We start from the raw sequence: 43572 nt of genomic DNA on the forward strand, positions 1-43572 counted from the left end.
GCCGCTCCTGTCGGCGTTGCTCGTGACACCCGTTGCCGGGATCGTCGGCGGGATGGCGGGCGGACTTTTCTCCCGCACGCTGCTGGCGATGGCGCTAGGCCGCAACCGGATCACGGGATGGACTCGGGCCAATCCGGTGAAATTCGCAGGCGCATGCGGCGTCATCGTGGCGTTGCTCGGCGTGTTCACCGGGTTGACCTGGGGGACCGGCTATTCCGCGGCACGGGCGATGATCGTCGGGGTCGACGCTCCACTGTGGTTCGGGCCGGCCAAGTTCGCGGCGACGGCGGCAACTGCGATCGCCGGTCTGCCGGGCGGCATCTTCGCGCCATCGCTCGCGGTCGGCGCAGGCGTGGGAAATCTGCTGCGCGAGCTTTTTCCCGGCGATCCGGCAAGCGCGGTCGTCATTCTGGGCATGGTCGCGTATTTCACCGGCGTCGTTCGCGCGCCGTTGACCGCCGTCATCATCCTGTCGGAGACGACCGCCAGCCGCGGTTTGATGCTCCCCATGTTCGCGACCGCCTTTATTGCCGATGCCGCCAGCCGATGGGTGTGTCGCGAGAAGCTGTACCATGGCCTGTCGAAGACGTTCGCGATGCCGGCCATCCCGAAAGAGAGCACTGCGCCCCGGCCACCGGCAGCGTAAGGCGATGCAACCGCTGCTCGGGTCGATCAGGCGAACGCTTCGTCGCCCTCCAGCTTCGTGCGGAGCATGAGGCGTCCACAGGCCGGATCATAGGACTCGGCACGGTGCATCGTCCCGGTATTGTCCCACATGACGAGGTCGCCGGCCTTCCAACTGTGGCTGTAGCTGAACCGGGGACTCGTCGCCCATTCGCGCAGGCCGACGAGCATGGCGGTGCTCTCCCGGTCGGCAAGACCGACCACGCTGCGCGCCGTGCAGCCGAGAATGAGCGACTTCCGCCCCGAGGCGTGCGTCCAGACGAGCGGTAGCTCCTTTTCGCCGAGCGACTGCATCGTCTTCAGCATGTCGAGCGTCGGCTCGGGTCGATAGTAGAAGAGCGAGGCCCACGGACCGTGGATGACGCGCAACGCGTCGTAAACGGCTTTTTCCGCGTCGGGCAGGTCGTCATAGGCCGCGTAGGTGTTGCAGAAGCCCGTGTTCCCGCCGCTCGGCGCGGGGACCACGCAGGACAGCAGCGAAGCAAGGATCGGCACGTCGCTGTTCGTGCCATCGATGTGCCAGTAGAGCGACCCCTTGAGGAACTCCGCGGTGGCCGGATTGTGCCGCGCATCGAGCGAGATCTGCGCGGTCATCCGACCGTCGCTACCCTCCGATGCCAGCGTTCCCAACGTCTGTGTGAACGCGATCTGTTCGGTTTCGGTGAAGTGGATCTCGGGAAAGACCAGCACTCCACGCTCCTCGAGCAAGTTGCGGATGTCGGCGGCGAGATGGCCGGCGAGCAGGTCCCGCTTTGGGTTGAGGATCCGGCTGCCGATGCTGTCCTTCACAGCCTCGCTGCGTAATGTCGTCGTCATGTCGTGCTCCCAGAGCAATTTCGAGGATATCAGCGGGCGGGTTGCCAGGTCGGGCCCCGGCACAGGAACGCAACGCATCCTTCGACCTTCAGCGTACCGTCGGGGTTCTTGGCCAACCGGGCATTGTAGCTCTTGCCGCTGTCGGGATTGTAGATCCTGCCTTTCCAGATCGATCCGGCGTCCATGAACCCGGTCAGGATGAAGGTTCCCTCGATCGGATTGGCGCGTTTGGAGGGATCGGGATTGGCAATGTCGGTAGTCGGCTTGCCGGGCTCTTGCTTGAGCACCTTGACGATCCGGCCGCAGATCGCCTTTCCGCAGGGTTCGATCCTGACCAGTGCCTTGCCTTCGTCGGTGAGCCAGTTGCCGGTCACCGGGGTTGCTGCGCTTGCGCTCGCCGCCGTGCCGGTGAGGACGGCGACACCGATGGCTGCGCGGAATGTACGAGATGTCGTCATCGATCTTTCTCCCGGGCGCGACCGTCAGACGATGCGCGCCGATTGCTCGCCGGGACGATCCCGGTGTTCGGTACAGAGCAGCGCACGGTGGAGATGCGATGGAGAGCAGGTGCAGGTGTCGTGGCAGAAGACGCCGAAGATCAGAGTGGCAGCCATACCGAGAAACACGCGCCCGATCGGTCGACGCGGTTCTTCGCGCGGATACGTCCGCCATGTGCCTCGGCGATCTTCGCCGCGAGTGTTAGGCCCACGCCGCTGCCGGGGCGCCCGGCGAGCTTGTCGGTGCCGGCGCGCCAGAACGGCATGAACATGCGCGTTTCGTCCGCGGGCGCGAAGCCGTCGCCCTCGTCGGTCACGCTGACGATCGCATGGCCGGTCGCGGTAAACACGGCGACGTCGATGGTGCTGTGATCGGGGGCATGCTTGATCGCGTTGGTGAGTATGTTCGTCGTCACCTGGGTCAAACGGACGGGGTCGCCCCGAACGCATACCGTTTCGTAGGACTCGGTGATGGAGACACCGCGTTCGGCTGCCGATGCGCGAAGATCGCCGACAGCCATTCCCAGCAGCACCGCAAGGTCGACCGGTCGTCTGTCGAGATCGAGTTCCCCGGCATCGGCATGCGCGAGGGTCCGCAGATCCTCGACCAGATGCGACAGGTGCTCAACCTGGCGCAGCAGCCGATCGGCCTCGCCGGTCGCCGGATCGATCACGCCATCCGCCAGCCCGTGCAGCCGTCCTTTCAAGATGGTCAGGGGCGTGCGGAGTTCGTGCGCGATTCCCGCAGTCAGTACGGTGCGTTCTCGCTCATAAGCATCGATGTCGGCGGCCATTCGGTTGAAGCTTTCGATCAGGTCGCCGGTCTCGCCCGATGTCTTGCCGCGCTCCACCCTGACCGATCGATCGCCTGCAGAGACGAGCGCCGCCGCGCGTGCCACCGCGGTGATCGGTCGGCTGATGCGGCGGGCGAAGATCATCGCGACGCCGCCGCCGACGAGGATCGAAACCAGCGCGATCGTCCCGACAAAGCCGAGGTCGGTAATCGCCGGGGCCTTGGCGCCATAGCGGTCGAACAGGTCGAAATAGCGATCGCTCCCCTCCTGGTGCGTCCGCACGAGGAATTCGAGCTGCTCGCGGGCCTTGGGCGGCATGTGCTGCGTCGTCACGCTCAGTCGGTAGTGAACCGCTGCGATATACGCGACCAGACCGAGCAGCATCGTGATGATCGTGGTCGCCGCCGCGAGCACGACCATCCGCGTGACGATGCGGTTCAGCAGTCCGGCCATAGTCGATACCCCATTCCGCGCACGGGTTCGATCATGCCGACGCAGCCGGCCGCCGCGAGCTTCTGCCGTAGTTTCGAGAGGTGGCTGTCGACGACCCGGTCATATGCGTCGCTGTCGGGGGAGGCCGCCTCGAGCAGTTCGGCGCGCGTGAAGGCACGTCGTGGCTGCCGCGCCATGTGCGCGAGGATCTCGAATTCGCTCGGGGTCAACAGGATCCGGATCGCCTCCCCGTCGTCGGCCGGGCGACAGCTGACGACCCTTGCGTCGAGTTCGATCAGCAACGTGCCGACCGACAGGGTGCGGCGGTTGGTCGCGCCTTGCGTACGGCGCAGCACGGCCCGGATGCGCTCGACGACTTCGGACGGGTTGAACGGTTTAACAACGTAATCGTCAGCACCGATCCGGAGCGACGACAGCTTGGTCACCTCGTCGTCATGCGCGGTGATCATGATGACCGGCGTGTCGACGCGGCGGCGGATCGTGGTGAGAACGTCGAGCCCGTCGCCACCGGGCAGGCCGATGTCGAGCAGCACGAGCGCGGGGTTCGACTGGGCGTGGGCGCGGATCGCGTCCTGCACCGTGCCCGCTTTCACGACTTCATACCCCGCGCGCTCGACATAGGCGGCAAGCAATTCGGCGATCTCGCGTTCGTCTTCGACGATCAGGATACGGTCAGTCACGCGATAATCCTTCGGATCACTGGGTTCTCATACGCCTTCGTCGCGAATTGTGGACGAACGATGGAGGCACCGCTTCATCATTCCTACACCGAATCCACGACGAGCGTTCATCGTCCCCCGCCATCAGCCTGTTCGACACCGCCCCGAAAGGCGGAACCCGAAGAAAGGCTTCTCCATGACCCGTTCCGTATTTGCCCGCGTGATTGCCCTCGGCGCTGCTGCTTTTTCCGTCGCTGGCCAGGCGCAGGATGCTCCGGCGCGCGGCATCTATGCCGTCGCGCGTGCTGGCGCCTCGGTCAATTCCGAGCAGAAGTTCGACGTCGACACTCTACCGTCGCAGTTCGACGACAAGACGAAATACAAGACCGGGCTGACCGGCGAGATCGGCGGAGGCTATGATTTCGGGATGTTCCGCATCGAGCAGACGATCGGCTATAATGGGAACAGCCTGAACCTTAAGGACCTCGGTACGAGCAATCTGCCGGCGTCGGGCCGGACGCGGTCGTACAATGTCAGTGTATCCGGCTATGTCGATATCCCGCTGCACGCGGTGTTCGTACCCTATATCGGCGGCGGCATCGGTGCATCGCGGGTCGATGCCAACCTGTCGCGGGTCGGTGCGTCGGGCGTCGGCAGCAGCTATTCGGGCAAGGACTGGGGCATGACGTGGCACGGCGACGCCGGCATCGGCATCAATGTCGCCGCGAAGACCACTCTCGAGATCGGCGGCCGCTACGCGCAGACCAGCAAGCTGGCGTTCGACGGGCAGGATGCCGGCGTGGCGACCCGCTACGAACCGACGCTGCGGACGCTGTCCGGCACGATCGGCGTGCGCCACATCTTCTGATCCAGCGCCGAACGGGTCAGGCCGTTCCCTTCCGAGAGAACAGGGCAGGGCACCGCTTGCGGGCAGCCCTGCCCATAGAGGACCGAACATCATGTTGCTCGCTCTCCTGCTCGGCGTCACGTCCGCTGCACTTCAACACCCTGGCTCGGTGCCGATGGCGGTTAGCGCTTCAGGCGCGATCGGCTCTGGTTTGCACAACGATTGCGCGGCATCCGAACCGGGTATCCGGATCGACGTGTCAGGCCTGCGCGATCGGAGCGGGCGGCTGAAGCTCGAGCTGTATCCGGCGAACGCGGACGATTTTCTTGCCGACGACGATGCTTTGCTCCGTGCGGGTAAGGTGTTTCGTCGGGTCGTGACCGCCGTTCCACCCGATGGGATGGTAAGCCTGTGCGTCGCCGTACCGAGGCCAGGCCGCTACGCCGTGCTGGTCATTCACAAACGCAATGGCAGTCGCGCGTTCAGTATCTCCAACGACGGCGTCGGCTTGCCGGGTAGCCAGCACATCGGTCGTCATCGCCCACCCATCGAGCAGGCGATCGTCACCGTGCCCAACACGCTCGCGATCGTCGCTGCGCGGATGCAATATCTGCGCGGCATTGCCGGATTCAAACCGATGCCATTCAGGCCGATGCCATTCAGGCCGATGGCGCAATGACGCGCCCGCGGATCGTCCTGATGGGCAGTAGGGCAGGAGGCGATCGGCGCGGTCCCGGCCGACGACAAAGGGCGCTCGTCGGCCTGCTCGCGGGGGCATCGATCGTCGGCGCGCTGACACTTGCCCTGACCCTGGAGCACTGGCTTGCCGAGGCGATCGACGATCATGTGATCGCGACCATACTCCTGCTGATCGCCGGCATCATCACGATCGCGTTCGTGTCCCCCCTGTTCGCCAAGCCATCGCGTTGATCCATGCCACCGAGCAGTATCGATCCGGCAGGGTGGTCGATCGCGGCTCTGGCCCGTCGGAGCGATGATCGGACGCGTCTCGGACAGCCGTTGTCGACGACGGTCTGGTTCGCCTCAGCGCTGTTTCTTGGTCGTGCCAGCGGTGAAATCGGGGTCTTTCTTGGCGACCCAATCGACGAATTTGCGCACCGCAGGTTCGGCCAGCAGCGCTTCGGCATTCATCCCGTGACGCTCAAGCTCGGAGTTCGTGAAATTGGCTGTCACGGTCTGCTGGCAAATCGGGTGCATCGGTACGACATCGCGGCCGCCGCGGCTCTTGGGTACGGGGTGGTGCCAGACGATGGTCTTGCCGGTCGGCCGACCACATAACCAGCAGGGGGGCACCGTCGCTGCAACCTCTTCGTCCACATTCGTGTCTTCGTACGGGCCGTGTTTCGAATGCTTGCGAGCCATGCGTTGATCTTGATCCGTCACTGCGCTGCCAACTGGAAGCAGCGCGTGCGGCTCCACTACACGACCGGTTGATCGATACCGAGAGGAAAGATCGGCGTCGGCAGGGCGACGTTACCGAGCGTGCCCACTGGACTATGGGCAACCGAAATGGACGTCGGCTGACGGGAATCCGAGAGCTCTTAGTGCAGTGGTGTTCTCTTGCAGGAATGATCGGTAGTCGACCGCAAGGCCGCGCCGAACGCCCGCGGATACCGGTCTGTCGCGACCGCACCGACCCCGCGCGATCCCGCAGGAACTCTGTCTTCGCGACCGCATTGGTCTGACAGGTGTCGTCATACGCAACGATATGCCCAGGAGGCTCCATGTTTCGCAGCGTCAATCCCGCAACCGGGGACGAAATCGCAACTTATCCCGAGCTCACCGGAGCGGAGGTCGATGCAAAGCTCGACAAGGCAGCGGCGGCCTTTCGTGACTGGCGCGACGTGGCCATATCGGAGCGCGCCGCGCTACTCGAACGGATCGCCGAAGAATATGAGGCGAACGACGACCGGCTTGCCCGGATGGCGGTAGCGGAAATGGGCAAGACGCATGCCTCCGCGTTGGCCGAAGTCCGGAAGTGCGCAGCGGCATTCCGCTACTATGCGCAACAAGGCCCGGCAATGCTGAAGCCCGTCCACATCGACTTGTCGGGTGGTGGCTCGACGGAGGTGCGGTATCTGCCGCAGGGGCCGGTGCTGGCGATCATGCCGTGGAATTTCCCATACTGGCAGGCGGTCCGCTTCATTGCGCCAACGATCCTCGCGGGCAATGTCGGCCTGCTGAAGCACGCGAGCATCGTACAGGGCTGCGCGCAGTTGATGGAAGAGATGGTGATCGCCGCCGGCGGTCCCGATGGGGTATTTCAAAACCTGGCGATTAAATCCGCTGCGGTCGCCGACATCATCGCCGACGACCGCGTCGTCGCGGTGACGTTGACGGGTAGCGAGGGGGCGGGGCGTGCCGTTGCCGAGCAAGCGGGCCGAGCACTGAAGAAGGTCGTCCTCGAACTTGGCGGGTCGGATCCGTTTATCGTGATGCCGTCGGTGGATCTGGACGCTGCGGTAAAGCAGGCGGTCACCGCGCGGATCCAAAACACCGGGCAATCCTGCATCTGTGGGAAGCGGATGATCGTTCATGCGGACATTTACGACGCTTTTCTCGCGAAATTCTCCGAGGCGATGCGCGCCGTGACGGCAGGAGACCCGATGGACGCCGCGACCGACATGGGGCCGTTGTCGAGCATCGAGCAGCGCGACACCGTGCTCGGACAACTGGCCGAAGCGAATACTGCGGGGGCGCGCCTGTTGTTAGGCGGCGAGGCGCTGCCCGGCAAGGGCGCGTTCCTGTCGGCGGGGATCCTCGTCGACCTGCCGCTCGACAGCCCCTTCATGGCCGAGGAGCTGTTCGGACCTATCGCCATGGTCTTCCGCGCCGCGGATATCGAGGAGGCGATTCGCATCGCCAATGCGATCCCCTACGGCCTCGGCTCATCGGTATGGACCAACGACCCCGACGAGCAGGAGCGGTTCGTGCGCGACATCGAGGCGGGCATGACCGCCATAAACCAGATGCTCGCATCCTCCCCGGAAGCGCCGTTCGGCGGTATCAAGGCGTCCGGACATGGGCGCGAATTGGGTCCATATGGCTTGCACGAGTTCATGAACCTCAAGACGGTCCTGCGCAGCGCCTGATCGTCCCCCGCACTTTGGGAAGGAAAACCTATGACCGCCTATGTCGTCTTCGTCCGCGATCGCATCACCGATCCGGCGGAATTCACCGCCTATCAGCAGACCGCACCACTGGCACGCGAGGGGCATGCGATCACCCCGCTCGCTTTCTATGGTGCGGTCGAAACGCTCGAAGGTACGGCAGTCGACGGCGCGGTCATCCTGGAGTTCGCGTCCGTCGCCGAGGCCCATGGCTGGTATGACAGCCCGCTGTATCGGGAGGCACGCGAGCACCGCCTCAAAGGTGCCGAGTACCGTGTGTTCATCATCGAGGGGCTTGCCAACCATACGTGAATCCCCCGCCGGATTCCATGAATGCGTGCGGTTGCAGGGGGCACACCGATATGCCTTGGCGTTCGGATACCGCCTGCCTGGTTTCGCGTAACGCATCGTCCCTCGACTATGCCGAGGACGAGCCGCACGCGTCGATCGAACCTCGACGCGTGCGGCAGTATCGAAGCGTCAGGATCATCGACCGACGCGGGCATATGCTATGGCCGGTCGTCGAGTTCCGGCACGCCGCTGCTGCGATCCGCATACGCGGCGAGGAACGTCGGCCGACCCTGCCAGCGCTGCCAGAACGCATCGATATGCTCATAGCGCTCGTCGAGCGGCATCGCGTTCACCTTGAACTTCGAGAACGCGATCGCGGTCGCCATCGTGATATCCGAGAAAGTCGGTTCGTCGCCGCCGAGCATCCAGTCACGACCATCGGACAGATGGCGGTCGATCAGCGCGGTATGGGACAGCGCTTCCTTGCGGCAATGCTCACCCCACGCGGCGTTCGCGGTCAGCTCGAGCTTCGGCCCGAGTCCCTGGTGCAGGACATGGAACGCGGTCGTGATCCGGTAAAGGATGTGCACCCAGATCCGGTTGTCCCACATCGCGTCGAGCCCCTGCTGTTCCGGCGTCTCGCCCATGATCCGCCGCCCCGGATAGGCTTGGTCGAGATAGCGTACTACCGCGGCGGTCTCCGAGATGAAGCTGCCGTCCGCCAGTTCGAGCGTCGGCGTCTCGCCCCACGGGTTCATCTTGAGGTGCTTCCACTGGCGCTGCTCGCCGACCGGCGACATGTCGTAAACCGTTTCGTCGAAGCGGTCCGCGATGTCCTTCTCATGCAGGAAGATGCGCAGGCGCTGCGGGTTGGGGAATGCCGAAGGCGAAGTGAACAGGCGGAGCTTTGCGGTCGATGGCGACGTTTGAACGGTCATGGCGTGTCCCTACCAAGTGATCGGTAGCCATCAAATGCGTACTTGCCTGCCCCGCGTCAACGTCTATCTATCACTTGGTCGGTTTATGAATGGACAGGGCGGATGGCGAGTTCGAACTCCAGGGAAGCCGTGCTCGCCGCGGCGAAGCGAAGCGCGATGGCGCGCGGCTATACCGGCCTGAACTTCCGCGACATCGCGGCCGAGGTCGGGATCAAGGCGCCCAGCATCTATCATCATTTCCCGACCAAGGCCGATCTCGGTGCGGCAGTGGCGCGGCGCTATTGGGAGGATACCGTCGCCCAATTGGCGGCGATCTCGGACGAGACACCACGCGCGCACGATGCGCTCCGCCGCTATCCCGAGATCTTTCGTAAATCGCTCTTGAACGATAACCGCATCTGCCTGTCGAGCTTCATGGCGGCCGAGTACGACGACCTGCCGGATGCCGTGAAGACCGAGGTGCAGGGCTTCGCCGACGTCAACGTCGCGTGGCTGAGCAAATTGCTCGTCGAAGCCGACATCGTCGGATTCGCCGAAAGCGAAACCCGGGCGAGGGCGATCTATGCGGCGCTCGCGGGCGCACAATTGTTCGCACGAGGCCGTTCGGATATCGCGCTCTTCGACACGATGATCGACAGTTATCGTGCCGCGGGCCTCTTGCCGGGATAGTTGCGGCTTTAGCGATGCCCGCATCGCTGAATCAGCATCGTGGTCGTTTGATCGTCATTCCGGTCCACCTCGTCGATCGGCTCGACGGCCAGTGCCGGCGGAATGCGTCCCGCCGGCACTGGAGCATCACGCCACGAGCGGCAGCTTGGCCAGATGCTTTTCGAGCGTGATCGGATAGTCGCGTACCCGCACGCCGGTCGCGTTGTAGACCGCGTTGGCGATCGCCGCGCCGACACCGCACAGGCCCAGCTCGCCGACACCCTTTGCCTTCATCGGCGAGGTGGTGGGATCGGCCTCGTCGAGGAAGACGACGTCCTGATGCGGGATGTCGGCATGGACCGCGACTTCGTAGCTGGCGAGGTCGTGGTTGACGAAGAAGCCGAAGCGCTTGTCGACCGCGAGTTCCTCCATCAGCGACCCGCCGACGCCCATCGTCATCGCGCCGATCACCTGGCTGCGGGCGGTCTTCGGGTTGAGGATGCGGCCTGCTGCGCACACCGCGAGCATACGGCGGATCCGCACTTCGCCGGTGTACCGATCGACGCCGGCCTCGACGAAATGCGCGCCGAAGGTCGACTGCTGGTACTGCTTGTCGAGGTCGCCGAACTCGATCGTGTCCTCGACGACGATCTCGCCGCCGGCCGCCGCCTTTGCGAGTGCCACGCGGTTGCCGCCCGAGCGCACTTCCCCATCGCTGAAGGCGATGTCGGTCATGTTGAAGCCGAGCTTCTGCGCGACCGCCTCACGCAGCTTGACGCAGGCCGCATAGACACCCGCAGTCGAGCTGTTCGCGCCCCACTGGCCGCCCGAACCGGCAGAGCTCGGCATCGCGGAGTCACCGAGCTTGACGACGACCTTGTCCATGCCGACGCCCATCATCTCGGCCGCGGTCTGCGCGATGATCGTGTAGCTGCCCGTGCCGATATCGGTCATGTCGGTCTCGACGGTGACGATACCCTTGCCGTCCAGCCGCACGCGCGCGCCGGACTTCTGGTTGACGTTGTTGCGGAACGCGGACGCGACGCCCATGCCGACGAGCCAGCGGCCGTCCTGTACCTGCGCAGGCTTGGGATTACGCCGCGCCCAGCCGAACTGGTCGGCACCGGTGCGCAGGCACTTGACCAGCTGACGCTGCGAAAAGCGACGGCCGGGCTTTTCCGGATCGGTCTGCGTGTCGTTCATCACGCGGAATTCGATCGGATCGATCCCGAGCTTTTCCGCCATCTCGTCCATCGCGACTTCGAGCACCATCAGGCCTGGAGCCTCACCTGGCGCACGCATCGCATTACCCTCGGGCAGATCGAGTACCGCGAGGCGCATTGTCGTCAGGCGGTTCGCGCCCGCATAGAGCAGTCGGGTCTGGAGCACGGCTGCCTCGGGGCCACCGTCGGGAAGATCGCCCGACCAGCTCTCATGCCCGATCGCGAGGATCTTTCCGGCTTTGTCGGTACCGATCCGGACGCGCTGGATCGTTGCGGGACGATGCGTCGCGTTGTTGGTCATGAACGGCCGGGTGAGGGCGATCTTGACCGGACGCTTGGCGGCACGCGCGCCGAGCGCCGCCATAACGGCGTCCGCGCGCAAGAACAGCTTTCCGCCGAAGCCGCCGCCGACATAGGGCGAGATCAGGCGGACATTCTCCGGCGGCAAGCCGAGCGTGGTGGCTAGGTCGGCCTTGGTCGGCGTGATCCACTGGTTCGAGGTCCAGACCGTCAGCTTGTCGCCTTCCCACGACGCGATCGACGCGTGCGGCTCCATCATCGCATGGCTCTGATCGGGGGTGGTGTAGTTCTGGTCGAGCTTGACCGGCGCGCTGGCGAACGCGCCCGCGAAATCGCCGACGGCGCTGTCGGCATTGTCGCCGGTGAGCTTGGTCGCGGTGGGCTTGGCGGCCTCGAGGTCGAAGCGGCCCTTCGCGCGGGTATAGTCGACACGCACGAGCGCCGCGGCGGCGCGGGCCTGTTCGAAGGTTTCCGCGACGACGACCGCGATCGCCTGGTGATAATGGTCGATCTCGGGTCCGCCGAGCAGCTTGGCGGTATTCATCTTGCCCTTGCCGAGCTTGCCTGCATCGGCCGCGGTGACGATCGCGAGCACGCCGGGTGCCGCCTTCGCATCCGCGAGGTCCATCGAGGCGATCCGCCCCTTGGCGATGCCCGAGCCGACGATGTAGCCGTAGGCGGGGTTCGCCACCTCGTGATGCTCATAGGCGTAGGGCGCGCCGCCGGTGGTCTTGAGAGGACCATCGATACGGACGTGCGGCTTGCCGACGACCTTCATCTGGTCGATCGGATTGGTGCCCGCAAGCGTGGTGAACTTCATGCGCGGGCCTCCGCAATCGCTGATGCTAGTGCCCGTTCGGTCAACGAGACCTTGAAGGCGTTTTCTTCGGTCGGCCGTGCGCCAGCCAGCAGCCGGTTGGTGACGGCCTTCGCCCCCTGCGGCATGGCAGCTTCCGCCGCCTCGACGCGCCAAGGTCGCGGCGCGATGCCACCGACCGCGACCCGGCCGGTGCCGTCCTTCTGTACGACGACCGCGACCGAGACGAGCGCGAAGGCGTAGGATGCGCGATCGCGTACCTTGCGGTAGATATGCGTGCCGCCGATCGGCTTGGGCAACGTCACCGCGGTGATCAGTTCGCCCGGTGCCAGCGCGGTCTCGACATGCGGGGTGGTGCCGGGAAGACGGTGGAAATCCGCTATCGGAATAGAGCGTGCGGCCCCCTGCGCGTTGACGGTCTCGACCGTCGCGTCGAGCACGCGCATCGCCACCGCCATGTCGCCAGGATAGGTCGCGATGCAGGCGTCGCTGGTACCGATCACGCCGAGCTGGCGGCTGAAACCGCCCACGGCCGCACAACCCGAGCCGGGCTTGCGCTTATTGCAGGCTTGGTTGGTGTCGTAGAAGTATGGGCAACGCGTGCGCTGGAGCAGATTGCCCGCAGTCGTCGCCTTGTTGCGCAACTGTCCCGATGCACCGGCGACGATCGCGCGCGTGAGCACGCCGTAGTCTCGGCGGACGCGGGTGTCGGCGGCGAGATCGCTGTTGCTGACCAAGGCACCGATACGGAGACCACCTTGCGGCGTCGCCTCGATCTTGTCGAAGCCGAGGCCGTTGACGTCGACCAGATGCTGCGGCGCCTCGATCTGCAACTTCATCAGATCGAGCAGGTTGGTACCGCCGGCGATGAACTTGGTGCCGGGACGCAACGCGGACTTGGCGGCATCGGCCGCGGTCTTGGCGCGCTCGTAGGTGAAGGGCTTCATGCGTCGACTCCCGCGACTTCCGTCATCGCTTCGAGGATGTTGGAATAGGCGCCGCACCGGCAGATGTTGCCGCTCATCCGTTCGCGCATCTCGGCGTTGGACGCGGTCGGCTTGGCGGTGAGGTCTCCGGTGACGTGGCTGGGGACGCCCGCCTTGATCTCGCCGAGCACCGCGACGGCCGAGCAGATCTGACCGGGCGTGCAATAGCCGCACTGGTAACCGTCATGCTTGACGAACGCGGCCTGCATCGGGTGCAGATCCTTGACGGTGCCGAGGCCCTCGATCGTGGTGATCTTGTCGCCCTCGTGCATCACCGCGAGGCTGAGGCACGAGTTGATCCGCTTGCCGTCGACGATGACGGTGCAGGCACCGCACTGGCCGTGGTCGCAGCCCTTCTTGGTGCCGGTCAGCTTCATGTTCTCGCGCAGCGCGTCGAGCAGCGTGGTGCGCGTGTCGACCTGCAGCGTCCGGCGCTTGCCGTTCACCTCGAACGACACCGGCATCATGCTGGGTTGCGGCTGCGGCTGGCCGACAGCGGCGTCCGCGCCGCCCGTTGGAACCGCAACCATTGCCGCAGACGCGGCCCCCCCGATAAGAATTCCACGACGCGACACGTCGATTTCCCCTAATCCGTTCATCGTCATCGTCCTCTGTGTGCCCCGCCACGCCGGTTCGGAAGGCCCGATTGGCGAATGCATGGCGTGCCGCGCTCGTACCGAGCGGCCAATCCACTATAACTCATTGTAAGGAGAGAGTTTCCCATCTTGTCGATGACGCCAGCTACATGCGTCGATGAGCAGCGCTCATGGTGGGGTAGGCGAGGACGCGGACGCCGGTCGCGGAAGCGGCGTACCGCTCCCGTGTTCGAGCACCGATCGAACCGGCCGCAGTCGTGAATGGTTGCCTGTCCGCATTCTCGAAAGGGGATGGCCAGCAACGGCCGCCTCTCTACAAGAGTGCGAGACCGACGCCGTGTGAAGAAAGACGTACCGCGATGCCTGCCCCTCGTTCCGATCTGACGGAGCTGACCTATTTTCTTGCGATCGCGCGTCACCGTAATTTTCGCCGGGCGGGGCTCGAACTCGGTCTCAGTGCGTCGGGTCTTAGCCATGCGTTGAAAGCGCTGGAAACGCGGCTCGGCGTTCGCTTGCTCAACCGTACCAATCGCGCGGTCACGCTGACCGCGGCGGGTGAGGAGCTTCAGGCGACGATCGGCCGTCCGCTGGAAATCGTCGGCGAAGCGGTCGAGCGGCTCAATCGGTACCGCGATGCGCCTGCCGGTAGGATCAGGCTGAACGTCGCCGCCGACGCCGCGACGCTGTTGCTCGGCCCGGTGCTCCCATCGTTCCTGGAACGCTATCCGGACATCGAGGTCGACGTCGTCGCGACCAATCAGATGATCGACATCACCAGCGAAGGCTTCGATGCCGGCATCCGTCATGGCGGGACCGTCCCGGAGGACATGATCGCGCAGCGCCTGTCGGCGGATCTATGCTGGATCGTCGCCGGATCGCCGGCCTATCTGGCTCGTGCAGGCACGCCGAAACACCCCGACGAACTCCAGCATCACCAGTGTATCGGAATACGGCTCGGCGACGATCGGATATACCGGTGGGAGTTCGACGGTCCCGATGGCGAGTTTGCGGTCCCGGTGTCCGGACGGATCACCGTCAACGAAAGCCAGGCGATGCTGGCGATGGCGCTGGAAGGCGGCGGCCTGATGTACGCGATGGAGCCGCTGCTGAAGGCGCATCTCGAAAACGGTAGTCTGTGTCGTGTGCTCGAAGCACATGCCACCAGCGGTCCCGGCTATCACTTGTATTATTCCAGCCGCAGGCACGTTCCAACTGCCTTGCGGCTGCTGATGGATCATATCCGCGAAAAACGTCCGCTCGGTCTCTAAGTCGGAACCGAGCGGAGGCGGTGAGGGCTATCGCGGACAACCGGGCCCGCTAGCGTGGCGGTCGTCCCGGCTCACGACGATCCGCCACGTCCCGTACGGTCCTGAAGATACGCCTCCACCGCGGCCTTGAGGGGCTCGCCACCGTGCAGACCGAGCTTGGTCCGCCGCCACAGGATGTCTTCCGCAGTGAGGGCCCATTCTTCCTCGACCAGATAGTCGATCTCGCGCTTGGACAGTCCATAGCCGATATCGTCGAGGCTCGTCGCGTCGCCGAGCACGCGCTCGATCCGCGTACCGTAAGCGCGCGCCATACGAAGCGCGTTTGCCGCGTCGAGGAACGGCCAGCGTGCGTGGACCGTCTTTAGGAACGTGGCGAAATCGCTGTTGGGCAGATCGCCGCCGGGCAGGGGAACGCCCGCGGTCCAGGGTTTGGCCATCGCGGGGAGGAACGGCGCGAGGTCCTCGAGCGCGTGTTCGGAGAGGCGGCGATAGGTCGTGATCTTGCCGCCGAAGGCGGACAGGATCTGCGGCGCTTCGGCGGTGCCGAGGCGAAGGACATAGTCGCGAGTGACTTCGGAGGCGTTCTCGTTGCCGTCGTCGAACAGCGGGCGGACGCCGGAATAGCTGCCAACGACATCGCCCGCGCCGATCTGTCGGGTGAAGTAGCGGTTGACGCTGTCGCAGAGATATTCGGTCTCGTCCGGATCGATCGTCGGATGCGACGGATCGCCTTCATAGGGCTTGTCGGTGGTGCCGATCAGCGTGAAGTCGTCCTCGTAGGGGATCGCGAAGATGATCCGCTTGTCGGGGTTCTGGAGGATGTATGCGTGCTCGCCCTCGAACAGCTTGGTCACGATGATATGGCTGCCCTTGACGAGGCGGGGCGGACGCTCGGCGGTTGCCTGGGGCATCTCCGCGAGCACCTTGCTCACCCAAGGGCCGGAGGTGTTGGCGATGGCCCGTGCGGTAACCTGGGTGCCGTCGCCGAGCGTCGCGACCCAATGGTCGCTCTCCCGTCGGGCACCTTCGAAGCTGGTGTGCGTGCGGATCTGCGTACCGCGCTCGGCCGCGTCGAGCGCGTTCAGCACCACCAGGCGCGCATCGTCGACCCAGCCATCCGAGTAGACGAAGCCGTGGCGGATCGGCTTCAGACCCGCGCCCCATTTGGTCTTGTCGAGCCGTACGCCGATCGACTTGGGCAGGCGGGTGCGACCGCCGATGTGATCGTAGAGGAACAGGCCGAGGCGGATCAGCCAGGCCGGCCGCATCCCGGCGGCGAGCGGCATGACGAATCGCATCGGTCGGATCAGGTTCGGCGCGACGTCGATCAGCTTTTCGCGTTCGGCGAGTGCTTCGCGGACCAGTCGGAACTCGTAATATTCGAGATAGCGCAGGCCGCCGTGGATCAGCTTGGTGCTCGACGACGAAGTGTGCGAGGCGAGGTCGTCGCGCTCGACCAGCATCACGCTGAGCCCGCGACCGGCGGCGTCGCGCGCAATCCCAGTGCCATTGACGCCGCCGCCGATGACGAGCAGGTCGACATCGATCTTTGCGTTCGGAACGGTCATGCCTTGGCCCTCGAGCTGGTTCGATCGACGGCTTCCTGCCAGCCAGCCATCAGCGCCGTCCGTTCGTCGCCCTTCATCCTCGGGGCGAAAGTCCGGTCTTCCTTCCAGGCGGCGGCGATGTCGTCGGGGCCGTTCCAGATGCCCACCGCCATGCCAGCAAGGAACGCCGCGCCCGCAGCCGTCGTCTCGATGTTGGCGGGCCGGACGACGTCGGTGTCGAGCATGTCGGCAAGGAACTGGCAGAACCAGTCGTTTGCCGCCATGCCGCCGTCGACACGGATCTGGCGGGCATCGCGCGCACCGTCCGCGACCATCGCGTTCATCAGGTCGGCGGTCTGGTAGGCGACTGACTCCAGTGCGGCGCGAGCGATGTGCGATCCGGTCGCAGCGAAGGTGAGGCCGGTGATGCTGGCGCGCGCGTCCGGATCCCAGTGCGGCGCGCCGAGGCCGACGAACGCAGGCACCATGAAGACGCCGCCATTGCCATCGAGCTTGGTCGCCATGTCGTCGGTATCCGCGGCGCGGTTGATCAGGCCCAGCCCGTCGCGGAGCCACTTCACGGCGGCGCCCGCGACGAAGATCGACCCTTCGAGCGCATAGGTGATCTCGCCGTCGAGCTGATAGGCGATCGTCGTGAGCATGCCGTTCTTGCTCGTCACCGCTTCCTTGCCGGTGTTGAGAAGGACGAAACAGCCGGTGCCGTAGGTGGATTTGGCATCGCCGCGCTGGAAACACGCCTGGCCGACGACGGCAGCCTGCTGGTCGCCCGCCATGCCGCCGATGGGCACCGCCTTGCCGAGCAGGTCGGAGGTGGTCTCACCAAAGATCGTGCTGTTGTTCTTGACCTCGGGCAGCAGGCTTTCGGGGATATCGAGCATGCGCAGCATGTCCTGGTCCCAGGCGCCCTTGTGGATGTCGAACAGCAAGGTACGCGAGGCGTTGGATGCGTCGGTCGCGTGGACCTTGCCGCCGGTGAGCCGCCACAGCAGGAAGCTGTCGATCGTCCCGAACGCGAGGTCGCCCTTGTCGGCACGGGCACGGACGCCGTCGACGTTGTCGAGGATCCATTTGAGCTTGGTACCCGAGAAATACGGATCGAGGATCAGCCCGGTCCGCTCGCGCACCAGCGGTTCGTTGCCGTCCGCCTTCAACTGCGCGCAGAGCTTGGCGGTGCGGCGATCCTGCCAGACGATCGCGTTGTGGACTGGCTTGCCGGTCTTACGATCCCACACCACCACGGTCTCGCGCTGGTTGGTGATGCCGATCGCCGCGACCTTGCCGCCATCCGCGTCCGCGGCCTCCTTCAAGGTTTCGACGGTATCGCGCCAGATGTCCTCGGGGTCGTGCTCGACCCAGCCCGATTGCGGGTAATGCTGGGCGAATTCGCGGCGGACGGTCTGGCGGGGGACACCGTCGGTGCCGAACGTCATGCTCCGCGTCGAGGTCGTGCCTTGGTCGATCGCCAGGATGATGGTGTCGCTCACGCCTTACACTCCTAGACTTATTGCGGGCCGGCGACAGGCTTGTCGCGCGGCAGGAAAGGCCGGATCAGCAGATGCTGCAGACCGCCGCCGATGATCGCCCCGATCAACGGACCCGCGATCGGTGCCCACCAATATCCCCCAACGCCAGGGAAGGCGGATCTGTCCCATCCCATCAGCCAAGCAAAGGTGCGCGGGCCGAGATCGCGGGCAGGATTGATCGCCCAGGCTTCCAGATATCCCATCGACGCGCCGATCACCGCGACCAGAAGGCCGATCACGATCGCCCCGAAATTCGCCTGCGGAGCCATGGTATTGAACTCGTCGGTGATCGCGAAGATCCCGAAGACCAGGATCGCGGTCAGGATGATCTCGTCGACGAAGCCCTTCATCGTCGTCACCGCGAGGCCGGGCGCGGTGAAGAACACGCCCGCCGCACCGCCGCCGGCCCGAGTCAGATTCTGCGTTGCGTTGAAGTGATCGATCACGTTGTAATACAGCGCATAGACGATCGCCGCGCCGATGAACGCACCGAGCAGCTGCGCGCACCAATAGGGCAGCACCTTCTTCCACGGAAAGCCGCGGTACAGCGCGAGCGCCAGCGTCACGCCCGGATTGGCATGTGTGCCAGAGACTGCGCCGGTGACGTAGATCGAGATCGACACCGCCATGCCCCAGGTCATGCAGACTCCCCAGTACGCGGTCTTGTACGGGCTCGGATCGTAGAGCGTGTACATGGCGGCGACCGACAGGCCGAAGGTCATCACGATACAGATCGCGACCGCCTCGGAGATCAGCTCGCCGAGGAAAGCTCTGGATTGCGGGGTCATGTCGATACCCTAACGCCCGTATCGGTTTGGTCGAGTATTTGTTCTTAATTCAGGTTAGCCGAGTGTTCGCTGCGGCGCATGGATGGCGCGAAGCTCGTATCGCAGGGGCCGGCAACGCCATCAGGCGGCGATACGCGCAACGTGCTCAGAGCTTGCGGTAGGGGTTTCGCAGTTCTTCGATCCAGCCGGCCGTCGGCGGTGGCACGACCCGGGGCGTATCCATCGTCACCGGCTTTACCGGCACGGTCGGCGCGATCGCGGCCTTCTTGTGGGCATCGACGGGATCGATCAGTTCGGCGAAGGCGATGCCTGCGAACCCGTTCCGGACCCACTGGACGGTCGCGCCGATGGCTTGAAGCGCACCGACCGAGATCAGGATCGTGGTACCGGGGCGCAAGCCGGCGGCATTGTCGATGCGTATGCCGCTGACCGAAAGATCACGTACGCGGTGCTTGGTCGCGGCCTTCCCGCCGAACTGCTCGACCATCGCCATCAACATGACACTGGTACGTTGCGCACGCTCGGTATGGCTCGGTGGCGTGTCATCACCTGGAGGGGCGGCGGGGCTATCGGGCACGACGAATAGACGATCTCACGGGTTCGTTGCTGTGTCGCTAATCGTATCCACCGAGACAATCAAATCGATCCTGCCACTCAATGTCGGCCGACAGAGTGTGTGGGAGTTGCGTTCGACCGTCGCGTCGGATCAGGTGCTCGCCTCGCGCGACAGCGACAGTCGCAGGCCACTCACGGCGCGGCGGATTTCACGCCATGTCGGATGATCGAGCAAGGCGAGCGCAACGACCCAGAGCGCGGCGCCCAGCACCGCCGAAATCGCCATTCTGAGCGACAGGATCTGGCCGTCACGCACCAGCAGGAGCAACGGCAGACAGGCGGCCAATGTGCTCGTCGCGCTCTTGGCGTAGGTCGAGAGCAACGCGCGTGCCGAAAAGCCGACGATGCGCTGGATCAGGCCGATGTAGATCACGTACCAAATGCCGGCATAGACGAGCCGCGCGATCGCCGCGGCCTCCAGTCCGAACCGGACGAGGCACGCGAGACAGATCAGCGCCGCAGCGGTATCCATGAGGTTGCGGATCAGCAGCTGTCGCAGATGGCCCGACATCAGCGGCACTTCGGTATGAAGCGGCAGCGCGAAGAAGATCAGCTCGCTCAACGCCACCCAGCGGAGTGCCAGCGCCGCCTCGCCCCAGCCTGCGCCGTAGATCATCGTGACGATCGGCGCGGACAGCAGCGACAGCAGCAGCATCGCGGGCCACATCACGCTGGTGTAGCAGCCGACCAGGTCGCGGTATGGCTGGTCCAGCGCAGTCCTGGTCCGGATCAGCTGTGCGAAATGACTGAAGAACACGGCCGCCAGACCGCCGTTGAGGAGCATGCGAAGGCCATCGACCATGCCGGCCGCGCGTCCGAACAAGCCGACCGCGTGCATGCCGAGCACGTTGCCGATGATCAGGTCGGGAGACCGCGTCCCGATCGCGCCGCTCACCGCGAGTACGGTCGTCCCCGAGCCGAACGAGACGATCGGCCTGGCACCCGCGAAACTGAGGTGGAAGCGCACCCTCCGCGGGCCGAGCAATTGCGCCATCGTCGCGCGAGCGATCTGTTGTGCGAGAAAACCCAGCGCCAGCGACACGGGACCGTAGCCGAGCAAGGCGAAACCGGCGGACACGATCGCGTTGGCCGCGGCGGCCGCCATGTTGATGAACGCCAGGGTCTTGAAGTCGACCGCGCGCTGCAGCAGCGCGATCGGCACGGTGTTGAACGGCAACAGCAGGAAGGCCGCGGCGATCAGCAGCATGATCGGGATAAGCTGTGTGTTGGAATAATACCACGCCATCGGCATGCTCAATGCGGCGATCACGGCACAGATCGCGGCGCCCACGCACAGCGTGATGGTGGTGCAGGTGTCGAGGACCTGATCGGTCAGCTCCTCGGCCCGCACGAGATACCGGTTGAGCCCGAAATCCTGCAGGTTGGAGATCACGCCTGCCGCCGCGAACCCGACCGAGAACGTGCCGAACGCCGATGGTGGCAGCAGGTAGCGCGCCAGATAGACGCTGACCGCGAAGTTGAACGCGAAGACGAGCCACTGGCCGCTGACCGACCACATCGCGGCTTTACGCACCGCCATCGATCAGCCCCTCGGCATGAGATACGAGCGACACAGGCTGGCCGCGAGCTGTCCCGCGCCGCGCAACTGGCCGTGGCGAAGCAGCCGTCCGACCGCGCGTGTCGCAGGCCGACGCTCGCCGCCCTCCGCGACATACTCGCCTACCAGCTTGACGCCGCCCGACTTCAGCGCGGGCAGCGAATAGAGCAGCTTCGGCGCGACGCGCGCGCGAACCCTCCGCGCGATGCCGGGCTCGCCGAAGATGGCATCGAGTTCGCCCAGATGACCGACGTCCGGTAACGCCGTCAGGCCGGAGGTCGGATCGGGGCGGCCCTTGCTGTACTGAAGATAGGCTTCCCATGCGACGGTGGCGCCGACCGCGGTGTGGAGGAGGTGCTGGATCGTCACCTGTCCGTCGTTGACGCAGTAGCGGAGCAGCACATCGTCGACGCTGCATAACTTGGTGATTTGCGATAGCCGCAGCCAGAGGTCGTAATCCTCGCAGTGGCGATACATGGCACGGTATCCGCCGACCTTCTCGAATGCGGCGCGCGAGATCATCGAGCCCGGATGGCTCATGATCGGTTTGAACTCCATCGCGGCCAGGAACGTTTCGAAATCGCGCGGGTAATCGTCGATCAGCTTGATCGTCCGGCCGTGGATGTCGACGTTCAACTGCTGGCAGCCGACGACGCCGTATTCGGGATGCGCGTCGAAAAAGGCGAGCTGCGTCGCGAACCGGTGCGGAAGGCACTCGTCGTCGCCATCCATCCGCGCGACGAGATCGCCCCTGGCCATCGCGAAGCCGCGGTTCAGGCTGGCGACCAGCCCGCGGTTCTCCTGTTCGACCAGCACGATACGAGGATCGGCGTTCGCCAGCCGGCGCAGGATTTCGGTCGAGCCATCGGTCGAGCCGTCATTGATGATGATGAATTCGAAATCGGCGTAGGTCTGCCGAAGCACGCTGGTCACGGCGCGTTCCACATAAGGGGCGTCGTTATAGGCGCTTAGCAATACCGACAGCCGCATCAACCACATCCTTCAGGTCTTGTGGGGCCTTACAGGCCGCGCCGTTGAAAATGAATGAATGGAATGAAACGGTTACGATCGTTTCGCGGAGCGTCGCTTGTGCATAAATCTAGGTTAAGGCTGGATGGAAATCGATGTACTTGCGACCGAACAGTGCTGGCCCCTCGACAAAGCCCCTGTGCATGGACTCGGTCACGGTTTCCGGGTGGGCCTTGCCCTGGATCCACGTGTCCGCCGTCGGGGACGTCCCGCCGATCGTGATCCCGAGCGGCGCGACGAGCGAGTGAAGGAGCATCTCGTCAGGGCAGTCCGTATATTTGAACAATCGCCAGTACCACGGGTTTTCGTCGAGGAACTGCAGCATCTTTTCCACCGTCTGGCGCTCGAACAGCCACCATGCGCCGCCGCCATGCAAGGCGATGCCGCGCAACTTGCTCAACGATTTGTCCGGCATGCGGGGGAACAGCCGGCTCAGGATCCGCCATGTGATCGGATTTTGAACGTCGTGAAGCCACCGCCTTGTGTAGCGTTCCAGCGGTTTGTGGCTGACAGGCATGGCGGTCAGCTCCATCAGGTTGGCCGATCCCACCGGAAAGCTGGCAATCTGTTCGCGGATCTGGTCATCGCTTTTCACAGGGTAGCACTGACCGCTCATGTGATAGAAATGGGTGATCGTCGGATCGCGGAGCGCGGCGCGCAGGAGGCGGAGGACTCCCTCGACCTGGCTCAGGCCGCCCCAGTTCACCTGAACGCGGTTGGTCAGGAACGGCGCCTTGTTCCGCAAGTTCGCGAACAGCTCGATATCGGACTTCCGGTCGATGTGAACGAACGGTGCCCACAGCGGACCATTGAGCCGGTCAAGCAACAGGCCGAGCTGTTCCGGGCGATGATAGGCTCGGATCAGGGCAGCGATCTTCATCCAGTCTTACTTTCGCGTGCGGGTCGATGCGCCGATCGTAGCGTGCAGTCGTAAAAGAACAGCTACGGTTCTTATCCGTTCGCGCAAGTCGCGTCGCGTGGCGTTCAGACCCGTTAGCTCAGGGCCCGATATCGATCGCTTGTGCCTCCGCACGCTTTGCCGACGCTTTGGCGAACCCGAGCTGTTCGGCGATCGGATCGTTCCAGCCATAGGGATCCGTGCGGAATGCGACCTTGCCGCCATCGTCGAGATAGACGTTGTGATACAGCAGCCGGACCGGGATGCGGCGGGGCAGGGGGACGAAGGTCATCTCGCCGGAGTCCTGCGCGGTCTGCCATGCCTCCGCGACGCCTTCGTCCTGCGCAAGCATCTGCGCGAAGCCCAGCGCATCCTCGACTCGGACGCAACCGTGGCTCAGGTGACGCTGGCTGCGCTCGAACAGCGCCGGCGCTGAGGTGTCGTGGAGATAGATCGCCTGATCGTTCGCCATGTCGAACTTGACGAGCCCGAGCGCGTTGCTCGGTCCCGGCTGCTGGACGATCCAGCCGTCGCGGACGACCATGTTGTGTTCCGCAAGATATGCCTCGCCGACGTTGGCCATCTCGCCGTTCTGGATCGATTTGGGGACGGTCCAGGTGGGGTTCGCGACCAGGCGAAAGATCGGCGAGGACAGGGCCGGCGTCTCGCGACCGGGTTCGCCGACGATCACCTTGCGCTGATCGATCATGGTGCCGTCGCGGTAATAGCGCAGCTGCGCAGCGGCGGTATTGACGTCGATCCGCGTCGCCGGCGGGGTCCGCGACAGCCAGCGACGCCGTTCGAGCCCGACCGCCAGCGCCCGCGCGCGGTCCCCGGCGCCGAGGTTGAGGACTTTCAGCGTTTCAGGACCGACCACGCCGTCGGCGGCGATGCCGTAATCGGTCTGGAGCCTCTTCAACGCGTCGGCGATCTCCTGCGTGTAAAGCATTGAAACAGCCTTTGTCGGGGCGGGCAGATATCCGCTCTCGACGAGCTGTTCGAGGATGGTCGCGACGCGTGGATCGCGATCGCCGACACGGATCAGACCCGACGGGATTGCCTGCACCGGCGCGGCAACCGTCGCCTTGGCGCTGAATGCGACATAGGCGTCGGACAGCGCCTTGTACTCCGCATCCTGCGGTGCGAGTCCGTCGAACCATGCCGCGAGATCGCCCCTGGCGAGTGCGCGCGTCAGACCAGCGGCAAGATCGGCCGTCGGACGGGGCAGCGTATACACCTGATGCAGCGCCGTCGGATCGGTTCGCCCGCGGGCCAGCGCGGTTGCATAGTCGAGCGCAGCCTTCGTTCGGGCGATATCGCCCGCCGCCGCCGTCGCCGCCTGCTCGTCGGAGGTCGGCAGGAACGCCACGCGGTCGAGGCCGTGCCGCGTGCGATCAGCGAGAACGCTGTCGAATGCTTCGGCGTTCGCAGTCGACCAGACGCCATGCCAGCCGGCCTTGGCGTAGATTGCGCGAAGGGCTGGGTCGGTGACTGCCTGCCTGTCGATCTGGATCGGCCCGGCGGATATGCCGGCCGGGAGCGGGTCGATCGCCTGCGCGGCGGCCAGATGAGCGAAACCGGTCATCGCGAAGGCCAGGAGCGGCATCGATCCGAACGCCAGCCGCGCCCGTACTGTCTTTACTGTCATGCGTCGCTAACGAGTGGACCCTTCGATTGGATAACCTCGACCTACGCATTATTGAGATCCGGTCGGCATGGACGCGGATATTCGCGGCGGTGAGACGGTAGTCGGGTCTTTAGCGTCCCGGATTATAGCGGCGCTCCACATGCCCCTTGAGCTCGTCGGGATAGAAGTAGACCGGCCGCAGCTTGCCCTGGGCATACCGATCGATCTGGTCCGCAAAATGCGGTGAGCGCGTGTCGCCGCTTTGGCCGCCGGCCATGACCGCTGCCGCCTTCACGCGCAGACCGAATTCGACCACCGCGACGAAACTGTTGCCGCTGGTGCCGTAATATCGCTTCGTTCCCGGCCATGGCTTGGCGCCGAACGAGGCGAGGCTGCCCCATTGGGCCGAGGTGAACGGCACCGGTATCGATGGCTGAGAATCGTCGAAATGCGGTGCGATGGAATCGTCGAGACGCTGGAAGCGGTTGATATCCTTCCACGGTGTCCGCCAGCTGCCGAAGTCGCGGCCGAGCCGGTCGACCGCGGCGCTTAACGCGGCAAGCTTCGCATCCGGGCCGACACGCGTGGCGATGTAATCCGCGACGTTGAGGCGCTCGGCCTGCGCGAAGCTGCCGATTTCGCGCCACAGCTGGTCGCCCCAGAACACCGCCAGACTGGTCGCCGTGGAGTCGTAGTTCCAGCGGTGATCCCACCCCCGCAACAGCGCGATCGGCCCCGCCAGCGCCTTGCGGCGCGGATCGCCGGCAGGCAGCGTAGTCCACGCCTGGACCAGTCCTGGCAGCAGCCGCGCGAACGCCGGCAGATACGGATCGAACGCCGCGTCGCGCAGAGTCTCCGACGTCCATCCGGTCTTGCCGGTCAGCAACAGATCGGCGTGGACGCCGCGCGCATTGCCGCCGACCTGATCCATGTAGCGCGGGTAATCCGCCGCTTTCGGGCTGTCCGGCCCCGCCGCGCTCCACGGCCAGTCGTTGGTGTTGTGCGCCCATCCGGTGCGCGGGTTGAGCACGCTCGGTAGGCTGGGGAGGGTATGCAGCCCCCGCCAGTCGGTCGCCGGATCGCTGCCGTCGACCGGCCGGGTGTAATCGAAGCGGTCGTCGCGCATCGGCATGAACTGCGGCATCAGGAACGCGATTTCGCCCTTGTTGTCAGCGAACAGCGTGTCGTTCGACGCGTTCGCCTTCAGCGCGGCGACCTTCATATAGCCGGCGAGATCGGTCGCCTTAGTCCGCAGATAGCTTTGTTCGAGCGCGGGTACGGGCTTCCACATGAGTGCGGTGGCGATCCACCTCCCACCCTTGATCGCGACGATCGGGCCGTGGTGGGTGCGATAGGTCGTGAAACCGCGCTCGCCCATCGTGCCATCGGCCCTGCGGAAACGCACCGTCACCACCTTCGCCGCGACGTCTCGGCTGGTCTTGCCGTAGCGATACGCATAGCCCCCGCCGCGCCGCGCGATCCGTTCGGCGAATTCATCGACATTGTCGACGGTCGACGAGGTGTGCATCCACCCGGCCTTCGCGTTGAAGCCCTGATAGATGAAGAACTGACCCCAGGTGCTCGCGCCATACGCGTCCAGCCCGTCCGTGCTGGTCATCTGCGCCTCGGACCGGAAGTAGAAGCTGGTGTGCGGGTTGATCAGCAGCAGCGCATGGCCGTTCGCCGTCAGTCGCGGTGCGATCGCGATGCCGTTCGAGCCTGACGGTTCGCGCGGCACCACACCCAGCTCCTCGGGCGTCGGCGGCGTCGGCCGACCGTAGAAGGTCTTCAGATCGCTCAGCGAGATACGCTCGATATCGCCGCCGATGCTGCCTTCGGTGAAGCTCAGCGCCATCCAGGGTTCGAAGCGGGTCAGTACCTGGGGTCGGACCTGCGGATGCGTCGCGAGGTAATAGTTCAGCCCGTCGGCCCACGCCTGCATCAGCGTGCGCAACCAGGCGGGGCTGGCGGCGTATTGCGCCTTCAGTTCGGCCGGGTCGACGAACAGCTGCTGGCGGAGATCCGCCCAGATTGCCGCCTCGCCGTCGGCCTCCGCGGTACGGCCCAGCGCGGTCAGGTAATTGGCCTCGATCCGCGGAAAATCATCTTCTGCCTGCGCGTAGATCAGACCGAACACCGCATCCGCATCGGATCGGCCTCGGACATGCGGAATGCCCCAGTCGTCGCGCGTGATCGTGACCTGCGTCGCCTGTGCCTGCCACCGCGCGATGTCAGTCGTGGGCGCGACGGACGCAGCCGTCAGCGGCGTTGCCAGCAGGGCCAGGAGGATCACCGGGTTGCGCGCGCGCCGTAGGACCGTGTTCATGGGCGCAGCGTAAGGCGGCGGCCGACGAAAGACCATGCGCCGGCAGAGCCATCGGCGATTGCATCGCACCGCGCCGCGCGCGACAAGCGCGGTCGATTGGAGATTCGATGCGTATAGCTCTCGCCCTCATGCTCTTGCCGGTCGTGCCGTTGGTTCAGGCAAACGCGGCGGCCCCTGCGCAAGCGGCGAGTACGGCGGTCCAGGATGCCGCGCTGCTCGCGTTCCTCGACACGGCGTATGACGAGCAGCTCGCTCTGAGCCCGGAATCGCAGACGCAGTTGGGGCTCAAGACGAGCAACGATCGGCTGGACGACTATACCGATGCCGCCGCGCTGCGGGCCGAGGCGCTTGCCGAGCGCCAGCTGGTCGCGATGCGCGCGCGCTTCAAGCCGGCGCAACTGGGCGAGAGCGCCGGCGTCAGCTACCGGCTGTTCGAATACGAGGTGGAACGCGGCCGTCAGTCGCTGCAGTTCCGCAAGCTGCGTTTTCCCGTATCGACCAACGGCAGCCCCGCGGGCGACATCCCGGTCCTGCTGATCAACAACCACAAGGTCGACACGGTCGCCGACGCACAGGCCTATGTCGCTCGCCTGCGCGACACCGAGCGCGTCATGCGCGAGGTCGCGACGACGATGCGCGAGCAGGCGGCAGCGGGCATCATCCCCAACAAGGTGAACTTCGCCCCGACGCGCGCGGATGCGCAGGCGGTCCTGAAGGGCGCGCCGTTCGACACTGGGCCTGACTCGAGCGTGTGGGCCGATTTCCGCAAGAAGGTCGCCGCGCTCGATGCGCCGGCGGATGTGAAAGCAAAGCTGTTGGCCGACGGCAGCGCCGCGCTCACCGGGCCGTTCCGCCGCGGCTATGACACGCTGTTCGCCGCGCTCGACGAGATCGAGCCGAAGTCTAAGGGCAATTTCGGCGCGTGGAGCCTGCCGAACGGTGCGGCCTATTATGCCGACCGGTTGAAAAGCTCGACCACGACCGACCTGACCGCCGACCAGATCCACGAACTCGGCTTGAAGCAGGTCGCGTCGATCCGCCTCGAGATGGAGGCGATCAAGCGCGAGGTCGGCTTCAAGGGGACGCTCGAGGCGTTCTTCAACTCCATCCGGACCGATCCGAAGTTCAAATATCCCAACACCGCGGAGGGCCGCGAGCAGTATCTCGGCGATGCCCGCGCGGTGATCGCCTCGGTCATGGTCGCGGCACCGCGCTATTTCCGGACGCTGCCCAAGGCGCCGCTCGAGGTGCGCGCGGTCGAGAAATGGCGCGAAGGCACCGCCTCGACCGCCTTCTACAACCCGCCATCGGCCGACGGATCGCGGCCCGGCATCTATTACGTCAATCTGGTCGACATGAACCAGACGCAGAAGGTGCAGGTCGCGGGGATCGCCGCGCACGAGGGCGCACCCGGCCATCACTTCCAGATCGCGCGCCAGCAGGAGCTGGTCGGCATTCCGAAGTTCCGCAAGTTCGGCGGTTACGGCGCGTACATGGAGGGGTGGGGGCTGTATTCGGAGCGGCTTGCCAACGAGATGGGCGTCTACAAGGACCCGTATGCGCGGTTCGGCATGCTCTCGTTGCAGGTTTGGCGCGCGATCCGCCTCGTGCTCGATACGGGCATCCACGCGAAGCGGTGGACGCGCGAGCAGGCGATCGCCTATTTCAAGGCCAACAGCTCGGTCTCGGACACCGATATCGCGCGTGAGGTCGACCGGTACTTCAACTGGCCTGGCCAGGCGACGAGCTACATGGTGGGCGAACTCAAGATCGCCGAACTGCGCGCGCGCGCCGAGCGGGAACTCGGGCCACGCTTCGATATCCGCGACTTCCATGAGGCGGTCCTGAGCCAGGGCGCGTTGCCGCTCGCGGTGCTGGACGAGCAGGTGAACCGGTACATCGCGGCAAAGCGGCAATAGCACGCTAACCAGTACATTTTCTCCCCCCGCTTGAGGAGGAGGGGAACCCCGATCCTGCAAGCGGAGCATCGTCATCGTCGGGCCAAGCGTCATCGTTGCGATCCTGGCCTACGGCGCCTTCCTGTTCACGGTCGCCTGGGTGGTGGACCGGCGCGGCCTGTCGCGCAGGCTCGGACGGATCGCGTATCCGCTGTCGCTGGCGGTGTATTGCAGCAGTTGGACGTTTTTCGGCGGCGTCGGCACCGCGGCGACGCGGGGATGGGATTACCTCGCCATCTATCTCGGCCCGGCTTTGGTGTTCCTGCTTGCGCCGAAGTTTCTCGCGCGGCTGGTGCGGCTGGCGCGCGAGGAGGGATCGAGTTCGATCTCCGACTTCATCTCCGCCCGCTACGGCCGCAGTCGGGGGACCGCGGCGATCGTCGCGGGCACGGCGTTGCTCGCATCGGTGCCGTATATCGCGCTTCAGTTGCGATCGGTGACGCTGAGTTTCGGCGCAATCGCGGGCGTGGGGAGTTCGGCGGAGGTCGGCACGTTCGTCGCGCTGTTGCTGGCGGTGTTCGCGATCGTCTTCGGCGCGCGGCGGTATGAAGTGGCGGGGCGCAACCCCGGCGTCGTCGCGGCGATCGCGGTGGAGTCGCTGATCAAGCTGCTCTGTTTCGTTGTGCTCGGGGTGGTGACGGTAACACTGCTCGCCGACGTGCCGGCGGAGACGCTCGCGCCACCGATGGCCCGGCTTCGGTCCGGCTTCACCTGGGGCGCGCTGTCGTCGGATTTCTGGGTGCGGACCTTGCTGTCGGCGTTGGCGATCCTGTGCCTGCCGCGGCAATTCTACGTCGGCGTGATCGAGGCGCGGGGACCTGACGCGATCGCCAGGGCGCGCGGCCCTTTCATTGCCTACATGGTGGTGATCTCGCTGCTCGTCCTGCCGCTGGCGCTCGCGGGCATGACACTGCTGCCATCCGATGCCGAGCCCGATCTCTACGTGCTCGCGGTGCCGTTGCAGCAGGGGCAGCATCTCGTCGCGCTGATCGCCTTCCTTGGTGGTTTCTCGGCGGCGACGGCGATGGTGGTGGTCGAGACGATCGCGCTGTCGACGATGGCGACCAACGACCTGCTTGCGCCGCTGCTGCTCCGGCGGCACGGCGAGGCGGGCGAAGGCGAGCTCGGTCGGCGGATGTTGCGCGTGCGGCGGATCATCATCGCCGCGATCGTCGCGGTCGCGTTGCTGTATGGACGGAGTCTTGGCGCGGACCTGCCGCTGGCGTCGATCGGACTGATCGCGTTCGCCGGTGTCGCACAGTTCGCGCCTGCGCTGATCGCGACGGTGGGGTGGAACTTCGCCAACCATACGGCCGCACGCGCTGGGCTGATCGGCGGCGTGATCGTCTGGATATACTGCCTGTTGCTGCCGTCGATCGGCGAGGGTGTCGGCCCGGCCTTGGCGCAGTTCACGCGCGGCTGGCTCGATCCCGATGCGTTGCTCGGCTGGCGGATCGGCTCGCCTTTGGTCAACGGCACGGTGTGGAGCCTCGGCGTCAACGTTGCGCTGATGGCCGGGCTGCATGTGCGCGAGAGGCATCGGGGGAACGCGGCGCTCGATCACGTCACGACACTCGGCGAATTGCGGATGCTGGTCGCGCGGTTCGTCGGCGACGGCGAGGCGGAGGCGATCGGGGTGGCGTCGCTCGATCTCCGCGCGCCGATCGATGGCCCCGCCGCGCGCACCGCCGAGCGGCTGATCGCGGGCGTGATCGGCGCACCCTCGGCGCGCAAGATCGTCGCGTCGAGCATCGCCGGGTCGGCGATCGACGTCAGCGACGTGGTCCGGCTGCTCGACCAGCGCGGGCGCTCGCTGCGGTTCTCGCGGACGCTATTGTCCGCGACGCTGGAGACGATCGATCCGGGGGTCAGCGTGATCGACGCCGACCTGCGGCTGGTCGCGTGGAATCCGCGCTATGTCGAGATGTTCGACTATCCCGAGGGCTATGTCGTCGTTGGGCGCTCGATCGCCGACCTGATCCGCTACAATGCCGAGCGCGAGGGCATCGCGGGGGATATCGCGGCGCATGTCGGCCGGCGGGTGGCGCATCTCGCGCGCGGGACGCCGCATAGTTTCGAGCGGCAGCGGCCATCGGGGCGGTGGATCAAGATGGTTGGGCGACCGATGCCGGGCGGTGGGTACGTCCAGAGCTTCACCGACATCACCGCGGAGAAGGAGGCGCAGGCCGATCTCGAGGCAAGGGTGGCGGCGCGGACGCAGGACCTCGCGCGGTCGAACCATATGCTCGGCGAGGCGCGCGCGATCGCCGAGACCGCGACGCGCGACAAGACGCGGTTCCTGGCGGCGGCGAGCCACGACCTGTTGCAGCCCCTTCACGCGGCGCGACTGTTCTGCGCGGCGCTTGCCGAGGACAGGGCGCCGCATCAGGCGGAACTGGTGCGCGCGATCGATGGCGCGATCGGGTCGGCGGACACGTTGCTGCGCGCGCTGCTCGATGTGTCGCGACTCGATGCGGGGGGCGTGGTGCCGAAGGTGGAGCGGTTTGCGCTGGGGGCGTTGATCGAGGAGCTGGCGGTGCAGTTTCGGCCGTTGGCGGGCGAACGTGGGCTGGTTCTGGCGGCGCATCCGGGGGCGTTCAGCGTGGCGACGGATCGGTCGCTGCTACGGTCGATTCTGCAGAATTTTCTGTCGAACGCGGTGCGCTATTCGGCGGATGGGCGGATCTGGATCGGGGCGCGGCGCAGGGGCGACGATGTGCTGATCGAGGTGCGCGACAACGGGCCGGGGATTGCTGCGGGTGACCGTGAGCGGATCTTCGAGGAGTTCGAGCGGCTCGAGAGCAAGGGGAGCGCGGGGGGCGGCGTCGGACTCGGGCTGGCGATCGTCCGGCGGATCGCGCGATTGCTCGGGTCGACGGTCGAGTTGCGATCGGAATTGGGGCGGGGGACGACGTTTGCGGTGCGCGTGCCGCTGGCGCCTGCCGGGCTGGATGTTGTGTTGCCCACGCCTCTGGCGAGCCGCGCGCTGGTGCCGGGGTTGCGGGTACTGTGTCTCGACAATGATGCGACGATCCTGGCGGCGCTCGATGCGGCGTTGCGGGCGCGGCGGTGCGTGCCGTTGCTGGCCGCGACGATCGCCGAGGCGTTGGAACTGGCGGCGGATGAGGAGCCGGACGTGGCGCTGGTCGACTTTCATCTGGACGAGGTGGAGGACGGACTGGATGTGGTTGCGCGGTTGCGGGCGATGGTGCCGGCGCCGGCGATTGCGCTGGTGACGGCGGATCGCGCGGTTGCGGACGATCCGCGGTGTGGTGGGCTTGTCGTGCTGACCAAGCCGGTCGTGCCGGCGGATTTGTGGCGGTTTATCGAGGATGCGTCTGCGGCCGCGGCGCTGGGAAGTTGAGGCTCCTTGATCCTCCCCCGCCAGGGGGAGGTGGCAGGCGCTTGCCTGACGGAGGGGGAGGAAAGAGGGAACCGCTGTTGCGTGGCCTCCCCCTCCGTCGCCTTCAGGGCCACCTCCCCCTTGCGGGGGAGGATTGAAACGGCGGCGGCATTTAGCTGGAGTGGCTGGCTCTCGGAACCAGTCAGCACTCTACCTTTCGAGCAAGGCATGTTTCCCCGCGAAGGCGGGGATCCAGACTGGGCTCCCGCCTTCGCGGGAGAACAAGGAGTTATGTGCTGCCGGGGATGCGGACTGGCTCTTGTCCAAGCGGCATGGCCTGCCTCAGTCGGCGAAGTGGATGTCCATTGCCCGCGCCGCCAGCACCGCCTGAGTGCGGTTCTGGACGCCTAGCTTGCGCAGGATGGCGGTCATGTGACCCTTCACCGTGCCTTCCGAAATGCCGAGGTCGAAGGCGACCTGCTTGTTCAGGCGGCCGGCGAGCACACCGAGCAGGACTTTCAGTTCGGTCGGGGTGAGGCTTGCAACACGCGTCGCCATGTCGTCTACGGAGGCACCTTCGATCGGCGCGTCGCGTTCGCCCGCGAGGGCTCGGGCTACGGCGGTTTCGAGCGTGGTCAGGTCGGCGGTCTTGGAGACGAAGCCGATCGCGCCATAGGCCCTCGCGCGGGGGGCGGCCTCGGCTTCGTTGGCCGAGGAGATCACCATGATCGGCGTGTCGGGGCGTTCTGCGTGAAGCAGCGCGACACCCGCAAACCCTTCCGAGCCCGGCATCCGCAGGTCGAGCAGGATCAAATCGAGCCGTTCCGCCCCCCGCACCGCGTCGACCGCTTCGCAGAGTTGCCCCGCCTCGATCACCACCGCGTCGGGCGCGGCGCGGCTGACCGCCAGTTTGAGCGCCTGGCGGAACAGCGGGTGATCGTCGGCGATGAGGATCGTGCGGGTCATGCCGGAACTGAAGTGGCCTCCTCGCGGCCCGCGATCAAGGCGTCGACCACCGCAGGATCGGCGAGGGTCGAGGTGTCGCCGAGCTGGTCGAGCTGGTTCTCCGCAATCTTCCGCAGGATGCGGCGCATGATCTTGCCTGACCGCGTCTTGGGCAAGGCCGGCGCGAACTGGAGGATGTCGGGCGTCGCGATCGGACCGATCTCGCGACGGACCCATTGGACGAGTTCCTTGCGCAGATCCTCGCTCGGCTCGGCGTTCGCGTTGAGCGTGACGTAGGCGTAGATGCCCTGGCCCTTCACGTCGTGCGGCATGCCGACGACCGCGGCTTCGGCGACCTTCGAATGCGCGACGAGCGCGCTCTCGACTTCGGCGGTGCCCATGCGGTGGCCGCTGACGTTGATGACGTCGTCGACGCGGCCGGTGATCCAGTAATAGCCGTCCTCGTCGCGGCGGCAGCCATCGCCGGTGAAATACTTGCCGGGATAGGTCGAGAAGTACGTCTGGAAGAAGCGCTCGTGATCGTTCCACACGGTCCGCATCTGCCCGGGCCAACTGTCGGCTATGACGAGATTGCCCTCTACCGCGCCGTCCAGAACCTTCCCGTCCGCATCGACCAGTTCGGGCATCACGCCGAACAGGGGTTTGGTCGCGCTACCGGGTTTCAGTGCGGTGGCGCCGGGCAAAGGCGAGATCATGTGCCCCCCCGTCTCGGTCTGCCACCAGGTGTCGACGATCGGGCAGCGGCCGTCGCCGACGACGTTATGGTACCAGTTCCACGCCTCGGGGTTGATCGGCTCGCCGACCGAGCCGAGCAGGCGGAGCGACTTGCGGCTGGTGCGCGTCACCCAGTCGTCGCCCTCGCGCATCAGCGAGCGGAGTGCGGTCGGTGCGGTGTAGAGGATGTTGACCTGGTACTTATCGACGATCTGCCAGAACCGGCTGTGATCGGGGTAGTTGGGTACGCCCTCGAACATCACGGTGGTCGCACCGTTGGCGAGCGCGCCGTACAGCGAATAGGTGTGGCCGGTGACCCAGCCGACGTCGGCGGCGCACCAGAAGATCTCGCCGGGGCGGTAGTTGAAGACGTATTCGTGCGTCATCGACGCCCACACCAGATAGCCGCCAGTCGAATGGAGCACGCCCTTGGGCTGGCCGGTCGAGCCGCTGGTGTAGAGGATGAATAGCGGGTCCTCGGCGTTCATCGGCTCAGGCGCGCAGTCGGTCGACTGGCCCTCGACGCAGTCCGCATACCAGCAGTCGCGGCCTTCGGTCATGGTCACCTTGCCGCTGGTGCGACGGACGACGATCACCGTCTCGACCGCGAGATCGCCGTGGTCGAGCGCGGCGTCGACATTGGCCTTCAGCGGCACGGTCTTGCCCCCACGCAGACCTTCGTCGGCGGTGATGACGATGCGACTGTCGCAGTCGTGGATGCGGTTGCACAGGCTCTCGGGCGAGAAACCGCCGAACACCACCGAATGGATCGCGCCGATCCGCGCGCAGGCGAGCATCGCGAACGCCGCTTCGGGGATCATCGGCAGATAGATCGTGACGCGGTCGCCCTTCTTGACGCCCTTCGCCTTCAGCGCGTTGCCGAGCTTCGACACCTCGTCGCGGAGTTCGGCATAGCTGATCTTGCGGTCGTCGGCGGGGTCGTCGCCTTCCCACAGGATCGCGGTCGCGTCGGGGCGCGCGTCGGCGTGGCGATCGACGCAGTTGGCGGCGACGTTGAGCTGGCCGTCCTCGAACCAGCGGATGTGGAAGTCGCTCTCGTCGAACGACGTGTCCTTGATCTTCGTCGGGGGCACGATCCAGTCGAGGCGCTTGGCCTCCTTCGCCCAGAACGCGTCGGGATCGGTCGCGGCCTCGGCATACATCCGGTCATAGGCGGCGGCATCGATCAGGGCGTCCTTCGCCCATTCCGCGGGGACGGGATAGCTTGCCTCGGTCATCTGGCTCTCCTTTTGCCGCGCTGTACGCGGTCACGTTCGGGCGATCATCCCGCACCAAAGTAAGGGGTGGACGGAGGGACGCAATGCGCCATGATGACGACGCTAATTCCACGCGTAAGACCAGTGGAAAAGTGCGGAGACGGGGATGACATTCATGGCGTTCAAGAAACGGCTGGCCTTGACGGCGCTGCTCGCGGGCACCGCGCTGGTACCCGGCGTGGCGCAAGCGCAGACGGCGCGCGAGGTCGAGCTCGAGACTCGGCTGAAGGCGCTGGAAGCGGCGGTGCAGGACCTGCGCGGCGAGCTGAACGCAGCGCGGGCGACGGCTGCGGCCGCGCCACGACCTGCCGCTCCGGCGACGTCGACCGCCGCACCGACCGCGGTCGCGTCCGCGCCGAACGACCTGCATCCGACGGCCCCCGTCGGGCCGACCGCGCCGACCGCGCTTGCCGAAGCGAAAGCACCTGCCGCAGCGTCGACCGACGGGTTCAAGGTCGCGGGGACGACGGTCAAGCTCAACGGCTTCATCAAGACCTGGGCATCGGTCAGTCGCTACAGCGGCGGCAACATCGCGCCGGAATCGGTCGGTCGCGACTTCTATTTCCCGAGCATGATCCCGGTCGGCGGTCGTAACGAGGGCAACAGCCTAGAATCGCACGCCAAGCAGACGCGGATCGTGCTGGCGACCGACACGCCGATCGCGGGACACAGCCTGAAGGGTCTGCTCGAAGTCGATTTCCAGGTCGTACCGGGATCGCAGGGTAACCAGCGCGTCGTCAGCGGCTACAACCCCGGTCTGCGTCGCGCGTTCTTCACCTACGACAACTGGCTGTTCGGTCAGGAATGGACGACCTTCCAGTATATCGGCGCACTGCCCGAAACGACCGACTTCATCGGACCGTCGGAAGGTAGCGTGTTCGTCCGGCAGGCTCAGGTGCGGTATACACGCAAATTGAGCGATACGCTGACGGTGTCGGTCGCGGCCGAGAACCCGGAGACCGCGTCGACCGGCCTGACCTCTGCCGCGATCGTCGAGAATGCGGACGATCGCCTGCCCGACGTCGCGGCTCGACTGAACTACAAGACCGCGTTCGGCGAGTTTTCGCTGGCGGGTCTGGCGCGCAAGCTGACGATCGATACCGGTTCGCTGAACGAGAGTGCGACGGGCTGGGGCGTGTCGTTCGCGGGCAAGGTGCCGCTCGACGTATCGGGCCGTTCCGACATTCGTTTCATGGTCACGCATGGCGACGGGATCGGCCGGTATGTCGGCCTGAATCTCGCGCCCGACGCCGTCTTCGCGGCGGTGCCGGGAGCGGAATTGCGGACGCCCAGCCTCACCGCTGGCTTCGCGGCGCTCAAGCTCGGCTGGACCGACAAGCTGCGCTCGACCTTCATCGGCAGCGTCCAGTCGATCGATTATCCGACCGGCGGCGAACCGATCGGCGCGAGTGCGTCGGCGTGGAGCACGTCCGCCAACCTGTTCTTCTCGCCGATCAAGGCCATCGATCTGGGTGTCGAGTTCCGCCACGCGGAACGGCGGCTGGTCGACGGCCAGGTCGGCAAGCTCGACCGCGGCGAACTCGCCGCACGCTACTCGTTCTAAAGCATAATCGCTCCACCTGAGAGGATACCGCCATGGCGACTACAACAGGGGATGCTTCGCCCCTCGGGCATGTGAAGCAGAGCCAGCCGCTCATCATCATCGCGTCGTCGCTCGGCGCGGTGTTCGAATGGTATGATTTCTATCTCTACGGCCTGCTGGCGACGATCATCACCGCGCAGTTCTTCTCGGGCGTCAACGAGACCACCGGGTTCATCTTCGCGCTAGCGGCGTTCGCGGCCGGCTTCGCGGTGCGGCCGTTCGGCGCGCTCGTGTTCGGACGGATCGGCGATGTCGTCGGCCGCAAGAACACGTTCCTCGTGACGATGGCGATCATGGGCCTGTCGACCTTCCTGGTCGGCCTGCTGCCAAGCTACGCGTCGGTCGGCGTCGCCGCGCCGATCGCGCTCGTCGTGCTGCGCCTGTTGCAGGGCCTCGCGCTCGGCGGCGAATATGGTGGTGCTGCGACCTATGTCGCCGAGCACGCGCCCGACAAGAAGCGCGGGCTGTTCACCAGCTTCATCCAGACCACCGCCTCGCTCGGGCTGTTCGCGGCGCTGCTGATCGTCATCGGCGTACGTACGCTGGTGGGCGAAGAAGCGTTCGCGGCATGGGGCTGGCGTATCCCGTTCATCGTGTCGATCGCGCTGCTCGCAGTGTCGCTCTGGATCCGCATGCAGCTCGAAGAGAGCCCGGTTTTCCAGAAGATGAAGGACGAGGGCAAGACCTCGAAGGCGCCGCTGACCGAAGCGTTCGGGCAATGGAGCAACCTCAAGGTCGTGCTGATCGCGCTGTTCGGTGCGGTCGTCGGGCAGGGCGTCGTGTTCTACACCAGCCAGTTCTACGCGTTGTTCTTCCTCGAGAAGAATTTGCGCGTCGATGGGCCGACCACCAACATCCTGATCGCGATCGCGCTGTTGATCGCGACGCCGGCGTTCATCTTCTTCGGCTGGCTGTCGGACAAGATCGGGCGCAAATATATCATCCTGACTGGCTGCGCGCTCGCGGCACTGACGTACATGCCGCTGTTCCATGCGCTGTCGAAGGCGGCCAACCCGGCGCTCTATGCCGCGCAGGCCAATTCGCCGGTAACCGTCGTCGCCAATCCCGACGAGTGCTCGGTGCAGTTCGATCCGGTCGGCAAGAACAAGTTCGACAGCAGCTCGTGCGACATCGCCAAGGCGTATCTGGCGAAGGCCGGCATCTCCTACGCGAACGTGATCGCACCCGCCGGCACCGTCGCGCAGATCCATATCGGCGGCGCGACCATCCCGGTCGTCAACCCGGCGGTGGTATCGGGGCCTGAAAAGGCTGCTGCGATCAAGACGTTCGGTGGCGAGGTGAAGGCTGCACTGACTGCGGTCGGCTACCCTGAAAAGGCGGACCCGGCGCAGATCAACAAGCCGATGGTCGTAGCGATCCTCGTCCTGCTCGTGCTGTACGTGACGATGGTCTACGGCCCGATCGCGGCGCTGCTGGTCGAGCTGTTCCCGACGCGGATCCGCTACACGTCGATGTCGCTGCCCTATCATATCGGCAATGGCTGGTTCGGCGGGTTCCTGCCTACCGCGGCGTTCGCGATGGTCGCGGCGACGGGGGATATCTATTACGGGCTCTGGTATCCGATCCTCGCCTGCGCAGTGACGGCGGTTGTCGGTCTCGTGTTCCTGCCAGAGACGTTCCGTCGGTCGCTGCATAGCTGAGGCGACATGATCCGATCGTGACGATCGGTACAGCGACGTAACACCACGGCGGTGTCGGCCCGGTTGCCAACCGGATCGACACCGCCGATCGTCGTTATACGACTTGGCAAGCGGCCGCCGCGGACGACGCGCTCTGCGATCCATCCCATCGCGCTTCCGGCATATTTCGACGGGATGCTTTCTGTTGGCGTACCCGATAGGCTGGCTGCACGACAGTTGATCGAAGGAGTGGATATGCATCGCCGTAAATTTCTCGCGAGCGCGACCGCTGCGTCCGTGGTCGGCACGCTGCCGATCCGGGCCGAGGCGGCCACTGCCGATCGCAATACGGCGCTTCGCACGATGCTCGACCGGTTCTTCTACGCGCGGCTCGATGCCTCGCCCGAGCAGGCGACCCGGCTTGGGTTGGATAGCGGCAGCCGCTCCGCACTGAAATCCAAGCTCGACGATCAGTCGTCGGCCGGACAGGCGGACGATCTGGCGCGTGCCAAGGCCGAACTGGCCGAGCTCCGGTCGTTCGGTACGCATGGCCTCTCGCCGGCCGCGGCGCTAGATTACGAGGTCGTGAGCTATCAGCTGACCCGTGCGGTGGCCGGCGCAGAGCGTTTCACGTACGGCGATAGTCTCGGTCGGTTTGCGCCTTATGTCCTGAGCCAGTTGACCGGTCCTTACCGCGACGTGCCCGATTTCCTCGAATCGCAGACGCGCGTGCGCGACGCGGACGAGGCCGACGCCTATCTCGAGCGGCTCTCGGCCTTCCCGAAAGCGATCGACGACAGCACAAGGCGGCAACGCAGCGATGCAGCGCGCGGCGTGTTCGCGCCCGACTATATTCTCGACACCACGCTGAAGCAGCTTGGTAGTGCGATGGAGCGTCCGGCGGATCAGACGGTGATGGTCGCAAGTTTCGCCGCCAAACTGAAGGCCGCCAATCTTCCGCCCGAGCGCGTCGCGAAGGCGACGGCGATCGTGCAGCGCGACGTCGTTCCAGCGCTGGAACGTCAGCGCGCGCTGGTCGCCGAACTCCGCGGCAAGGCGGTGCACGACGCAGGCTGCTGGCGTTTGCCCGACGGCGATGCCTATTACACCGCCGCAGCGGAGGCCGCGACGACGGTGGCGATGAGCGGTGACGAGATCCACCGTCTGGGGCTGGCGCAGGTTGCTGAAATCGGTGCGCGGATCGACACGATCCTGAAGGCGCAGGGCATGACCAAGGGCAGCGTCGGCGAACGGCTGGTCGCGCTCAACCAGCGACCCGACCAGCTCTATCCGAACACCGACGCCGGCCGCGATGCGTTGCTGGCGCATCTCAACCGCCAGATCGTCGCGATGCAGGCCCGCCTGCCCGAGGCGTTCGCAAGCCTGCCCAAGGCGCCGGTCGAAGTTCGCCGCGTGCCGCCGACCATTCAGGCCGGTGCACCTGGTGGGTATTATCAGAATGCGTCGCTCGACGGATCGCGACCCGCGATCTACTACATAAATCTGCGCGACACCTTCGATCGTCCGAAATTCGGTCTTGCGACGCTGACGCATCATGAGGCCGTACCGGGTCATCATCTTCAGGTGAGCCTCGCGCTCGAAAGCACCGAAATTCCTTTGATCCGCCGTCGCGGATTTTTCAGCGGCTATTCAGAAGGTTGGGCCTTGTATGCCGAGCAACTCGCCGACGAGATGGGGATGTATGAAGGCGACCCGCTCGGGAAGGTCGGATATCTCCAGTCGCTGCTGTTCCGCGCGACGCGGCTCGTCGTGGACAGCGGCATGCATGCCAAGCGCTGGAGCCGCGAGCGAGCGACCGACTATCTGATCGCCACTACGGGTATTGCACGGGGACGAAGCCAGGGCGAGATCGATCGCTACACGGTTTGGCCGGGGCAGGCGTGCAGCTACAAGATCGGCCATACCGTCTGGACCCGCCTGCGTGCCGAAGCGGAGAAAAAGCCGGGCTTCTCGTTGAAGCAATTCCACGCCGTCCTGCTCCAGGGCGCGATGCCGCTTGCGATTTTGGAGCGCGTCGTTCGCCGAGGGGGCATTGCAGTCGGCTGATCCGGCAGCTTTCCGATGCCTGCGGTCGGCCGATTGGTATGGGTACGGGTTTAGCGCGAAAAGCATTGCTGCATGTAAGCGATCCGGGTCGGACCATCGGCGTGCGCCGAGTCGCCGGGAAACCCGCGCATCGAGTTTTCGAGTTTGCCGAGCTCATCTCGCGACAGCCAACCCTGGATCTTGCCCTGCTGAACCGACCAGCAGTCCGCAGCGGCCTCGCCCGGACCGAATATCTGATGCGCGCATTCATGCGTATACCAGAAGAGCTGCTGTGCGCGGGGCAGATTGAGGACGCGGGGATGGAGGATGATCCGTCCACGATAGGCTGCTGCGATATCGTCGATCGGCTTGATCATCGTGTCGACCGGACCACAGGTCGCGCGGTAACCGGCCAGCAGCAGAGCGCCTGGCAGGATAAGACGCTGCGCAGCCGCAGGGTGGGGAGCGAGCGCGAGCAACGACGCCGCCGCGCATGCGAGAATGTTTTTGAACATGACGATCCTAGCCCCGCGGACCGCGAGGACGTGTCAGAGGAATTTTGGGAATTGCGCGCCGATGGACGGCGGCGACCTGACTACAGGTCGGGCTGCACTATCTGAGGTACAGGAACAGGAGCCCGGCCCAGAGGAGCAGCGAAAGCAGCAGGGCGGCAACCAGGCCGAGCGCTACCGGGTAGAAGATATCATCGGCCGACGGTTCTGGTACGAACCGCAGGGTATCACGTCGCTTGATACGCGACGTGGTGGTAGGCGTTGCTGCTCGCAGCGTACGAAATATCGATTCCGCACCTGCCGAAAATATCGGTTGCATGATAGGTCTCCGCCGATGTCCGTTAAATCGCGTCACCCGTCGCTCTCGCCGGCAGCGGAGCGTGGGATGTTCCCGAACTCTTCGGTCTGGTGCGACTTAGCGCATCCATCAGGGCGGGGTGGTCGCGAAAAATTCGCTCAACCGGCCTAACCTATGTTGGTCGTATAAGATAAACGTACGTTAGAGCCGAAAGATGCATCTACTAAAAATATAAATCCATGATAGGAATGTAGGCTATCGCTCTGGTCGAAATGCGATGACTAAGGCAGTGAAAAGATGTCGGAATTTCTCAATACTGGCGCGTGGCCGACCGATGTTTCCGGTAACACGTCGTTGATATCCGCGCGATTGAACGCGCTTGATCTTCGTGATGGTCAGATGGAGGCGCTCACCCGTGCCGACTCTGCGATCGGCGTTCGCGAACGGATCGCGTGCTATCCCGATGCCGTTCGCATCCCGGCGAACAGTGTCGAGCTGTATATCGTCCGTAATTTCCTGTCGGTCGAAGAATGCGATGCACTGATAGCGCTGATCGATGACAATCGCGTGCCATCACCCGTAGTTGCCGACAACCCGGTTCCTTTGTCGCGCACCAGCGAGACCTGTTACCTGTACGCCGGGCCTGGTCCCGTGACGGTGGTCGAGACTAAGTTAGATGCGCTGACGGGGCTCGAACCGCGGTTCGGCGAGGCACTGCAGGGCCAGCGCTATGCGGTAGGACAGGAGTTCAAGCCGCATCACGACTATTTCGATACCGGCCAGCTGTATTGGCGAAATCAGGTGCCGATCGGTGGTCAGCGGACCTGGTCGGCGATGACGTTCCTCAACGAGCCCGAAGCGGGCGGCCGCACGAACTTCCCGACCGCGGGCGTGATGATCGCACCGAAAGCGGGCAACCTGGTGATCTGGAACAACATGGACGAGCTGGGCCGTCCGAATCCGGGGTCGCTGCATCAGGGCATGCCCGTCGAACAGGGCACGAAATACGTCCTGACCAAATGGTATCGCGAACGGCCTTGGGGCTGAGCCGGTCGAGGACTGGTTCGGCTCGGTCCGGTTACTTAGTTCGGAACTGCAAAGACGCTGCGTAACGGCTTGGTTTCAGGAAGAATGTAGACGATCCCGACGGTCTCGGTGAACAGTGGCTTCACGACGTCGTCGTAGAATTTGGCGGGCACGTTGATGCAGCCGTACGAAATCCGGTTGTCGTCCGGCGATGCGGACGCAAGTCGCGCGGCACGGTGATCCTGGGGCCGACCGGCGATGACGCGGTGCAGCGAGAGCGCGGCATCGTAATCGACCCACAATATATCTTGGTCGAAATCGTTGCCGAGCGAGGCCTGAAAACGACCTGCGGGCGTGGTGCGCTCGGCCGGCGTGATCGTCGCCAGCTTTCGGTGCCCGATACCAGGTACGCTGGCATCGCTGCGCGCCAAGCCGAGCAGGGCGGGGGAAGCACCCCGAAGCGAGCCCTTGCCATCGAACGCCAGGACCTTGGCATTCACCTTGTCGATGACGATGAACGGCAAACCGCGATTGTCGTGCGACGTCGTCACCCAGTTGGCCGTGTCGCGCGCATCGCGCGAGGTCGCTTCGCCTTGGAATTGGACGATCTCTGCGCCGATGGACGACGCCGCTGTCGTCGCGCCCTTACCGGCCGGCTTTGGGGCGCTCGCCGGTGCGGCGTTTGCGGAGGAGGCACTGATCGTGATCGCGAAGACCAGCGAGGCGAGGGCTCGCTGGCGCAATGGTCTCATCAGTTTCGCGCCTGCTTGCGAGGATAGACCGGAACCGTGGGTTTGGTGGGTGGCGTCGGCACGGGCGGCACGGTGACGTTCTGCGTCGGTGGCGTCGGGGTCGGCGGGACGAACGTGGTGCCGACCGGGGGGCTGCCCTCGGGCATTTCCACCCTGACGATTCCAGGGCGATCGGGCGTTGGCGGAGTCACACCGCCGTCGACGATCTCGATCGGCGGCGGATTTGGAACGCGGACGCGAACGGGCGGAACCTCGATAATCGGCCTTGTCGCGTTGGGAAGCTGCGGCACGACCGGGGGCGTTGGCGTTGGCGTTGGCGTTGGCGTTGGCGTTGGCGTTGGCGTTGGGGCCGGAGCTGGAGCTGGAGCTGGAGCCGGGGCAGGCGCTGGAGCTGGCGCTGGAGCTGGCGCTGGAGCTGGAGCGGGCGCTGGAGCCGGGGCAGGCGCTGGCGCTGGCGCTGGAGCCGGGGCGGGTGCTGGAGCCGGGGCGGGCGCTGGTGCCGGGGCGGGTGCTGGAGCCGGGGCGGGCGCTGGTGCCGGGGCGGGTGCTGGAGCCGG

Annotated in this window: 37 protein-coding genes (1 of these 37 cut by a window edge); 15 read left to right on the forward strand and 22 right to left on the reverse strand. The window is 65.3% G+C overall.

The window, feature by feature from the left end; translation table 11 throughout:
• Nucleotides 1-646, forward strand: partial view of a chloride channel protein gene (locus tag C8J45_RS05255; protein WP_107962113.1) — the 3' portion only. 713 nt of this gene lie to the left of the window's left edge; 646 of the gene's 1359 nt are visible here — the last part of the coding sequence; its start codon lies off the left edge, out of view; the stop codon is at nt 644-646.
• A gap of 26 nt (nt 647-672) precedes the next feature.
• Here the strand turns inward: C8J45_RS05255 and C8J45_RS05260 are convergent, their stop codons facing one another.
• The 4 genes from C8J45_RS05260 to C8J45_RS05275 all read right to left on the reverse strand — a co-directional run bounded on the left by C8J45_RS05260 (nt 673) and on the right by C8J45_RS05275 (nt 3924).
• On the reverse strand, nt 673-1500 hold the full coding sequence (locus tag C8J45_RS05260) for a TauD/TfdA family dioxygenase (RefSeq protein ID WP_107962114.1): 828 nt from the start codon (nt 1498-1500) through the stop codon (nt 673-675).
• 29 nt (nt 1501-1529) lie between these two features.
• Entirely contained in the window at nt 1530-1958 is a 429-nt protein-coding gene (locus tag C8J45_RS05265; protein ID WP_107962115.1) for a DUF2147 domain-containing protein, read from the reverse strand.
• 140 nt (nt 1959-2098) lie between these two features.
• Nucleotides 2099-3244, reverse strand: coding sequence for a HAMP domain-containing sensor histidine kinase (locus tag C8J45_RS05270; RefSeq protein ID WP_107962116.1), 1146 nt, complete (start codon nt 3242-3244; stop codon nt 2099-2101).
• Entirely contained in the window at nt 3229-3924 is a 696-nt protein-coding gene (locus C8J45_RS05275; protein WP_107962117.1) for a response regulator, read from the reverse strand. Before C8J45_RS05275 ends, C8J45_RS05270 begins: the two co-directional genes overlap by 16 nt.
• A 175-nt stretch (nt 3925-4099) precedes the next feature.
• Here C8J45_RS05275 and C8J45_RS05280 point away from each other — a divergent pair, with 175 nt between their 5' ends.
• The 3 genes from C8J45_RS05280 (at nt 4100) to C8J45_RS05290 (ending at nt 5680) form a co-directional block, all read left to right on the forward strand.
• Complete coding sequence (locus tag C8J45_RS05280; RefSeq protein ID WP_107962118.1) at nt 4100-4771, forward strand: outer membrane protein; 672 nt, start codon at nt 4100-4102, stop codon at nt 4769-4771.
• 91 nt (nt 4772-4862) lie between these two features.
• Nucleotides 4863-5429, forward strand: a complete 567-nt coding sequence (locus C8J45_RS05285) for a DUF2141 domain-containing protein (RefSeq protein WP_181321096.1) — start codon at nt 4863-4865, stop codon at nt 5427-5429.
• The gene (locus tag C8J45_RS05290) at nt 5426-5680 is read left to right on the forward strand and encodes a hypothetical protein (RefSeq protein ID WP_107962120.1); all 255 of its coding nucleotides are present in this window, start codon (nt 5426-5428) and stop codon (nt 5678-5680) included. The genes C8J45_RS05285 and C8J45_RS05290 overlap by 4 nt, the downstream gene beginning before the upstream one ends.
• A 114-nt stretch (nt 5681-5794) precedes the next feature.
• Here the strand turns inward: C8J45_RS05290 and C8J45_RS05295 are convergent, their stop codons facing one another.
• Nucleotides 5795-6133, reverse strand: coding sequence for a hypothetical protein (locus tag C8J45_RS05295; RefSeq protein ID WP_107962288.1), 339 nt, complete (start codon nt 6131-6133; stop codon nt 5795-5797).
• A gap of 362 nt (nt 6134-6495) precedes the next feature.
• Here C8J45_RS05295 and C8J45_RS05300 point away from each other — a divergent pair, with 362 nt between their 5' ends.
• Both C8J45_RS05300 and C8J45_RS05305 read left to right on the forward strand, forming a co-directional pair.
• Nucleotides 6496-7863, forward strand: coding sequence for an NAD-dependent succinate-semialdehyde dehydrogenase (locus C8J45_RS05300; RefSeq protein WP_107962121.1), 1368 nt, complete (start codon nt 6496-6498; stop codon nt 7861-7863).
• A gap of 30 nt (nt 7864-7893) precedes the next feature.
• Nucleotides 7894-8193, forward strand: coding sequence for a DUF1330 domain-containing protein (locus C8J45_RS05305; RefSeq protein ID WP_107962122.1), 300 nt, complete (start codon nt 7894-7896; stop codon nt 8191-8193).
• 197 nt (nt 8194-8390) lie between these two features.
• Here the strand turns inward: C8J45_RS05305 and C8J45_RS05310 are convergent, their stop codons facing one another.
• Nucleotides 8391-9110 (reverse strand): glutathione S-transferase family protein, encoded by a 720-nt coding sequence (locus C8J45_RS05310; RefSeq protein WP_107962123.1) that lies wholly within the window; start codon nt 9108-9110, stop codon nt 8391-8393.
• A gap of 102 nt (nt 9111-9212) precedes the next feature.
• On the opposite strand from C8J45_RS05310, the gene C8J45_RS05315 reads away from it, so the two are divergent.
• Nucleotides 9213-9779 (forward strand): TetR/AcrR family transcriptional regulator, encoded by a 567-nt coding sequence (locus C8J45_RS05315; RefSeq protein ID WP_107962124.1) that lies wholly within the window; start codon nt 9213-9215, stop codon nt 9777-9779.
• Between the two features lie 126 nt (nt 9780-9905).
• Here C8J45_RS05315 and paoC read toward each other — a convergent pair whose 3' ends face one another.
• From paoC to paoA, 3 genes are read right to left on the reverse strand one after another with little or no spacing between them, the layout of a single operon-like run.
• On the reverse strand, nt 9906-12101 hold the full coding sequence (paoC, locus tag C8J45_RS05320) for an aldehyde oxidoreductase molybdenum-binding subunit PaoC (protein ID WP_107962125.1): 2196 nt from the start codon (nt 12099-12101) through the stop codon (nt 9906-9908).
• Entirely contained in the window at nt 12098-13045 is a 948-nt protein-coding gene (locus C8J45_RS05325; RefSeq protein WP_107962126.1) for a xanthine dehydrogenase family protein subunit M, read from the reverse strand. Before C8J45_RS05325 ends, paoC begins: the two co-directional genes overlap by 4 nt.
• Complete coding sequence (paoA, locus tag C8J45_RS05330; RefSeq protein ID WP_107962289.1) at nt 13042-13683, reverse strand: aldehyde dehydrogenase iron-sulfur subunit PaoA; 642 nt, start codon at nt 13681-13683, stop codon at nt 13042-13044. Before paoA ends, C8J45_RS05325 begins: the two co-directional genes overlap by 4 nt.
• A 356-nt stretch (nt 13684-14039) precedes the next feature.
• On the opposite strand from paoA, the gene C8J45_RS05335 reads away from it, so the two are divergent.
• The gene (locus tag C8J45_RS05335; RefSeq protein ID WP_107962127.1) at nt 14040-14948 is read left to right on the forward strand and encodes a LysR family transcriptional regulator; all 909 of its coding nucleotides are present in this window, start codon (nt 14040-14042) and stop codon (nt 14946-14948) included.
• A gap of 71 nt (nt 14949-15019) precedes the next feature.
• On the opposite strand, the gene glpD is transcribed toward C8J45_RS05335, so the two are convergent.
• The 9 genes from glpD to C8J45_RS05380 form a co-directional block, all read right to left on the reverse strand.
• On the reverse strand, nt 15020-16516 hold the full coding sequence (glpD, locus tag C8J45_RS05340) for a glycerol-3-phosphate dehydrogenase (RefSeq protein WP_107962128.1): 1497 nt from the start codon (nt 16514-16516) through the stop codon (nt 15020-15022).
• Nucleotides 16513-18000: a glycerol kinase GlpK gene (glpK, locus tag C8J45_RS05345; RefSeq protein ID WP_107962129.1), complete on the reverse strand. Its 1488-nt coding sequence runs from the start codon at nt 17998-18000 to the stop codon at nt 16513-16515. Before glpK ends, glpD begins: the two co-directional genes overlap by 4 nt.
• 17 nt (nt 18001-18017) lie before the next feature.
• Complete coding sequence (locus C8J45_RS05350; RefSeq protein ID WP_107962130.1) at nt 18018-18827, reverse strand: MIP/aquaporin family protein; 810 nt, start codon at nt 18825-18827, stop codon at nt 18018-18020.
• A gap of 145 nt (nt 18828-18972) precedes the next feature.
• Nucleotides 18973-19404 (reverse strand): PilZ domain-containing protein, encoded by a 432-nt coding sequence (locus tag C8J45_RS05355; RefSeq protein WP_146168568.1) that lies wholly within the window; start codon nt 19402-19404, stop codon nt 18973-18975.
• 129 nt (nt 19405-19533) lie between these two features.
• Nucleotides 19534-20982 carry an oligosaccharide flippase family protein gene (locus C8J45_RS05360; RefSeq protein ID WP_107962132.1) on the reverse strand — a complete coding sequence of 483 codons (1449 nt, stop codon included), beginning with the start codon at nt 20980-20982 and terminating at the stop codon, nt 19534-19536.
• A 3-nt stretch (nt 20983-20985) separates the two neighbouring features.
• Nucleotides 20986-21990 (reverse strand): glycosyltransferase family A protein, encoded by a 1005-nt coding sequence (locus tag C8J45_RS05365; RefSeq protein WP_181321097.1) that lies wholly within the window; start codon nt 21988-21990, stop codon nt 20986-20988.
• Between the two features lie 109 nt (nt 21991-22099).
• The gene (locus C8J45_RS05370) at nt 22100-22909 is read right to left on the reverse strand and encodes a beta-1,6-N-acetylglucosaminyltransferase (RefSeq protein ID WP_107962134.1); all 810 of its coding nucleotides are present in this window, start codon (nt 22907-22909) and stop codon (nt 22100-22102) included.
• Nucleotides 22910-23027: 118 nt separating this feature from the next.
• Nucleotides 23028-24575, reverse strand: coding sequence for a murein L,D-transpeptidase (locus C8J45_RS05375; RefSeq protein ID WP_258191295.1), 1548 nt, complete (start codon nt 24573-24575; stop codon nt 23028-23030).
• A 109-nt stretch (nt 24576-24684) separates the two neighbouring features.
• Complete coding sequence (locus C8J45_RS05380; protein WP_107962135.1) at nt 24685-26880, reverse strand: penicillin acylase family protein; 2196 nt, start codon at nt 26878-26880, stop codon at nt 24685-24687.
• Nucleotides 26881-26987: 107 nt separating this feature from the next.
• Between C8J45_RS05380 and C8J45_RS05385 the strand changes: the two genes are divergently transcribed.
• Together C8J45_RS05385 and C8J45_RS05390 are read left to right on the forward strand one after the other, a co-directional pair.
• Complete coding sequence (locus C8J45_RS05385; RefSeq protein WP_107962136.1) at nt 26988-28799, forward strand: DUF885 family protein; 1812 nt, start codon at nt 26988-26990, stop codon at nt 28797-28799.
• 139 nt (nt 28800-28938) lie between these two features.
• Complete coding sequence (locus C8J45_RS05390; protein WP_258191296.1) at nt 28939-32202, forward strand: PAS domain-containing hybrid sensor histidine kinase/response regulator; 3264 nt, start codon at nt 28939-28941, stop codon at nt 32200-32202.
• 321 nt (nt 32203-32523) lie between these two features.
• Here C8J45_RS05390 and C8J45_RS05395 read toward each other — a convergent pair whose 3' ends face one another.
• Nucleotides 32524-33147 (reverse strand): response regulator transcription factor, encoded by a 624-nt coding sequence (locus tag C8J45_RS05395; protein WP_107962138.1) that lies wholly within the window; start codon nt 33145-33147, stop codon nt 32524-32526.
• On the reverse strand, nt 33144-35099 hold the full coding sequence (gene acs / locus C8J45_RS05400; protein WP_107962139.1) for an acetate--CoA ligase: 1956 nt from the start codon (nt 35097-35099) through the stop codon (nt 33144-33146). Before acs ends, C8J45_RS05395 begins: the two co-directional genes overlap by 4 nt.
• A 154-nt stretch (nt 35100-35253) precedes the next feature.
• Here acs and C8J45_RS05405 point away from each other — a divergent pair, with 154 nt between their 5' ends.
• From C8J45_RS05405 to C8J45_RS05415, 3 genes are all read left to right on the forward strand, one after another.
• Nucleotides 35254-36702, forward strand: coding sequence for a DcaP family trimeric outer membrane transporter (locus tag C8J45_RS05405; protein WP_258191297.1), 1449 nt, complete (start codon nt 35254-35256; stop codon nt 36700-36702).
• A 32-nt stretch (nt 36703-36734) separates the two neighbouring features.
• A complete protein-coding gene (locus tag C8J45_RS05410; RefSeq protein ID WP_107962140.1) occupies nt 36735-38402 on the forward strand; it encodes an MFS transporter in 1668 nt (555 codons plus the stop codon).
• A 234-nt stretch (nt 38403-38636) separates the two neighbouring features.
• A complete protein-coding gene (locus C8J45_RS05415; RefSeq protein WP_107962141.1) occupies nt 38637-40448 on the forward strand; it encodes a DUF885 family protein in 1812 nt (603 codons plus the stop codon).
• A 50-nt stretch (nt 40449-40498) separates the two neighbouring features.
• Here C8J45_RS05415 and C8J45_RS05420 read toward each other — a convergent pair whose 3' ends face one another.
• Nucleotides 40499-40942, reverse strand: coding sequence for a hypothetical protein (locus C8J45_RS05420; protein ID WP_107962142.1), 444 nt, complete (start codon nt 40940-40942; stop codon nt 40499-40501).
• A 592-nt stretch (nt 40943-41534) separates the two neighbouring features.
• Here C8J45_RS05420 and C8J45_RS05430 point away from each other — a divergent pair.
• Nucleotides 41535-42284, forward strand: coding sequence for a 2OG-Fe(II) oxygenase (locus C8J45_RS05430; RefSeq protein WP_258191298.1), 750 nt, complete (start codon nt 41535-41537; stop codon nt 42282-42284).
• 35 nt (nt 42285-42319) lie between these two features.
• Here the strand turns inward: C8J45_RS05430 and C8J45_RS05435 are convergent, their stop codons facing one another.
• Nucleotides 42320-43015, reverse strand: coding sequence for a L,D-transpeptidase (locus C8J45_RS05435; protein WP_219907342.1), 696 nt, complete (start codon nt 43013-43015; stop codon nt 42320-42322).
• 307 nt (nt 43016-43322) lie between these two features.
• On the opposite strand from C8J45_RS05435, the gene C8J45_RS18840 reads away from it, so the two are divergent.
• Nucleotides 43323-43572 (forward strand): hypothetical protein (locus C8J45_RS18840; protein WP_181321098.1); only part of this gene is annotated, 250 nt, incomplete at its 3' end.

The organism is Sphingomonas sp. PP-CE-3G-477, assembly GCF_003050745.1.
In the GTDB taxonomy this organism is placed as follows: domain Bacteria; phylum Pseudomonadota; class Alphaproteobacteria; order Sphingomonadales; family Sphingomonadaceae; genus Sphingomonas.

What these genes read in the sequence shown, in the direction of transcription:
- C8J45_RS05295 (WP_107962288.1), bottom strand. Translation starts at nt 6,133, where the DNA reads ATGGCTCGCAAGCATTCGAAACACGGCCCGTACGAAGACACGAATGTG.
- C8J45_RS05370 (WP_107962134.1), bottom strand. Translation starts at nt 22,909, where the DNA reads ATGAAGATCGCTGCCCTGATCCGAGCCTATCATCGCCCGGAACAGCTC.
- C8J45_RS05315 (WP_107962124.1), top strand. Translation starts at nt 9,213, where the DNA reads ATGGCGAGTTCGAACTCCAGGGAAGCCGTGCTCGCCGCGGCGAAGCGA.
- C8J45_RS05280 (WP_107962118.1), top strand. Translation starts at nt 4,100, where the DNA reads ATGACCCGTTCCGTATTTGCCCGCGTGATTGCCCTCGGCGCTGCTGCT.
- C8J45_RS05260 (WP_107962114.1), bottom strand. Translation starts at nt 1,500, where the DNA reads ATGACGACGACATTACGCAGCGAGGCTGTGAAGGACAGCATCGGCAGC.
- C8J45_RS05385 (WP_107962136.1), top strand. Translation starts at nt 26,988, where the DNA reads ATGCGTATAGCTCTCGCCCTCATGCTCTTGCCGGTCGTGCCGTTGGTT.
- C8J45_RS05265 (WP_107962115.1), bottom strand. Translation starts at nt 1,958, where the DNA reads ATGACGACATCTCGTACATTCCGCGCAGCCATCGGTGTCGCCGTCCTC.
- C8J45_RS05270 (WP_107962116.1), bottom strand. Translation starts at nt 3,244, where the DNA reads ATGGCCGGACTGCTGAACCGCATCGTCACGCGGATGGTCGTGCTCGCG.
- C8J45_RS05420 (WP_107962142.1), bottom strand. Translation starts at nt 40,942, where the DNA reads ATGTTCAAAAACATTCTCGCATGCGCGGCGGCGTCGTTGCTCGCGCTC.
- paoC (WP_107962125.1), bottom strand. Translation starts at nt 12,101, where the DNA reads ATGAAGTTCACCACGCTTGCGGGCACCAATCCGATCGACCAGATGAAG.
- C8J45_RS05290 (WP_107962120.1), top strand. Translation starts at nt 5,426, where the DNA reads ATGACGCGCCCGCGGATCGTCCTGATGGGCAGTAGGGCAGGAGGCGAT.
- paoA (WP_107962289.1), bottom strand. Translation starts at nt 13,683, where the DNA reads ATGAACGGATTAGGGGAAATCGACGTGTCGCGTCGTGGAATTCTTATC.
- C8J45_RS05300 (WP_107962121.1), top strand. Translation starts at nt 6,496, where the DNA reads ATGTTTCGCAGCGTCAATCCCGCAACCGGGGACGAAATCGCAACTTAT.
- C8J45_RS05375 (WP_258191295.1), bottom strand. Translation starts at nt 24,575, where the DNA reads ATGACAGTAAAGACAGTACGGGCGCGGCTGGCGTTCGGATCGATGCCG.
- C8J45_RS05395 (WP_107962138.1), bottom strand. Translation starts at nt 33,147, where the DNA reads ATGACCCGCACGATCCTCATCGCCGACGATCACCCGCTGTTCCGCCAG.
- C8J45_RS05405 (WP_258191297.1), top strand. Translation starts at nt 35,254, where the DNA reads ATGGCGTTCAAGAAACGGCTGGCCTTGACGGCGCTGCTCGCGGGCACC.
- C8J45_RS05365 (WP_181321097.1), bottom strand. Translation starts at nt 21,990, where the DNA reads ATGCGGCTGTCGGTATTGCTAAGCGCCTATAACGACGCCCCTTATGTG.
- C8J45_RS05435 (WP_219907342.1), bottom strand. Translation starts at nt 43,015, where the DNA reads ATGAGACCATTGCGCCAGCGAGCCCTCGCCTCGCTGGTCTTCGCGATC.
- C8J45_RS05325 (WP_107962126.1), bottom strand. Translation starts at nt 13,045, where the DNA reads ATGAAGCCCTTCACCTACGAGCGCGCCAAGACCGCGGCCGATGCCGCC.
- C8J45_RS05285 (WP_181321096.1), top strand. Translation starts at nt 4,863, where the DNA reads ATGTTGCTCGCTCTCCTGCTCGGCGTCACGTCCGCTGCACTTCAACAC.
- C8J45_RS05430 (WP_258191298.1), top strand. Translation starts at nt 41,535, where the DNA reads ATGTCGGAATTTCTCAATACTGGCGCGTGGCCGACCGATGTTTCCGGT.
- C8J45_RS05360 (WP_107962132.1), bottom strand. Translation starts at nt 20,982, where the DNA reads ATGGCGGTGCGTAAAGCCGCGATGTGGTCGGTCAGCGGCCAGTGGCTC.
- acs (WP_107962139.1), bottom strand. Translation starts at nt 35,099, where the DNA reads ATGACCGAGGCAAGCTATCCCGTCCCCGCGGAATGGGCGAAGGACGCC.
- C8J45_RS05310 (WP_107962123.1), bottom strand. Translation starts at nt 9,110, where the DNA reads ATGACCGTTCAAACGTCGCCATCGACCGCAAAGCTCCGCCTGTTCACT.
- C8J45_RS05305 (WP_107962122.1), top strand. Translation starts at nt 7,894, where the DNA reads ATGACCGCCTATGTCGTCTTCGTCCGCGATCGCATCACCGATCCGGCG.
- C8J45_RS05350 (WP_107962130.1), bottom strand. Translation starts at nt 18,827, where the DNA reads ATGACCCCGCAATCCAGAGCTTTCCTCGGCGAGCTGATCTCCGAGGCG.
- glpD (WP_107962128.1), bottom strand. Translation starts at nt 16,516, where the DNA reads ATGACCGTTCCGAACGCAAAGATCGATGTCGACCTGCTCGTCATCGGC.
- C8J45_RS05335 (WP_107962127.1), top strand. Translation starts at nt 14,040, where the DNA reads ATGCCTGCCCCTCGTTCCGATCTGACGGAGCTGACCTATTTTCTTGCG.
- C8J45_RS05415 (WP_107962141.1), top strand. Translation starts at nt 38,637, where the DNA reads ATGCATCGCCGTAAATTTCTCGCGAGCGCGACCGCTGCGTCCGTGGTC.
- C8J45_RS05380 (WP_107962135.1), bottom strand. Translation starts at nt 26,880, where the DNA reads ATGAACACGGTCCTACGGCGCGCGCGCAACCCGGTGATCCTCCTGGCC.
- C8J45_RS05410 (WP_107962140.1), top strand. Translation starts at nt 36,735, where the DNA reads ATGGCGACTACAACAGGGGATGCTTCGCCCCTCGGGCATGTGAAGCAG.